This window comes from Klebsiella sp. LTGPAF-6F, from assembly GCF_001753185.1.
Taxonomy (GTDB): Bacteria; Pseudomonadota; Gammaproteobacteria; order Enterobacterales; family Enterobacteriaceae; genus Klebsiella; species Klebsiella michiganensis.
In genome coordinates this window covers 3,734,327-3,791,997 of sequence record NZ_CP017450.1, presented here as the reverse complement: position 1 = coordinate 3,791,997, position 57,671 = coordinate 3,734,327, and the positions used below count along the sequence as shown (strand labels likewise).

The following is a 57,671-nucleotide window of genomic DNA, read 5'->3' as shown; positions in this document are numbered from 1 at the left end:
AGTACAGCCGCGACTGCCTGAAGGCGCTGCGCGAGAGCACCGGTATCCAGTATGAAGGCCGGCAGGGCGGCACGCTGCAGCTTTTCCGCACCGACAAGCAGTTCGAAAACGCGACCCGCGATATCGCGGTACTGCAGGAGGCGGGCGTGCCTTACCAGCTGCTGGAGGCAAACCGCCTGCTGGACGTTGAACCGGCGCTGGCGGAAGTGAGCCATAAACTGACGGGCGGTTTACGTTTACCCAATGATGAAACCGGCGACTGCCAGCTTTTCACCACGCGTCTGGCCCTGATGGCGGAACAGGCGGGCGTGACTTTCCGTTTTAATACACCGGTGGATGAACTGCTCTATGAAGGGGATCTCATCTCCGGCGTGAAGTGCGGCGCTGAAATCATCAAAGCCGACGCTTACGTGATGGCATTCGGTTCATATTCGACGGCCATGCTGAAAGGGCTGGTGGATATTCCGGTCTACCCGCTGAAAGGCTATTCGCTGACGATTCCGATCGCGCAAGAAGACGGCGCGCCGGTTTCGACTATCCTTGATGAAACCTACAAAATCGCCATCACCCGTTTCGACAGGCGTATTCGCGTTGGCGGAATGGCGGAAATTGTTGGATTTAATAAAGAACTGCTGCAGCCGCGGCGTGAAACCCTGGAGATGGTGGTGCGCGATCTGTTCCCGCGCGGCGGCCACGTTGAACAGGCAACCTTCTGGACCGGACTGCGTCCGATGACCCCGGACGGTACGCCGGTGGTGGGCCGCACGGCGTATAAAAATCTGTGGCTCAACACCGGCCACGGCACGCTGGGATGGACCATGGCCTGCGGTTCAGGCCAGCTGATCAGCGATCTGATCTCCGGGCGTACGCCGGCGATCCCGTATGACGATCTTGCCGTCGCCCGCTACGGCCGCGGCTTTACGCCGGCCCGCGCTCAGCATCTGCATGGCGTTCACAATTAACAAGGAGCTTTCATGTCTCGTCCTGTAAAGGCCAGCATTGATATGTCAGCCTTACGCCAGAATCAACACATTGTTCGCCGCGCGGCGCCCGGCTCGCGCCTGTGGGCGGTGGTCAAAGCCAATGCTTATGGCCACGGCCTGGCAAGGGTCTGGAACGCGCTGAGCGCCGCGGACGGTTTCGCGATGCTCAATCTTGAAGAGGCGATCCTGCTGCGCGAGCTCGGCTGGAAAGGGCCGATACTGATGCTGGAAGGTTTCTTCCATGCCGATGAGCTGGCGCTGTTTGATAAATACCGATTGACTACCAGCGTGCACAGTAACTGGCAAATCAAGGCGCTGCAGCAGGCGAAGCTGCACGCGCCCCTCGATATTTACGTCAAGGTGAATAGCGGGATGAATCGGCTGGGTTTTATGCCGGACCGTTTGCACATCGTCTGGCAGCAGCTGCGAGCGCTCGGTAACGTCAGCGAAATGACGTTAATGTCGCATTTCGCCGAAGCGGAAAACCCGGACGGCATTGTCGAGCCGATGCGGCGCATTGAGCAGGCGGCGGAAGGGCTGGATTGCCCGCGCTCGCTGGCGAACTCGGCGGCAACCTTGTGGCATCCGGAGTCGCATTTTAACTGGGTGAGGCCGGGGATCGTGCTGTACGGCGCCTCGCCTTCCGGCCTGTGGCAGGACGTGGCCAACACCGGGCTGAAACCGGTGATGACGCTAAGCAGCGAAATTATTGCCGTACAGAACCTGAAAGCCGGTGAAGCGGTCGGCTACGGCGCAACCTGGCGCACGGCGGAGGAGCGGCGTATCGGCATCGTTGCCTGCGGCTATGCCGATGGCTATCCGCGGCTGGCGCCGAGCGGTACGCCGGTGCTGGTTGACGGCGTACGCACCGTGACGGTCGGGCGCATCTCAATGGATATGCTGGCCGTGGATTTAACCCCATGCCCGCAGGCAGGGATCGGCGCGCCGGTTGAGCTGTGGGGCAAAGAGATCAAAATTGACGATGTCGCGGCCGCCTGCGGCACCGTCGGATATGAATTAATGTGCGCGCTCGCGCCGCGCGTACCGGTTGTGACGGTGTAACTTAGCCTGAGGCGGATCACTCCGCCTCATCTTCCGCCATCCGTACGCCGACCCGCAGTACGTGATCCTCTTCTTTTTCCGCCACCGTCCACACCATCCCGGCAAATTCCACCTGGTCGCCGACCACCGGGGCGGCGCCTAACAGGTGCTGTATGACGTCACCCAGCGACTGCTGGCGATCGCGAAACTCTTCTCCCCCGTCAATGCCGTAAATCTGCGCGACGTCGGCAAATCTGGCGCTGGCATCGAGGATAAAATCACCGAAGAAGCGCTGATCCAGCGCCACCGGCGGCGACTGGCTGAACAGTTTACCCAGCGCGGGCAGGTCACGTTCGCGGCCAATCACGCAGAGAATATCGCCTTCCAGCAGCCGGGTACTGCCGGTAGGGTGCAGGAGTACGTTGTCGCGAAACAGCGCGGCAATCCGCGTCTCCGGCGGCATATGCAGGTCGCGCAGCGCCGCGCCGACGCACCATTTTTCGGCGCTAAGCTGGTACACGAACTGCTCCCACGGGTTTTCCGGATGGATATCCAGCCCGACGCGGGAGATGGGCGAGCCGACCGGCGGCACCACCACTTTGGCTTTCTTCGCCGCCCAGGAGAGCGAGGTCCCCTGTAACAGCAGCGAGACCAGCACCACGAAGAAGGCCACGTTAAAGAACAACCGCGCATTCTCCAGGCCCGCCATCATCGGGAAGACGGCGAGAATAATCGGCACCGCGCCGCGCAGGCCCACCCAGCTGATAAATATCCGCTCGCGCAGGTTGAAGCCGCGAAACGGCAGCAGACCGGCAAACACCGACAGCGGACGGGCGATAAAGATCATCCACATCGACAGAATGAGCGCCGGGATGGCGATAGGCCACAGGTCGGACGGGGTGACCAGCAGGCCGAGCACCAGGAACATGGCGATCTGCGCCAGCCACGCCAGGCCGTCGAAGTTTTGCAGGATACCGTGGCGGTTGCGAATCGGCCGGTTGCCGAGCAGGAATCCGCACAGGTAGACCGCGAGGATGCCGCTGCCGTCCAGCGAGGTGGTGGCGGCGAAAATCATGATCCCGCCGCTCAGCGCCAGCAGAGGATAAAGCCCGGCCGGCAGCACAATGCGATTAATCATCTGCAGCAGCAGATAGCCGCCGCCGAGGCCGATAGCGATACCCAACCCGAACTGCTGCACGATATGCACCGCGAACATCCAGCTCAGGCCGGTCTCGTGCTGCTGAATCATCTCGATAAGGGTAATGGTCAGGAACACCGCCATCGGATCGTTGCTGCCGGATTCAATTTCCAGCGTCGAGCCGACGCGTTCGTTCAGCCCTTTACCGCCGAGGAGTGAGAACACCGCCGCGGCATCGGTTGAGCCGACGATAGCGCCGATCAGCAGCCCTTCAATCAGGTTGAGATGAAACAGCCAGGCCGCCATCAGTCCGGTCAGGGCCGAGGTGATTAGCACCCCGACCGTGGCGAGCGAGAGGGCGGGCCACAGCGCCACGCGAAAAGAGCTGGCCTGAGTGCGCATCCCGCCGTCAAGCAGGATAACCGCCAGCGCCAGGTTGCTCACCATGTAGGCGAAAGGGTAGTTGTCAAACGGAATGCCGCCGATACCGTCAATGCCCGCCAGCATCCCAATCGCCAGGAAGATAACCAGAATCGGGATGCCGAGGCGTGAGGAAAAGGAACTTAATAAAATACTACAGGTTACTAAAACAGAACCCAGGATAAACAGACTAATGACCGCAGCGGCGTCCAATGTTGACGTACTCCTTACCGGCGTGAAGATAAATTAAAAACTACACCATTTTAACAATCTGACGCCGATCGGGATATGCGTTAGAGGAATTTTTATTCCGCCAGAACCGGGTGGCCGCTGATGCTTAACGTGGTGATGGATGCGTTGTTTACCAGCAATGCTCTGGCGCCAAGCGGCAGGGTGACCGTACGCTGCTCGTGACCGAAATCCAGGCCGCTGATGACCGGAATGTTAAGCTGCTGGCGAAGGTAGTCGTATACCATAGGCAGATCGTATCCGGCATCGTAGTCGTTGGCGTTTGCGCCGGTAAAACTGCCGAGGATAATCGCCCGCTGGCGCGCGAGAATACCGCTGTTGAGCAGCTGTAATAGCATGCGTTCGACGCGGAACGGGTGTTCGTTAATATCTTCCACCACCAGAATTCCGTCGCTAATCTGCGGCATCCACGGGGTGCCGATAAGCGAGGTCAGCATCGCCAGGTTGCCGCCCCACAGCGTGCCGTCGGCGCGACAGTCCGGGCCTTCACCGTGCCATTCGAGCGTAAACGCCGGGTTGCGCAGCGCCTGCCAGAAATGGTGCTCGGTAAATTCGTTCAGCGTTTCAGCGCCGAAGTTTCCCGCCAGCATCGGCCCGCTAAAAGTGATTATGCTACCCTTTGCCAGCAGCCCCAGCTGGATGGCGGTGAAATCGCTGTGGCCGCAAATAAGCAGCGGATCCTGCTGCTGGCGCGCGATCAGCGCCTGCCAGTCAATCTGCGGCAGCAGGCGAGTCGCGCCGTAGCCGCCGCGTACCGCCAGCACGATGCGGTTTTTACCGGCGAGGGCGGCGAGCTGGTTGATATCGGCAAGGCGTTCATTCTCAGTTCCGGCAAAGCGCAGCGCCCGGCGGGGAATGACTTCCTGGTGTGCGACCTGGTGCCCGGCCTCCTGCAGACGCTGCACGCCGCGATACGCCGCTTCCTGGTTGATGCAGTAACCGGAAGGGGCGACGAGATAAAACTGAGACATGACAATTCCTTGCTAAGAATGAAAGGGTTATCATGCCGCCTGGAGCGTTTATTGTCATCTCCGTGCGGCAAACTTCAGCCAATAAGGATAGATGTGTGAAATTGAGATGGTGTGTTTTTTTATGTGTATTGTTGGCCGGTTGTAGTTCAAAACACGATTATCGTAACCCGCCGTGGAACCCGGAAGTCCCGGTTAAGCGGGCGATGCAGTGGATGCCAATCAGCGAAAAAGCCGGTGCGGCGTGGGGCGTCGATCCCCAGCTGATTACCGCCATCATCGCCATTGAGTCCGGCGGTAACCCGACGGTGGTCAGCAAATCCGGCGCGGTTGGCCTGATGCAGCTGAAGCCCTCGACCTCCGGTCGCGATGTTTACCGGCGGATGGGCTGGAGCGGGGATCCTTCGGTGAGCGAGCTGAAGAATCCCGAGCGCAATATTTCGATGGGGGCGGCCTACCTCAGCATCCTCGAAAACGGTCCGCTGGCGGGGATTAAAGACCCGCAGGTGATGCGCTATGCGGTGGTGGTCTCCTATGCCAACGGCGCGGGCGCGCTGCTGCGGACATTCTCGTCCAATCGCCAGGATGCGATTGAAGAGATTAACGATATGGACGCCGATGATTTCTTTGAGCACGTGGTGAAAAAGCATCCGGCACCGCAGGCGCCGCGCTATATCTGGAAGCTGCAGAAGGCGCTGGACGCCATGTAAAGGGCGCTCCCCGCAGGTTCAACTTGCCGGGGAGCCGTCGGCCCGGCCGATTCTGGAACTGCAAATTGATAAAGACGCGCGGCGGGCCCCCGCCGCGCGGAGGTTTACGGCGCGACTTTTTTCTCCTCTACCGCAGCCGGCTGCTGAGCGGCAGGCTGCGCCGAGACGTCCGCCGCTTTGCCGTTGTCGTCATTTGCCGCCGGTCGCGCGGTGGGGACGGAGTCACACGGCTTCTCTTTCGGACACACCAGGTCCAGCATCTTCAGGGTGACGCCGTTGGTCCAGCCAAAGCCGTCCTGTAGCGGATACTCTCCGCCACCGCCGCCTGTTCCGGTCGAGCTGACATCATATTTTTCCACCAGCTTCTGTTCGCTGTTGTAGGTGTGCTGAACGTTGCTGAGGAACCGCCAGCTCACCTCCATTGCGATTTTCTGCTGGCCATACTTTTGCAGGCCTTCAGCGGCGACCCACTGCAGCGGCGCCCAGCCGTTCGGCGCATCCCACTGCTGGCCGCTATTGACGGTCGTGGTGGTCAGGCCGCCGGGCTTGAGCAGTCGCGCTTCGGTGGCGGCGGCGACCTTCGCGGCGCGTTCGCTGGACGCGGCGTTAACGTACAGCGGGAACAGCGCCGCGGCGGTCAGCTGATTGCGCACCTTATGACTTTTCAGATCGTAATCGGCGTACCAGCCCTCTTTATCGTTCCACAGATATTTCTCCAGCGCTTTCTGACGGGCGTTGGCTAAGGCGTCATACTGCGCGGATTTAGCGCTATCCCCTGCCGCTTTACTGGCGCGGGCGATGGCTTTTTCCATGTGGAACATCAGCGAGTTCAGATCGACCGGAACAATCGAGGTGGTGCGGATGGTGCCGAGCTGCTGCGGGTTATCCATCCAGCGGGAGCTGAAGTCCCAGCCGGATGCCGCGGCGGAGCGCAGATCGCGGTAGATTTCCGTGGCCGGTCGGTTGGGATTGTTTTTGGCGGTCGTGACGTCGTCCAGCCAGGATTCCGGACGCGGCGTGTCGTTATCGTCCCAGTAGCGGTTGAGCAGGGCGCCGTCGGCCATCCGCACCACGCGCTTACTGGCGCTGCCGGGCTCAAGCGCCTCAGCGCCATCCATCCAGTACTGGTACTCTTTCTCCATTTGCGGCAGCCATTTTTTGAGCGCTTCATCGCCCTCGTGCGTGGCCAGCAGTTCAACCATAAACGGGAAGAACGGCGGCTGCGAGCGGCTCAGATAGTAGGTGCGGTTGCCGTTGGGTATATGGCCCCAGGCGTCGATCTCCGCGGCGAAGTTGGTCACCATATCTTCAATTTTATCCCAGTGGCCGCTCTCAGCCAGGCCGAGCATGGTGAAGTAGCTGTCCCAGTAATAGACTTCGCGAAAGCGTCCGCCGGGCACCACGTAGGGCTTTGGCAGCGGCAGCAGCGAATCCCATTTTTCGACGTCGACGGTACTGCGGGTCAGTACGGGCCATAATCCGTTGATATGCTGGCGCAGCGTTTGTCCTTTTGGCGGAACGTACTGGTCGTTTTCGCGAGGCAGGGTAAAGTTGAGTTCGACGAAGTGCCGCAAATCAAAGCTGGTCTGGCTTTTCTGCATACGATAATCGGCAAGGATCATCAGCGGGTCGCCGTTCGGAATGGCGTCAGCAAACGTTTTCTGGTCAGAAAAAAGTTTCGCGCTTTGCACATCGTTAAATAGCGGACCGAGCAGGATATCGGGTGATTGCGGGGTGGGACGGGTTTCTTCAGCCTGAGCCGTCAACGTCGCCAGGGCGACAAACGCGCCCCCTAGCGCCAGACGAAGAGCAAAAGGCAGGGTAGCGGGGCGACGGGAAACGGGACTCGTCATAGATTGTTCTCCTTATCATTGCAGACTATGTGCCACTGCATTCGGCCATCAGAAAACCTTAGACGAATATCCGCCGCTGCGCGTGTCCGAGGTAACATTTTACGTGAAAACAGAGTATTTACCGCCCACTGGCCGGCAGCCAACCGGCACTATTGTGCTAAGCACAATATTATAATCTTAATCATATGAAACTGGCATGATGTTATTTGTGTTATGAATGTTTTTGCGCAAATAAAAAACACCGTTCAATAGTAATGCCAGTAAATAGAAAACGGAACTGATGTTTATCTGTGACAATAATGGTCATATTTATCGCCTTTTAAAAATTGCGCAAAGGATGAAAACCTGTGATCTGTCAGACAGAATTCCCGGGATTAATATGACTGAAGGCTGACAGGATCACATAAATTAAAAAACATAAATAATTAATTAAAAAACATAATGGCGCCCGCATAGCGGATAAGTAAAAAATGCAGACATTACAGAAACCGGTTTCATTTTGCATAAAGGAGTGGTGTATGTCTGCTGGCGACAAAATTTCTGTCAGAGAGAAAATAGGCTATAGCCTGGGGGACGCGGCCAGTCACATTGTATTTGACTCGTCCGTGGCTATTCTGGCTTATTTTTATACCGATATTTATGGCCTGCCGCCCGCCGTGATGGGGACGATGTTTTTGCTGGTTCGTCTGCTGGATGCGATTACCGATCCGATTATGGGCGCGATTGCTGACGCCACCTCAACCCGCTGGGGCCGTTTCCGCCCCTGGCTGCTGGCGATCTGCGTCCCCTTTGCGGTGAGCTGCGTGCTGGTGTATTCCATTCCCTCTTTCTCCGACTCCGGAAAAATTGCCTACGCCGTGGCGGCTTATATATTTATGACCCTGATGTATACGGCGATTAATATTCCTTACTGCTCGCTGGGCGCGGCGCTGACCTCCGATCCGCGCGAAAGCCTCTCGCTGCAGTCCTGGCGTTTCGCTATCACCCCAATCGGCGGCGCGCTCGGTACCGCGTTTATTTTACCGCTGGCTGACTTTCTCTATCCCGGCGACCGCGCGACCGGCATTCAGGTCTCGATGGCCCTGTTTGGCGTTATCGGCTGCCTGATGTTTATCACCTGCTTCGCCACCACAAAAGAGCGCGTGCAGCCGATTAAAGAAGAGAACCTGAACGTAGCGCGGGACGTGAAAATACTGTTTCGTAACGATCAGTGGCGTATTCTTTCCGTTTACAATTTTATGATGCTGGTCGCCGTAGTGATTCGCGGTGGCGCCGTCGTCTACTATGTGAATAGCGTGCTGCATAAAGGCGCCGACGTGATAACGATATTCATGCTCGGCGGGATGTTTGCCTCCATGCTGGGTTCGGTGCTGGCCAAGCCCTTCGGGACGCGTTTTTGTAAGGTCCGACTCTCTTTCTGGATTAACCTGCTCACCGCCGCGCTGGGCGTGGTCTGCTTTATCGTTCCGGTGCAATTCTGGATTGCGGTGCTCGGCGTGCATATTCTGATTTCTATTATTCAGGGCGGCAACGGCGCGCTGCAGTGGTCGATGATTACCGACGTGAATAACTATGGCGAATGGAAAACCCAGCGGCGTATTACCGGTATGAACGTTGCGGCAAATATCTTTGTTATCAAGCTGGGCGTCGCCGTTGGCGGGGCGATCCTCGGCTGGATATTGGCCTATTACCATTACGCCGCTAACACCGCGGTGCAGCCAGCTTCAGCGGTGCAGGGCGTGGTGCTGTTGTTCACCCTGGTTCCTTCTGTTTTTTATGTTATTACCGCCGTCTCTATTAAATTCTACGGCTTAACGGAAAAGAGAATGAACGGCATCGTCGATGATTTAAACCACGGAACCTTCGCTGAATCCTGATTATTCAACACCGTATTTAAAGGGCTGTACAGACTATTTCTCTGGATAGCCCTGGTTTTACCCTGGATGAAACAAATAATAATGTAATTAGGGATGTTAATAATGAAAGTAAAGTATATAGCTCTGGTTATTAGTGGCCTGTTCTCCTCTGGCCTTTGGGCAGCGACAAATAATGCTCCTGCGGATATTGAAAAGCGTTTAGCGCAGCTGGAACAGCGCTTAATAAATGCTGAGCAACGGGCGGCCGATGCGGAAGCGAAAATTCAGACCTTAACCCGGCAGCAGGCCGCTGTGGCGAAAAGTACGCCAACCGTAAAAGTGGAATCCGCCGAGCCCGTCGCACCGGGCGCGGAGCCGACGAAACTGACGCTGTCCGGCTACGGGGATATCAAATTTTATGGCGATGTGGAATTCAATATGGATGGCGCCAGCAGCAGCGGTAGCCTGACTTCGGTAAAAACCACGGCGAATAAAGATTGGGCGCCGGGCAATAACGAACGCTGGGATATTAATGGCCGCCTGCTGCTAGGTTTTGACGGTATGCGCAAAATGGATAACCGCAGCTTTGCCGGTTTTTCCGTCCAGCCGCTGGCTGACCTGAACGGCAAAATGAATCTTGATGATGCGGTATTCTTTTTTGGCCAGGAGAACGACTGGAAGGTGAAGGTCGGCCGTTTCGAAGCCTACGATATGTTCCCGCTGAATCAGGATACGTTCGTGGAATACTCCGGGAACACCGCCAACGATCTCTACAGCGACGGCTACGGCTATATCTACATGATGAAGGAAGGGCGCGGCCGCAGCAGCAGCGGCGGCAACTTCCTGATGAGCAAAACCCTTGATAACTGGTATTTTGAACTCAATACCCTGCTGGAAAACGGCAGCACGCTGTTCCAGGACCAGCAGTATCACGGTACTGAACTGGAAAATGAGAAAAATGTCGCCTATTTACGCCCGGTTATTGCGTGGAACAGCGGACGCTTCTCCACCGCCATCGCCATGGAGAGCAACGTGGTGAATAACGCCTATGGCTATCACGATGCGAAAGGGCGCTGGGTCGACCAGTCCAGCCGCACCGGCTATGGCTATACGATGACGTGGAACGGGCAAAAAACCGATCCGCTGGATGGCGTGGTGACCAACCTTAACGTCGCTTATATGGATGCCGAAGATGAAACCGACTTTACCGCCGGGGTGAACTCCCTGTGGCACGGTGTTGAGCTGGGCTACATTTACGCGCATAACAAGATTGAAAGCTTTAATACCGCTAACTTTATCGCTAACTGCGACGATAACTGCTGGATCGCCGATCCGGGAAAATATGATATCCACACCATTCATGCGTCGTATCTGTTTCCGAACGTGATGAATATGAAGAACTTCAACATCTATCTGGGCGCCTACGCATCCTGGATTGAATCCCACCCGAACAACGGCGACGGCCAGGAAGACTCCCGCTACGGCGGCCGGCTGCGCTTCAAGTATTTCTTCTGAGCACAGCGGAGCCCGCATTTCGCGGGCTCTGTTCATTATGCTATTAAGCCTCCTGTCGGGGCATGAGTTAACAGGACAACACCATGTATGACAGTCAAGCGGGGACGCCGCTGGAAGGGTTTGCCGAATTTGCCGCCGCCGCCGCTGCCGAAGGCGCGGTGCTGTTGAGAAACGATGGCCAAATGTTGCCGCTCGCTCCCGAACGGCCGCTATCGTTATTTGGCCGAACGCAGATTGACTACTATCGCAGCGGTACCGGTTCCGGTGGGGCGGTTAACGTGGTGAGCAGCACAACCTTGCTGCAGGCGATGCGTGCGCGAAACGGGATGAGGCTGAATACGCAGCTGGCCGGACTCTACGAACGCTGGGTTGAACAACACCCCTTCGACAACGGCGGAGGGGGCTGGGCAGCGGAACCCTGGTGCCAGCAGGAGATGCCGCTGAGCGATGAGCAGATTCGTCAGGCGCGCGCTTTCTCCAGCCAGGCAGTGATTGTTTTTGGGCGTACCGCGGGAGAGGATCGGGACAACGCCGACGTGGAAGGTGGCTATCGGCTCACCGCCGACGAAATGAACCTGCTGTATCAGGTCTGCGGCGAATTTGATGACGTGGCGGTGGTGCTGAATACCGCCGGGCTTATCGATCTCTCATGGGCTGACGATCCGCGGCTGCGTCAACGCATTCGCGCGCTGCTCTACGTCTGGCACGGCGGCGCCGACGGCGCTCAGGCGGCCACTTCGCTGCTCTATGGTGAGGTGACGCCATCCGGCAAGCTGGTAGGCAGCATCGCGATCTCTCTCGACGACCATCCGGCATCGCCCTGCTGGGGGGCGGAAGCGCAAAGCCTCTATCAGGAGGATATTTACGTCGGCTATCGCTACTTCGAAACCTTTTGTCCGCAGCGTCTGCAGTTCCCCTTTGGCTTTGGTCTCTCATACACCTCTTTCACCCTGCAATCGGCGCGGGCGGAGACTTTTGGCGACCTGATCAAGGCGACCGTCACCGTGACCAATCGCGGGGAGCGCTTCGCGGGCAAAGAAGTGGTGCAAATCTACCTCCAGGCGCCGCAGGGCGCGCTCGGCAAACCGGCCAAAGCGCTGGTGGCTTTTGCCAAAACTCGCCTGCTGCGACCTGGGGAAAGCGAAACCTTAACGTTATCAATTCCGCTGGAGCGCTTTGCTTCTCTGGACGATAGCGGAGCGACCGGGCATCCACACTGTTACGTGATGGAGCCAGGGCTTTATCGTTTGCTGCTTGGTAACAGCGTGCGCGATGTACAGCCGCTGGCGGTTGACGGCGAGGCGGGGTACGCGCAGAAAACGCTGCGGATCCTCTCCTGCCATCAGCAGGTGCTGGCGCCGACGGTGCCTTTCGTACGTATAAAACCGGTCGCGGACGGCGATGATGGGCGCTATCAGATCGAGTGGGAGGACGTGCCGCGGCGGGAGATTAATCTGCGCGCGCGCATTGAGGAGCGTTTGCCAGAGGCTATCACCCTTACCGGCAACCAGGGGCTGACCCTCAACGACGTGGCTGAAGGGCGTACCACGATGAACGCCTTTGTTGCTCAGCTGTCTGTTGAGGAGCTGGCCTGCCTGGTGCGCGGAGAAGGCATGTGTAGCCACAAAGTGACGCCCGGCGTCGCATCGGCTTTTGGCGGCGTGGCCGACAGCCTGCTGGAAAAAGGTATTCCTCTGGCATCGACCGCCGACGGCCCATCCGGGATTCGCATGGATAACGGCGCAAAGGCCACTTTGCTTCCCAGCGGAACATTATTGGCCTCCAGCTGGGACCCGATCCTCGTGGAACGCTTATACGTGATGGAAGGCAAAGAGCTGCTGCGCAACGGTATCGACCTGCTGTTAGGGCCGGGGATGAACATCCAGCGCCATCCGCTGAACGGGCGTAATTTTGAGTACTTTTCCGAAGATCCGCTGCTCACCGGGATGATGGCGGCGGCGGTGGTTCGCGGCATTCGCAGCGGCGGCGGGATTGGCACCCTCAAGCACTTTGCCTGCAACAATCAGGAGTTCGCCAGAGCCAAAGCGGATTCGGTGGTGTCAGAGCGCGCGCTGCGTGAAATCTATCTCAAAGGTTTTGAGTATGCGGTGAAATCCGGCGGCGCAAATGCGGTAATGACCGCTTATAACCCGGTCAACGGCCACCATGCCGCATCCAACTACGATCTCACCACCACCGTCCTGCGCGAGGAGTGGGGCTTTCGCGGGATCGTGATGACCGACTGGTGGGCAACGATGAACGATCCCGTCGATGGCGGCGCGGCGAGCACCCACAACACCGCGGCGATGATCCGCGCGCAGAACGACCTTTATATGGTGGTCAATAATAACGGCGCGGAAGTTAATGCGGGGGGAGATAATACCCTGGCGGCGCTGGCGACAGGCGAGCTAACGCTCGGTGAGCTTCAGCGCTGCGCGATAAACATCCTCGACTTTATGCTGCAGACGCAGGTCTTTAAGCGCGGGGAGATGCCGCGGGCGGGGATTATTCACCTGGCGGCGGATCCTGCGTGCGATGGGGCCTGTCCTGGCGCAATTAAAATTGCCGAGCAGTCGCGGCTGCGCTACGACGAGGAGCTGGTGCTGAGCGTTGAGCGAACAGCGGTATATGATGTGCTGGTGAGCGTTCACGCTAACGGTGCGCCGCTCGCACAAACCGCCTGCAACCTGCTGCTTAATGAACAATTTGTGGCGACGATCCAGACCAACGGTACGCTCGGTCGTGAGATTGTGCAGAAGCTGTGTCGGATTGAGCTACAGTCCGGAAAATATCGTGTAGGCTTTGATTTTATCAAGCCGGGTCTGGTGGTGGACTGGCTGGAACTCAAGCTCGTTAATGACTAATTTCCGTCTCAGGAGCTGCCGATGAACCGACGCCATTTTTTGTTTTTAAGCGCCGCCGCGCTGCTGGCGGGCGGTCGTCTTCGCGCCGCTGAAAGCCAGCAAACGATCCGCCTGTGGCCTGGCGTGCCTCCCGGCGGCGGCGGACCGGACGGCCCCGTCCGCTTATCGGCACGCGGCGCGCTAAGCCATATCGCCCAGCCTGAACTGACGGTATGGCGTCCCGCAGCGCCACGCGGCCACGGCGTATTAATTGCTGCCGGCGGCGGCTATCGACGCATTGAAATGGCGAAGGAGGCCTGGCCCGCCGCGCGCTGGCTAACGATGCGCGGCTATACCGCGTACGTGCTGACCTATCGTCTTCCCGGGGAGGGGTGGCAAGCGGGCGGCCTTGCTCCGCTGCAGGACGCTCAGCGGGCGCTGCGCCTGATTCGTCAGCGGGAAGCCAAAGTCAGCCTTCTGGGGTTTTCCGCCGGCGGACATTTGTCGGGAATGGCTGCCTGTCGCGCTGATTTTGCCTCTTACCCGCCGATCGACGGCGTGGACGACACCCCGCCCCGGGCCGACGGCGCCGCGCTGATTTATCCGGTGATTTCCCTCGAACCTCCGTACACCCATACCGCCACCCATCGGCTCCTCGCCGGGCCTCACGCCGCGGAGGAGGTGGATCGCGCCTGGTCGGTACAAACCTGGGTCAGCGGGCGGACGCCGCCCTGTTTTCTGGTTCAGGCGGAGGACGATAATGTCTCCGATCCGCACAATACGTTGATAATGGCCGCCGCCTGCCGTCAGCATCAGGTCCCGGTCAGCCTGTATCGTTACGCCAGCGGTGGTCACGGTTTTGCGCTGGGCCGGGTCGGTACGCCCAGCGTCGAGTGGCCCGAGCGCTACGCAGCGTGGCTGGCGGCGCGTTAGTATCGCGTGAATCGACTTGCCCCAAATTGGTGCGCTTTACGCGAAAAACAGGCCATAAATAAGCAAAGCGTCTGATTGTTTTTTATTCAATTCAGCGTCATGGCATAACAGCGTAACGCCGCGCCGCCGCGCTGCGTTACCTGGCATAATTAATGCTTATCTCTTACCGGGATTACCTCAAAGTGAGTACAACCGGAGGAGACGGCCATGATAAAAATAACGCTTCCTGACGGGCATTATTATGATGAGATGCTTACCGCACAGGGAGAGCAGCGTCAGCACTATAACGCCTGGTGGCAATGGTTTCGCAGTACCGATCAATTCTCTATCCGGCAGAAGAAAGAGCAGGCGGAGCTGCTCTTTCACCGCATCGGCATCACCTTTAACGTCTACGGCGAGGATGAGGGCACCGAACGACTGATCCCTTTCGACAGCGTGCCGCGTATTATTCCCGCCGGCGAGTGGCAGCGGATTGACCGCGGCATCCGCCAGCGGGTGAAAGCGCTCAACGCTTTTCTTTACGATATCTACCATGATCAAAATATCCTTCGCGCGGGGCTGATCCCGGCCGAACAGGTGCTGGCGAACGAACAGTATCAACCCTGTATGCAGGGGATAAATTTACCCAATAACACCTACGCCCATATCACCGGAGTCGATATGGTGCGCAACAGCGACGGCCAGTATTACGTGCTGGAGGATAATCTGCGCACCCCCTCCGGCGTCTCCTATATGCTGGAAAACCGCAAAATGATGATGCGGCTGTATCCCGAAATGTTCGAACAGCACCATATTGCGCCGGTAGAACGCTACCCCAGCTATCTGCTGCAAACGCTGCGCGAAAGCTCGCCGGTGGACGATCCGTGCGTGGTGGTGATGACCCCGGGACGGTTTAACAGCGCCTATTTTGAACACAGCTTTTTGGCCCAGCAGATGGGCGTTGAGCTGGTGGAAAGCGCGGATCTGTTTATTAAAACCGGGGCGGTGTATATGCGCACCACCGAAGGACCGCGGCGCGTGGACGTCATTTACCGGCGTATCGACGACGCATACCTTGACCCGCTGGCCTTCCGCGCCGACTCCATGTTAGGCGTACCGGGGCTGCTGTCGGTGTATCGCGCCGGGGGCGTGGTGCTGGCCAACGCTATCGGTACCGGCGTCGCCGACGATAAATCGATCTACCCCTTCGTACCGGAGATGATCCGCTTCTATCTGGGCGAGCAGCCGATCCTGAGCAATATTCCCACCTGGCAGTGCCGTAAGGCGGAAGATCTCAGCTACGTGCTGAGCAATCTTGAACTGATGGTCGTGAAAGAGGTTCACGGCGCGGGCGGCTACGGCATGCTGGTTGGCCCGCGCTCGACCAAAGAGGAGCGCGATGCGTTTCGCCAGCGTCTGCTGGCGAATCCGGCCAACTATATCGCCCAGGACACCCTGGCGCTGTCGACCTGCCCAACCTTTGTCGACGAGGGGCTGGCGCCGCGCCATATCGATTTACGTCCCTTCGTCCTTTCCGGCCAGGAGATCCGCCTGGTTCCCGGCGGGCTGACGCGGGTGGCGCTAACCGAAGGTTCGCTGGTGGTGAACTCGTCGCAGGGCGGCGGCACCAAGGATACCTGGGTGATGGAGGATGATGAATCATGTTAAGCCGCACAGCGAGTGAACTCTTCTGGATGGCGCGCTACCTTGAGCGCGCGGAAAGCTATGCCCGGGTGCTGGACGTGACCTGGAAGCTGTCGATGATCCCCCGTCACAGCCAGCAGTCGCGGGATTTAGCCTTGCCGCTGAATCTGTCGCTGACCCATGAGCTGTTTCAGGCGCGGCACGCGCGTTTCACTATGAGCAACCTGCTTAATTTTTTCGCGCTCGACGGCAACAACCCGTACAGCATTTTCAGCTGCGTCGAGATGGCGTGGAACAACGCCCATGCGGTGCGCGGCAGCCTGTCGGCGGAGGTGTGGGAAAGCATCAACGCCACGCGCATTGAGCTGCGAAAGCTGCGCCAGCAGAGGATCGGCGAGCTGGGCAACGACGCTTTCTTTGAGTGGGTAAAAGAGCGGGTACATCTGTTTCGCGGGGCGATCCTCGGCACGCTGCTGCGTAACGACGCCCTGAGCTTTATCGGGATCGGGACGCTGATCGAGCGGGCATCCGCCACCGCGCAGCTGCTGTTGATTAAGGATCAGCAGCTGAACAGCGATCCCGATCCGGTACGCGAGTACTACCGGCTGGATACGCTACTTAATGCGGTCAGCGCCCGCGAGGCCTACAACAGCATTTACCGCCAGCCGGTCAGCCGCGAAACGGTGATGGAGCTGCTGATCCTGCGCAACGATGTGCCGAGATCGCTGAGAGCGAGTATTTCCGACCTCGTCGGGCAGCTGGAACAGATTGCCAACGACCGCTCGCACTTGCCGCTGCGGCTGGCGCACCAGCTCAACGTCGACCTGCGTTTCAGCACCCGCGACGATCTGGCGCAGGCCGATTTACAGGTCACCCTTAATGCACTGCTGGCGCGGATTAACGCGCTTTCCGACAGCATCAGACAAACCTATCTGGAGGCGTTATGAAACTGGTTATCGATCACCTGACCCGCTACGGCTACGATGAAGAAGTGAAGTTTTCGACCCAGTATCTGCGCCTGACGCCGCGCAGCAGTGGTCGGCAGAAGATCACCGCCTGGACATTAACCCTGCCGGACGGTTCCGCCGTCGCCACCACCGACGCCTGGGGCAACGTGCTGCACGTGCTGACGCTGGATAATCCGCATAAAGAGATTACCATCCGCGCCAGCGGGATCGTCGATATCGCCGAAGAGGGGGACGACATCGGCGCGGAGCCGCAGGAGCTGCTGTCGCCGCTGGTTTTCTTGCGCTGTACGCCGCTCACCCGCGCCGACGGCCCGATCCGCGAATTCGCTCAGCGCTGGTATCAGCCGGAGGCGCAGGAGGAGAGCCTGAACCGGTTAATGGCCGAGCTGCTGCTGAGAATGCCCTATTCGCCGGGCGCCACCCAGGTGCAGGACTCCGCCGCCGATGCCTTTGCGCGCGCGAAAGGAGTTTGCCAGGATCACACCCACGTGTTTCTCGCCTGCTGCCGGGCGCTGGAGATCCCGGCGCGCTACGTCAGCGGCTACGTTTACAGCGATAACGCCGAGCACGTTGCCATGCACGCCTGGGCCGAAGTGTGGCTCAACGAGCGCTGGCAGTCGTTTGATATCACCAATAACACGCGCAGCCTGAATCAACATTTGCGGCTGGCGACCGGGCTGGACTATCTTGATGCGTGCCCGGTACGCGGCACCCGCCTCGGCGGCGGGGGGGAAATCATGTTAACTAACGCTGAAGTGCGCGAGCATTCGCAGCAGGCGCAGCAGCAATAACGGCAGGAACAAAAAACGATGACCTACTGTGTGGCCATGTGTTTGTCAGATGGACTGGTATTTGCCTCAGACTCCCGCACCAACGCGGGAGTGGACCATATTGCAACGTTTAAAAAACTGCACGTTTTCCATCAGGATGGCGAACGGGTCATGGTCCTGCAGTCGGCGGGCAACCTGGCCACCACTCAGAGCGTGATTAGCCTGCTCAGCGCCCGCATTCGCACCCAGCAGGAGCCTAACCTGATGCAGGTGACCTCGCTATACGACGCGGCGATGCTGATCGGCAAAACCTTACAGGAGGTGATTCAGCGCGACAGCAGCAATCAGCAGAACTGCGGCAATACCAACTTCAACTGCAACCTGCTGCTCGGCGGGCAGATCGCCGGCGAAACGCACCGGCTGTTTCATATCTATCCGGAAGGCAACTTTATTGAAGCCACGCGCGACACGCCCTATTTCCAGATTGGCGAGAGCAAATACGGCAAGCCGATTATCGACCGGGTTCTGACCATCGATACTCCCCTGGAGCAGGCGATGTGCTGCGCGCTGATTTCGATCGACTCCACCCTGCGCAGCAATCTTTCGGTGGGGCTGCCGCTGGACACCCTGCTGTACCGCAGCGGTAGCCTTAGCAGCGCCGAACAGCATCGGATCACCGAAAACGATCCCTATTTCAATACCATTCGCAAAGCGTGGTCCGAAGGGCTGCAGAACACCTTTCTGAAGCTGCCGCCGTTCACGCCGGGCGGCCACAATCAAGCGGAAAAATAACGCCCCGGCGTCATGCCGGTCATGGTGCGGAAGAAGTAGATAAAGGCGCTGTCGCTGGCGAAGTCGAGCGCCTGCGCCGTATCGGTAATCCGCTCCCCGGTTGCCAGCATCTCGACCGCTTTCATTAATCGCCACTGTTGACGCCACTGCTGGTAGGACATCCCGGTATCGCGGCGAAACAGTCGGCTGATGGTTTTTTCGCTGGCGCCGCAGCGGGCAGCGAGCGTCCCAAGCGGCGGCGGCAGCGCGTCGCCGCAAACCATCGCCAGCCGTTTATCCTGCGGCAGCGAGAGCATCATCGGCTCCCGCGCGGCGGCGCGAATTTCCGCCTGGCACAGGGCGGCGAGATGCCGCGCCGGCTCGGCCTCCCAGTCGGTATCCCAGGGGCTGGCGCTGATGCGCTCTAATAGCTCGCGCAGCAGCGGCACCACGTTGAGTATCGCCGACTGCGTTGGCAACTGAGGGTAACGCTGCGGCTGAAACCAGACGGAACGATAGTCGACAATGTTTTTCATCTCCGCGCGATGGCTGACTTCAGCGGGGATCCACGCCGCGCGCCCCGGCGGCAGCAGGCACAGCAGGACGCTATCGTTGAGCGTTAAACGCACGCATCCCTGACGGGTAAACAGGATCTGTGCCATCTTATGCCGGTGGCTGCCGGAGTCGTGGTTACCGAGCGCCGACTGCACGCCAATCAGGCTACTTTTCAACGCATCCGGATCGAATGCCGCGTCAGCGTCAAGCCAGGCCATAATGTCTGATTTCCGATATTTAAAGTCATTATGTTTATAATGTTCGATAAACGGCTTCCCTACAATAGCGCCTCTTGTTAATCAGGAGGTGGATATGTTGGGACGTGCCGCGCTGGTGCTGGTGACCGCGCTACTGATGTTTCCGCAAATAGCGGAAACGATTTATAGCCCGGCGCTGACCGATATCAGCGCCCGTTTTTCCGTGAGCGCGCCGCAGGCGGCGCTAACCCTTTCCGTGTACTTTATCGGTTTTGCCATCGGCGTTTTGCTGTGGGGCGGATTCAGCGATCGCTACGGCCGGCGTCCGGCCCTGCTGGCGGGGTTAGGGGTTTACGCATTGGGATGCCTGATGGCGCTGTGGGCGACGGATTTTTCGCTGCTGCTGGCGGCGCGGATCGTCACGGCCGCTGGCGCGGCAACCGGTTCAGTGGTGACGCAGACGGTCCTGCGGGACTGCTATCGCGGGCGGCAGCTGGCGGGAATTTTTTCGTTTATCGGCCTGGCGCTGGCGGTGAGCCCGGCCGTCGGGGTCTATATCGGCGGCGGGTTGACCGCCCTCTGGGGGATGCGCGGCGTATTCAGCGCGCTGGCGCTTTTGGCCGCCGCGCTTCTGCTGGGCTGCCTGGCGTTGATGCCGGAAACGCGTCCGCAAAACCTCAGGAGAGGGCCGTTTCTTCACGTGCTGCGGCGGATGGTGGGCGATACGCGCGTCGCCCTGGCGGCAACCCTGGTGGCGGCATTTAACGTCAGCCTGTTCAGCTACTACAGCCTGGCCCCGTTTCTGTTCGCCCGATTCGATCTTGATGCCCTGACGTTTGGCTACAGCGGCATGGCGCTTGCCGCGGGTTCGCTGCTCGGCGCGCTGCTTAACCACCGGCTGCTGCGTCGGAATGTCTCGCTGGGGCGGATACTCGCCATCGCCTGCATTCTGCACTTAGCCGGCGGCGTCGCGGTGTACGTGCTGCGGGAATCAATCTGGTTTGTGGCGCCGGTTGCGCTGGTCACCCTTGCCTGGGCCATGGCGATCCCGCTGGTGCTGGGGTCGGCGCTGAGCGCCTACGGCGACTGTCGGGGCACCGCCGGCGCCTTTTTCGGCCTGTTTTATTATGTCCTGATTGGCGCCGGTCTGCTGGCGGCCGGGTGGGGGCAATCGCTGGGGGCGTCGCTGCTGGCGTGCGCGGGCGTGAGCATGCTCGCCGGGTGGCGATATATCATCGTGCTCAACGAGGGCTAAGGTGATTTTCTGGCAAAGCTAAGCGATTTAAATTCTTTGTTATTTAACGCGTTATCTCACATCTTCGGAGGATCAAACGATAACGCGAAAAGGCAGTGGCAGGAATGGCAAAAAGCAGGTCGGTCTATCTGCATCCGCAGCAGCGCGAGCGGATTCATCAGTTTTCCCGTAGCTGGCTGTGGCGCAGCGAGCTGCCCACCTGGCTACTGATCGTTGCCGTCTACGGCGGCTGGTTTGCCTCGCTGGCCTGGTGGCGCGAGCTGGGCATTTTCCCCGCCACGCTGCTGCTCATCTGGTTCACCGCCTGGTATATGTCATTGCAGCATGAGCTTATTCACGGTCACCCCACGTCGCGACCATGGTTTAACCAGCTGCTGGGGACCCTGCCGCTGGCGGTCTGGTATCCCTACGGGCTGTACCGCGACTCGCACCTGGCGCACCATCATCATCATTTGCTGACGCAGCCGGTTGACGATCCGGAATCCTACTATTTTACGCCGCAGAGCTGGCAGCGTTTTGCCCCCTGGCAGCGCAGCCTTATTCATCTGCGCAATACGTTTATCGGCAGGCTGCTGGTGGCGCCGCTGCTGGATATTGCCCAGACGCTCGGCAGCGCGCTGGCGGCATTTCGACACCGGCGGGTGAACACGATAGCGATGTGGCTGGTTCACGGCCTGCTGCTGGCGGCGCTGTTCGCGTGGATGAATCACCTCGGCTTTTCGCCGCTTTACTTTGTGCTGGCTATCAGCTACCCGGCGCTGGCGTTGACCAAAGTGCGCTCTTTCCTTGAACACCGCGCCGCGGACGATCCGCTGGCCCGTTCGGTGATTAACGAGGCGGGGCTGGTCTGGCGAGTGCTGTTCCTCAATCTCAACTACCATTCAGTGCATCACGATTTGCCGGGGGTACCGTGGTACGGGCTGCGAAAAATCTATCTGCATAATCAGGCGGAGTATCAGCGGCGCAACGCCGGGTTTGTGGTGCGCGGCTACGGTGAATGGCTGCGGCATTTTTTTGCCAGACCGGTGGCGGTGAATGCCCATCCCGGCTTCAACCAGCAGGGTAAGGCGGATGAAGAGCATGAGTGAAAGGCTGGCGTTTCCGATGTACGCGGTGAATGACGAGGATACTCAGGCGCTCTGGCGGGCGGTGCGGCAGCTGCTGGCGGCCCGCGGCGTGGTGGAGGAGGATACGCTGTCGTATCAGGTACCTGAGGATCTGCTGACGCACTGGCGCCATCCGGCGCTGCTGTTGAGCCAGACCTGCGGTTATCCGCTGATGACGCGGCTGCCGGCAGTGCAAACGGTCGGCTGTTTTCACTATTCGGCGCCCGGATGCGAAGGGCGGAACTACCGCAGCCTGCTGGCGGTACGTGAGGCGGACGGTGATCAGACGCTGGCGGATTTTCGCGGGCGCCTGGTCGTGTGCAATTCGCCGGATTCCCAGTCCGGCTATAACGTGCTGTTAAACATGGTCGCGCCGCTGTCGCTCGACGGGCATTTCTTCTCGGCGGTCGCGTTTAGCGGCAGCCATCGCCAGTCGCTGCGTGAACTTCAGCAGGGGACGGCGGATATTGCCGCCATTGATTGCGTGACCTGGGCGCTGCTGCAGCGTCATCAGCCGGAGGCGCTGGCGGGGCTGGCGGTGATTGCGCGCAGCCCGCTCGCCCCGGGTCTGCCGCTGATTACGTCGGCGACGACGTCCGCAGCGACGCTGGGGCTGCTCAGAGAGGCATTGCAGCAGCTGGTGAGCGATGAACGCTACCGGCCGCTTTGCGAAGCGCTGTTTATCTGCGGCTACAGCGATATGCGGCGCGCGGACTATCAGCCGCTGCTGGCGTGGCGTGATGAGGCGGCGGCCAGGGGCGTCGTGCGGCTGTAGGCGCCAATTTCCCCGGGCCGCGGCGCAAGCGCCTTGCCCGGGCTACCCGATCGCAGACGGTTGTGAACCCGTAGCCCGGCTAAGCGCAGCGCAAGCCGGGGAGAAACCGCACCGAGGTTTCAGACACAGCCCCTTCCCCGGAGGCGGCGCGTTGCGCCTGTCCGGGCTACCGATCCGCGGGCGGCGGTGAACCCGTAGCCCGGCTAAGCGCAGCGCAAGCCGGGAAGAAAACCGCAGCAAAGCATCCGGCAGCGCACCTTCCACGGAGGCGGCGCGTTGCGCCTGTCCGGGCAACCGATCCGCAGACGGTTGTGAACCCGTAGCCCGGCTAAGCGCAGCGCAAGCCGGGAAGAAAACCGCAGCAAAGCATCCGGCAGCGCACCTTCCCCGGAGGCGGCGCGTTGCGCCTGTCCGGGCTACCCGATCCGCAGACGGTTGTGAACCCGTAGCCCGGCTAAGCGCAGCGCAAGCCGGGGAGAAACCGCACCGAGGTTTCAGACACAGCACCTTCCCCGGAGGCGGCGCAAGCGCCTTGCACGGGCTATCCGATCGCAGACGGTTGTGAACCCGTAGCCCGGCTAAGCGCAGCGCAAGCCGGGAAGAAAACCGCAGCAAGGCATCAGGCAGCGCACCTTCCCCGGAGGCGGCGCGTTGCGCCTGTCCGGGCAACCGATCCGCAGACGGTTGTGAACCCGTAGCCCGGTCAGCGCAGCGCCACCGGGGAACAGCCGCGCTATGAAGCCAGCGGTTTGCCATCCCGGCGGGCGAAGCGGTTTTCGACGACCGGCAGACCCAGCTTCTCGCGCAGCGTGCCGGTCGGATAGCGATCCCGCATCGCGCCGCTGCGCTGCAGAATCGGCACCACCTGCTCAACGAAGCGGTCGAAGTCCCCCGGCAGCAGCGGGAACATCAGGTTAAAACCATCGGCGGCGCCGGCGCGCCAGGTTTCCGTCAGCGCGCTGGCGATCTCCTCGGCGCTGCCGATGAGCAGCCAGCTATCGGAGCTTTGCAACAGCAGCTTGCCCAACGCCAGGATCGTCAACTGCGGATCGTAATCACGAATCAGCCTGAGGGCGGTGCGGATCCCATCAAAGGTCTCTTCCTCCGGCAGCGGCGGCAGCGGTTGGTCGACGGGATAAGCGGATAAATCCATGCGCAGATAGGAAGAGAGCAGGTCGATGGCCATCTGGTCGCTCATTAGCTGCTCGTTAAGCCGCTGGCGCTCTTCCTTTTCCGCGTTTGAATTCACCACCACCGGTAAAACGCCGGCGATGATTTTGAAATGCGCCGGATCCCGGCCGTGGCTGCGCAAACGCTGGTTCATCTCTTCGCGGTAGGCCAGCCCCTCAGCGATAGATTTGATAAACACAAAATGCATATCTGACCAGGCGGCGGCGAGGTTTTTACCCGCCTCCGACGAGCCGGCCTGCACCAGGACCGGGTGCCCCTGCGGCGGGCGAGGGACGTTCAGCGGCCCGCGCACGCGGAAGAACTCGCCCGCGAAATCAAGATGATGCACCTTGCTGGAATCGGCAAACAGCCCGCTGGCTTTGTCATAGCGCACCGCGCCGTCTTCCCACGAGTCCCACAGCTGAGTGACCACATCAATAAACTCACCGGCGCGCTGGTAGCGGCTGCCGTGCTGCGGCAGGTGGTCAAGGCCGAAGTTGGCCGCCTCCTCCTCCAGCCATGAGGTGACGATATTCCAGCTGTCCCGCCCGTTGCTGAGAAAATCGAGGGAGGCAAAATAGCGGGCGAGATTATAGGGCTCGTTATAAGAGGTGGACGCCGTGCCCATCAGGCCGATATGTTCCGTCACCGCCGCCAGCGCCGAGAGGAGAGTGATGGGCTCCAGCCGGGCGTTAGCGTAGTGGGTTAAGCCGCTGGGCACCGTGTCCCAGATAGCGATATGGTCGGCGATAAAAATGGCGTCGAGCGTCGCGGCCTCCGCTTTACGGGCCAGATCGGCATAGTACTTGAGGCTGAAAATTTCCTTCTCCGGCGCCTGCGGGTGACGCCAGGAAAAGCGGTAGTCACCCTGGGGATTGAAGAAGAAAAGGTTCAGGATCATAGGATTATTTGGCATTTTCTCGGCTCAGTTGGAGGTGATGCCTTCCCTGGCATGGCGGCAATCAGTTGCCGTTGAGGTGCGTTTTGACCCACTGTTCGGCCACCGCCGCCGGATCTTTATGCTGCAGATCGACCTGCTGGTTAAGTTCGATCAGCGCGGCGTTGTTCAGCTTGCCGGAGACCTCATTGAGCACTTCGCTGATTTTCGGCGTCAGGCTGGCTTTGCGCACCAGCGGCACCACGTTCTGGCTCGGCTGCTCATGCTTATCATCCTCCAGGACCACCCAATCCTCTTTCGCGAGGTTGCCCTGAGTGGAGACGACCGTGGCGACGTCGATTTTGCCGGAGTTCAGCGCCAGACGGGTCAGCGGCCCGCCCATATCCAGAGATTTCACCGCCTTAAATTCAAGTCCGTAGACGCGCTTAAGGCCCGGCAGGCCCAGGGCGCGCACCGGGAATTCCGGCGGGCCGCCGATAGTCAGCTGATGGGCCACGGGCTGCAGGTCGGAAAGCTTGCTGAGGTGATATTTTTTTGCCGTTTCCGCGCGCACGGCCCAGGCGGTAATGGACGAGGCCGGGGAGGGGGTGAGCAGCGTAAAGTCCGCCGGCAGCGCTTTAGCTAACTCAGCGCTAACGTCGCTCTGGCTGGTAGCCAGCGTTTTGCCGTCATAATAGTTCAGCAGGGCACCGAGATATTCCGGAACAATATCAATTTCGCCGCTCTGCAGCGCCGGAATAATAATCTCGCGATTGCCGAGATTAAGACGGGTTTTCACCGCAATATCGTTTTTCTTTAGCGCGCTGGCGTAAATATTGGCAAGGATTGAACTTTCGGTGAAATTCGCTCCGCCAATGGTGACGTCCTGCGCCAGGGCGTTAAAACTTAAGCTTAATAATCCCGCGGTGAATACCGAAAGACGCAAGCGGCGACGATACGCGGAAATGCTAAATAGCTGCTTCATAATACCTCTTTACCTGCAGGTGGTTTTTTGTTGTTGGGAAATTAATTTATTTGCGTGACCGGCGCCGGAACGATGCGCCGGGAGAGTAATGAAAAAAGCAGCTCGCAGCCGATGGCCAGCAGCGATACCACCAGCGAACCGGCAATGACCTGGGGAATATCGCGCTGGCCAAGTCCGTCGATCAGAAAACGCCCGAGGCCGCCAAGGCCGGCGTAGGCGGCGACGACGGCGGTCGCGATCAGCTGTACCAGCGCGGTCCGCAGGCCGGCGAGTATCAGCGGCGCGGCGAGCGGTATCCGCAGCTGCCACAGGCTCTGGAGTGGCGTCATGCCCAGCGCTTTTGCCGCATCGCACAGCTGACGGTCGGCATGATAAATGCCAACCCAGGCGTTGGTGAGGATCGGCGGAATCGACATCGCCACCAGCGCGGTAAAGACCGGAATATCATTAAAGCCAAACACAATAATGCATAAAAGAATTAAACCTAAAGAGGGAATGGCGCGACCAATATTAAACAGATTAATAATCACAAACGCGCCCTTGCGCCAGTAGCCGAGAATAATCCCCAGCGGCAGCGCAATCGCCGAGGCAACGACGATGCTAATCAGCACATAATAAAGATGCTCGCGCAGGCGAAGTAATATTCCCGCATCGCCTGTCCAGTGCTGCGGTTGTAATAACCAGTGAAATGTTGCTTGCAGGATATCCATTAGCGGGCCCACGGCGTTAGCCAATAGCCGACGCGGGCAATCAGCGAATCCAACAGCAGAGATAGCACAACGCTGAGCACCAGGCTGACCGCGATAGGCGTGACAAAGTTCTGGTTAAACCCGGCTAACAGAAGCTGCCCGAGACCGCCCTGGCCAATTAAGGCGGTGACCGTCACCAGCCCGACCAGCGTCACCGAAGCGATGCGTAACCCGGCGAACAGCGAGGGCAGCAGCAGATGCAGCTCTATATCGACAAAACGAAACCAGCGGGTATAGCCCAGCGCGCGCGCAGACTCCAGCACCGTCGCCGGGAGTTTCTCTATTCCGGCGATAACGTTGCGCAGCAGGATCAGCAGCGAGTAGAGCGTCAGGCCGATGATTGAGGTCATCAGCGACAGTCCGGTAAACGGCAGTAATAGAATAAACAGCGCCAGAGACGGGATGGTGAACAGTATCCCGCACAGGTAGATCAGCGGCTGGGCGGCCGCGGGCCAGCGCAGCGTCAGGCTAATCAATACGCCGGTGAAAAGGGTGCCGAAAAACAGCGCAACGATCACCAGCTGTACATGCTGCCAGAGCAGTTCACCGATCATGATTTTGTTGTCGAGGATCCACGGCCAGTCAATCATAGCGGCGAAGATCCACGTGGCCTTCCAGCACGTTCTGCAGCAGAGCGTGGGAGATGCTGCCCTGATATTCACCGTCGGTATCGACATGAACCACTACGCCGCCGGGCGCATCCAGCAGCGCGCTGTAGGCAAAGCGCAGCGTGTTGATGGCCGCCAGCGGCGCGTCGACCGGCAGCGTCCGGCGCTTAACCGGATCGAACCAGTTCAGCGGACGCCGTTTTTTGTCCAGCACCAGGCGCAGCGGACTGGCGACCGGCGGATGCGGGCTGGCGATGGGGGAGAGGCTCTCATCAATAAGCGGCACGTCATGACGCGGGAGCTGTCCGACCTGAATTCTCCCCAGCCGCTGCAGATTCGGTTCGGGGCCGATAAAACGGCGCACAAAGTCGCTGGCCGGATGCGACAAAATATGGTCAGGCGTGGCGAACTGCGCCAGCTCGCCGCCCTCCTGGAAGATAGCGATTCTATCGCCAAGGCGAATAGCTTCATTGATATCATGGGTCACCAGGACGATCGTTTTGCGCAGGCGCTGTTGCAGCAACAGCAGCTCGTCCTGCAGGCGCTCGCGAACCACCGGGTCGATGGCGGCGAAAGGTTCGTCCATCAGGAGAATAGGCGGATCGGCGGCCAGCGCTCTGGCGATCGCTACGCGTCCCTGCTGGCCACCGGAAAGCTGGTGCGGATAGCGGGGCAGGACGTTGCGGTCGAGAGACATCAAATCCACTAATTCGTCGATGCGCGCCTGGATATGCTTTTTGCTCCAGCCGAGAAGGCGCGGAACCGTGGCTATATTTTGCGCGACCGTACGATGCGGAAAGAGGGCGGCGCTTTGCATGACAAAGCCAATTTGGCGGCGCACCTGAATAATATCGGCAGCGGCAAGCTTAACGCCCTGAACGTATACGTCACCGGCGTCAGGAATATCCAGCTGATTAATCATCCGCAGAATGGTTGTTTTTCCGCACCCGCTAGGGCCAACGAAAGTGCACAGCTCGCCGCTATTAATCACCAGATTAAGGCCGCGAATAGCCGCATGCGCGCTGCCGGGGTAGGTCTTGCGAATATTATCGAGTTTAATCATAAAGCCGTTGCGCCCTGAATGTTCTTTCATGAAAAGCATGAATAGAGCACAAGCTACAGAGGCGGTGATTAACGAGCAAATATGATATTTGCATTTGCAATGCCGCGATTCGAATTAAAGCGTCGACGTCAATCAGCGTGCGGGAGAGATTCGCTAAAAGGGCTGGCGAGCGGGCGAGTTAAAACCCGCTGGGGCTTATGGCATCGATCCGCTCTCCGCTAACCGGATGCACGAAATGCAGTTCGCTGGCGTGCAGCATCAGGCGCGGCGCCTGTTCTGTTCCCGGAAGCAACAGACCGCCGTACAGATCGCAGCCCAGAATAGGGTGGCCAAGCCACTGGCAGTGGATACGCAGCTGATGGGTGCGGCCGGTTTCCGGCGTCAGCTGGACCCGCGTCACCGGCACGCTACCTTGATAGCGCAGGCGCTCAACCACCCGATAGCCGGAGCGGGCAGGCTTGCCGCGGCGCGGGCAAATCGTCATCAGCGGAAACAGCGCCGGATCTTTGGCTATCGGAGCGTCAACGGTTCCTTCATCATCCGCCAGATGCCCGCACAGCAGCGCGCTGTAGACTTTGCTCACCGCACGCTGGCTGAACTGCTGGCAGAGCGCGGCGTTGATGGCCTTGTTGCGCGCAATTACCATCAGTCCGGAGGTGCCGAAATCAAGACGATGCGCCAGAGTGCAGCCGGGAAACCGCTGTACCAGCCGATAATGCACCGAGTCGAGATTACGCGGATTTTTCCCCGACAGACTCAGCAGGCCTGAGGGTTTATCGATCAGCAGCAGATGGTCATCCTCGTAGAGGATGTCGATTTCAGCGTGGCACGGCGGGGCGATAAAGGTATCGATAATCGTAGACATCAGGCTGCACGGAGAGGGAGTGGATGCGGATGATAGCGAATTTCCCGCCGCCATGCGAGTTATGCGGTCACGGTATTCATAGACTTAATATGCTGCCAGAAGCGCTCGGCTGACTGGTTGAGCCGCGCGCCGGAGCGGTAAATATAGGCGCCGATCGGCAGCGACAGGCTCTCATCCATAATCGTCAGGCGACCCTCCTCAAGCTCGCGCTTGATAGAGTACTGCGGCAGCCAGCCCACGCCGTCGCCGTTGAGGATCATGCGTTTTAATAGCTCGCTCATCGAGGAGACAAAGGTCAGCGAGAAGGTGATCTCCGGCTTGCGGTCGATCACCTGATTCACCTGGCGCCCCATATAGCTGTCGTTGGCGTATTTCATCAGCGGCAGCACCCCGCGGTGTAAATGAAAAAGCGGCCTGCCGTGTTTATCGCAGGGAGAAACGAGGTGCAGCGCCGAGTCAAAAATTTTGTGATTGATAAACGGATAGTTCATCAGCTCTTCATTATAAAACGACAGGATAAAATCACTTTTGCCTTCTTTCAGGTTGAACACCGCATCGTTGACGTTAATCGATTCAACATGAAAAGTTTTATTCTTTCGGTCGGTATAACCGGCGATGATTTCCGGAAGTAATAAAACTGAAAGCGACGGCGCCGCGTCGATTCTTATTTTCTGGGTGGTGTTGTTCAGCCCTTTAATTCGGCTAATCTGGAAGTCCATGTCGTCGAGCATATTTCGCGCATAGCCGACAAAAATCTTCCCGCGGTTGGTCAGCTGCAGCGGGTTTGCCGAACGGTCGAAGATGCTGAAGCCCAGCGACGCCTCGAGCGCCTGGATGCGGCGGCTGAAGGAGGACTGGGAAATATTGCGGCTTTTTGCCGCCAGGGTAAAGCTTCTGGATTCCTCAAGGGCAATCACATCGTAAAGCCATTTTACTTCAAGATTCGCCAGCACCGATCCGTTCCTCTGCCCTGCAATAATTGCTATGCAATTTTAGCATGACGTATAGAAACTATGCAATTAACATAATTATCTACAGGTGTTAACATTTTTTGCAGAGTTAGCTTATGACTTATTCGTGCAAACGATATTTCTAAAGTTCAGGCGACACCCTACACGAGCACGATTTTACATCGCCGGCTCTGGTCTGTTCATCCTGTTTATTTAATTTCACGATGGTTTTTTTATTAAAATAAATCCATCCGCTTAGCTGACAGGTTGAAATACCCTAATAGCATCTTATCCAGCCAATAGTTTGTCAGGAGTGCCATGTCACGTATTGAATCAGTAAAAGACGCTCTTCTTTCGCTCGGTATTCAGGAGAGCAGCGAGCTGTTTTATAACCCCGATTACGACTTGCTGATTGCGCATGAAACCAGCCCGGAATTAACCGGCGCGGCGCGCGGCGTCATGACCGAGTCCGGGGCCGTTGCCGTGGATACCGGGATCTTTACCGGGCGCTCGCCGCGCGACAAATATATTGTCAGGGACGATCTGACGCGGGACACCGTCTGGTGGGCCGACTCCGGCCTTGGCCGCAACGACAATAAGCCGCTATCCACCGAGATATGGGCAGATCTGAAGGCGCTGGTCGCCGGACAGCTGAGCGGCAAGAAATTATATGTCGTTGATGCGTGGTGCGGCGCCAGCCCGGCAACGCGCCTGGGCGTCCGCTTCGTCACCGAAGTGGCCTGGCAGGCGCACTTTGTCAAAAACATGTTTATTGCGCCGAGCGCAGAGGAGCTGGCTGAATTTACGCCGGACTTCGTCGTCCTCAACGGCGCGGGCTGCACCAACGATAAATGGCAGGAGCAGGGGCTCAACTCCGAGAACTTTGTCGCGTTTAACCTGAGCGAAAAAATTCAGCTGATCGGCGGCACCTGGTACGGCGGCGAGATGAAAAAAGGCCTCTTCTCGGTGATGAACTACCTGCTCCCGCAGCAGGGCATCGCCTCGATGCACTGCTCGGCGAACCGAGGTGAAGCGGGGGATGTGGCCCTGTTCTTCGGTCTTTCCGGCACCGGTAAGACCACGCTTTCCACCGATCCGCTGCGTCAGCTGATCGGCGATGACGAGCACGGCTGGGATGATGACGGCGTGTTCAACTTCGAAGGCGGCTGCTATGCCAAGACGATTAATCTTGACCCGCAGGCCGAGCCGGAAATCTATCGCGCGATTCGTCGTAACGCGCTGCTGGAAAACGTGGTGGTCAGAGCCGATGGCAGCGTGGATTACGCCGATGGCAGCAAGACCGAAAATACCCGTGTCTCTTATCCGCTATCGCATATTGAAAACATCGTGAAACCGGTGTCGCGCGCGGGTCATCCGTCGAAGGTGATTTTCCTTGCCGCCGATGCCTTTGGCGTCCTGCCGCCGGTATCCCGTCTGACGACCGAGCAGATGCAGTATCACTTCCTGTCCGGCTTTACCTCGAAGCTGGCCGGTACCGAACGCGGCATTACTCAGCCCACGCCAACGTTCTCCGCCTGCTACGGCGCGGCGTTCCTGCTGCTGCACCCGACGCAGTACGCCAGCGTTCTGGCGGCCAAAATGGCGGAGGCCGGCGCCGAGGCCTGGCTGGTTAACACCGGCTGGAACGGCGAAGGCAAGCGCCTTTCGCTGCGCGACACGCGCAATATCATCAGCGCGATTTTAAACGGGACCACCGGCGAGCTGCGCGAAGAAACGGTACCGGTATTCGGTCTCGCTATCCCGCAAAGCGTGCCTGACGTGGATAGCGCGCTGCTAGACCCGCGTAGCGGCTGGCCTTCTGCCGACAAATGGCAGGAGAAGGCCGAGAGTCTGGCGCAACTGTTTATGGACAACTTTAAGCAATATACCGATACCGATGCCGGCGCCCGGCTGGCGTTAGCCGGCCCAACGCTGACAAAATCAGCCGTCACCGCCTAAACTCTTTTTTCAGTGACCAACCCGGGCAGCCGCCCGGGTTTTTTACGTCAGCCCTCGCCGGGGGAGTGGCGCAGGAACTTGACTCTGCCTGGTTAGCGATTATAAATAAAGGGATGCAGGGCTTAGTATTGGGGCTAAATAATTTCATGACATCATTGTTATGAGAATTATCCTGGCAACCCTGCGGCGATGACTTCCCCGATACGCTGATATTAATAAATAAAGGAATGACTATGAAACTCTGGAGTAAAACGCTGATCGCTTCTGCCGTTTGTTTAATTCTCGCCGGCTGTGATGATTCATCAAAAGTTGATGCAAATCTGGATAAAGCAAAAGATAACGCCCAGCAAATTAAAGAGGCGGCGTCCGATAAAGCCGAAGCAATTAAGGATGAAGCGGATAAACACATTGATGCGATAAAAAAACAGGCGGCGGACGAGGCGAACAATCTCAGCAGCCAGGCCTCCAGCATCAAGGCGGAAGCGGATAAAAAAGCGGAAGCTATCGCTCAGCAAGCCCAGGCTCAGGCTGATGCCGTTAAGCAGGATGCCCGGCAGAAAAGCGACCAAATCGTGCAGGAAGCGGGAAAAATTAAAGACAGCGCGATTGTTGATGCCAATAACCTGGCCAACGATGCGGCGAATAAAACCAAAGAGATTAAAGAGAGTATCGCTCCCGCTAAAACCGCAGAAGAGGCGGCCGACTCCAGCCAGCCGTCATCGCACTAATTATTTATCGTCTTCCAGCCTTATCGCCACACTATCTTCAGCTCGTTGGTTCGCTGAAGATAGTGTGGATTCAGCCTGTTACCCGTGGTTCACCCAGACTAATTTTTCTACCGGGAAGCCGAGATCCCGCGCGATGCGCAGATACTCCTGCTTAATGGATTCCGGGATGGTCGGCGTGCGCGACAGGATCCACAGATAGCCGCGATCGGGACCGCTGACCAGCGCATACTGATACTGGCTATCCAGCGCGATCACGTTGTAGCCGCCGTAAAACGGGCCAAAGAAGGAGACTTTCAGCGCGGCGGTGGTTGGCGCCGCGGTAAAATACGCTTTACCTTCGCTCTTGCTCCATTTCTGTTTCCGCGGATCGTAACCGCGGTTAACCACGCTGATGCCGCCATCGCTGCGCTGACCATACGTTGCGGTAACCCGCTCCAGGCCGCGTTCAAAACGATTTTCGAGCCGGGCAACCTCATACCATTTCCCCAGATAACGGCTTGCGTCAAAGTTATTTATCGGCTGGACCCCCTTGGGCGGAGTGGGGGATTTACAGGCGACAAGCGTCAGGGCGATAGCCACACCCGTCAGAACTGGCCATATCTTCATGTGAATTCCTTTTGTGAACGCGGAGGAAAATAAGTATAGCGCAAGCGCGCGGGCCTTTATTCACGCCCCAGCGATGCACCTTATATTCAGATAATTCTATCACTGCGAATGGGCTGTTGCCCTGCTCGCTATTTTCCTCGTCCTGCTTCCGTTAAGGCGATTATCACAAAAAGTTGAATATATTTTAGCGGCCCAGGTGCTAACGTTTGAACGTTATTATTCACAACGGGAAAACATCGTGAAAAAATTATCCAGTCTGATTCTGTTATCTGCTATGTCTGTGGCTCCAGCCGCATTTAGCGCCCCCGTCGGGACGCTCAGCGTACATATTCTCAATCAGCAGACGGGTCTGCCTTCATCGGGCGTGACGGTCACCCTTGAAAAACAGCAGGCGAATAAATGGACAGCGCTGGCCACCGGCGTCACCGACAACGATGGTCGTATTAAATCGCTCTATCCAACTGAAGGGGATATGCAGCCGGGGATTTATAAAGTGACCTTCAAAACCGGCGATGACTTCAGCAAACAGAAACTGGCCTCGTTTTTCCCGGAGATCCCGGTTCTCTTCACCGTCACGCGCACCAATGAAAAGCTGCATATTCCACTGCTGCTCAGCCAGTATGGTTACTCCACCTATAAAGGCAGCTAATCGCTACGTCCATCCTGAATAAGCAAAAAGCCTGCGCGCAAGCAGGCTTTTATCGGGCGACTATCTGGAGATAGCCGTGCTTAGTGATTCTGCTGGAGGATCCTTAAAAAATCCTCTTTATTAGCAATCAACGACAGCGCTCTGGCGATGACTTCATCGCTAAAGATCGACGCCACCTCTCTCAGCACATCGATGTGCTCGCTCTCTTTAGCAATCACGCCAATGGCAATAAACATGACGTTATTTCTGTCCCAGATCACGCCGTCAGGGAATTGATAAATCTCCACCCCCGTTTTGACAATGATGCTGGTGGCTGATTTAGGCAGGTGCGGCAGCGTAATGCCATTGCCTAAAAAGGTGGAGACCTGACGCTCTCTTTCAGCAAGAAACGCCACGCAATCTTCGCTGACGTACCCTCTGGACTTAAAGTCCGCGCCAATCATGGCCAGGACTTCTGCTTTATTTTTCGCCCGGCACGACAGATGGAGATTATCCTGCGTAATAGTATCGATCATAATCCGTTTTCCTTGGTGGCCGTATTGAATCCCGCTGCAGATTTATTTGCTGAAAGCTCCTCTTCCAGCTGCTCCAGCGATTTATTGGACGTTTCAGGCAGCGCCGCGATGACAAAAACAATCGCCAGGTAGTTAATCGCGGCAAAAATCAGGAATACCGGACCTAACCCGAGCTTGGCCTGCAATAATGGGAACAGATAGCTGACGATGGCGTTCATCACCCACATGAAAAATACCGATATGCCCATCGACAGTCCGCGGAACTTGAGCGGGAACAGCTCAGCCAGCACCACCCAGGTGATAAAGCCCATCGTTCCCTGCATAACGCCAACGAACATCGCGCCGAGCAGCCAGATGGCCGTGGCTTTGATGTCGCCGACCAGCGTGTAGTCTACGCCGGCAATGATAAGGTGCAGGGTAGCCATGATCGCGAAACCATAAATAATGATGGTTTTACGTTTAAAACGATCGACGAGGTACAGCACGCCAAATAGCATGCCGCCGACGGAGAACACGCCATTGAGTACGTTGCAGATGAGGGAGGTTCTTTCTGAGAATCCGGCGCTGCTGAGGATCTCAGTACCGTAGTACATAATGACGTTGACCCCGGTGGTCTGCTGCAGCGCCGCCCAAATGACGCCCACCAGCAGGAGTTTGAAAATCCATGGCGTCTGGAGAATGGTGACAAAGGCGTTCTGCGCATGAAGCTTTTTGTCCGCTTCGGCCTTAATTAAGGTGGTGATATCGTTGAATTCTTTGGTTGCGCGTTCCAGAGGGCGGATTTGCTTTAATATTTCCAGCGCTTCTTCATGACGGTTTTTACTGATCAGCCAGCGCGGGCTTTCCGGCGATCGCAGCATACCGATAAACAGGCAGATGGCGGGAATGGTCTGCACCATCAGCATATAGCGCCAGACGTCGGGGAGATGGCCCCAGAGGATGCCAATAATGGCGTTGATGGCAAATGCGGCGAGCTGCCCGATAACAATGGCGACTTCGTTTAAGCCGGTTAGTTTACCGCGCATTTCGGTTGGCGCCACTTCGGAAATAAAGGTGGGGGCGGTCACCGAGGCGCCACCCACGGCATAGCCGAGGATGAAACGTGAAATAAGCAGTACGGTGATATCCGGCGCCAGAGCGGACATTAATGCGCCGATGAAAAAGATGAAGGATAAAAAGAGCAGGTACTTTCTTCTGCCAAAGAAGTCCGCGAATTTTCCCCCGAATACGCTGCCTAACGCGGCGCCGATCAGCAATACGCTCATGACCAGACCTTCGGTAGTCGGGGTCAGGGCCATATATTGTTTCAGAGAGGAAAATGCGCCATTAATAACGCCGGTGTCATAACCGAATAGCAGGCCGCCAAATGTCGCAACCAGGGTTATCTGGTGTAATCGTTTTCTCTGCTGTAGGTTCAGATTCATAATAAGAGACATTTTTATACCTTTTGTTTTGATTAACGGCACGAGATAAAAACGTGTCATCCCATCCCCGTCACGGCATGCCTTTGCGCCTGGCTAAGCACGGCCGGGATGAAATGTTTTTTTGTTCTTAGTGCAACTATTTAGCGCGATTGCTATGCGCTAAATAAAACCGATCAAAGAGGTTTCTTTTTGATTAATGATGAATCATCGGTAGATGCGGGGCTGGGGCCTCCGGGGTGGTTGACGTTCAGAAAGTCCCCGGTAGCGTGAGGGTGGAAAAGGGGCGGGCCAATATAAACGGTTCGGATAAGTCCTGATCTCACTTCCTTCATTGCATCCTCCGGGGGGTTAGGATTTCTGCTGCGCCATCAAGGCGGGCAGAGTGCGTTTAGTGAGAGATGATTATTACCGCGATAAGTGAAATAAAAATACAAACAGATCACATTTTGAAAGTTTTATTTCGGTTTGATTTTGTGGGCCATGTGTAACAGCCTTGTGTATAGAAAGGCTATTTTTATAATTAATTGATATATATGGCAATTTTTAGGATTGTTTACGGGGGGCTGGCCCGGTGGCAGGAAAATGAATTGTTAAAATTATGATATATATCACATTTGTTAACATGTTCGTTTATGAAATTTAAATTTCATTATTGCGTCTGTTTTATTTTTTATTCGAAATCGGGGGCGTCAAAAAGCTTCATCACCTCGATACGCGTTTTGCCGCAGGGTGACGGTTGCGCTCAATGCCCGGCGGCGGCAGGAGCTGCGGATGCACCGCTGGCGTCACCCCGGAAACACAATTGAGAACCGCCAATTATCATAGTGATACGCATGCTCTCGTTTTGATAATCAGCGGCGACATCATGCGCTTTTTATTCTTTAACCGGCCGCTATTTTTAGATACGCCTCACATAACTCAGCCTGAAATAACCCTTTATTTATAGGTGGCATAGCCATTGCTTTAATCCGTTATCTTTCTTTGTGAGTGGAGACTGAAAAATATGGATACATTGCTAGTTGGCAGTGAGGTGCCCCGCGTAGACGGGCTCGCCAAGGTGACGGGTAAAGCGGTCTACGGCGATGACATTATTATGAACAATATGCTGTATGGCGTCTGTCGCTACGTGGATATTCCTGCCGGGCGCATCGATGCGCTCGACCTGTCGGAAGCGGAAAAAGTACCCGGCGTCGTGCGTATTGCCACCTGGAACGATATCCCCGGTCAGCGCAAGCTGGGAGCGATTGTTCCCGATCATCCGCCGATTATCGACAAGGAGATCGCCTACCGCGGCGACGTGGTTGCCGTAGTGGCGGCGGAAACCTACGAGGCAGCCTGCATCGCCGTCGATAAAATCAAAATCACCTACACCCCGTGGGAGCCGATTACCTCCCCGGAAGAGGCGATGAAGCCCGGTGCGCGCCTTATTCACAGCGAGCTCGATAGCAATATCATCAACCGCCACCACACGGCGAAGGGCGATATCGACGCCGGTTTTGCCGCCTCCAGCCATATCTTCGAACGTGAGTATGAGGTGGGGTTCCAGGAGCACGGCTATATTGAGCCGGAATCGATTACCGCCTACCTGGACAATAATGAACAGATCATGACCATCGAAGGGTCGATTCAGAACGCTCACCGCACCCGGGCGGTGATTGCCAAATATCTCGACCTGCCCCAGGCGAAGGTCAACATTAAGCGCTCCGTCCTCGGCGGCTCCTTCGGCGGTAAAGATGACATTATCGATAACGTCTCCTGCCGCGCGGCGCTGCTGGTGCACCTGACCGGGCGGCCGGTTAAGATCTCTTATAACCGCGAACAGTCGATGCGCGAGAGCTACAAGCGCCATCCTTATAAGATGAAATACCGCATTGGCGTGGACGACGATGCGCGCATTCAGGCGATTAAAATCGACATTATCGCCGATGGCGGCAGCTACTGCGGCCAGACGGTGTTTGTCACCTGGCGCAGTTCCGTGCAGGCGGCGGGCCCCTACAACATTCCTAACGTACGCGTCGATCTGGTGGGCGTTTACACCAACAACAACTATACCTCGGCCTACCGCGGCTACGGCGCGCCGCAGGTCATTTTCGCCAACGAATCGCTGATGGATGACGTGGCGGGCGAACTGGGCCTGTCGCCCGTTGAGTTCCGCCTGCGCAATATTCTCAAGCAGGGCGATACCAGCATGGCCGGGCAGGTCTTCAGCGAGCATACCGTCTCCGCGCAGGAGGTGCTGGAGAAGACGCTGCTCAAGGCCGAATATGAGGCCAAACGCGAGCACTATAAAAAACTTAACGCGGAAGGCGGCCCGATCCGCTACGGGATTGGCTTCGCGCTGAGCCACCGCGGCTGCTCTCTGGGGGCCGAGGGGCTGGATGCGTCCTCGGCGCTGATTCAGGTGAATGCCGACGCCAGCGTGAACATCTCCACCTCAGTATCCGAGAACGGGCAGGGGCTGCAGACCACCATGTCGCTGCTGGCGGCGGAAGCCTTTGGTATTGCGCTCGACCGGGTGATGTTTAGCGAACCGGCCACCGCGATGATCGCCGACGGCGGCTCAACGGTCGCTTCGCGCGGTACCCTGATGGGCGGACAGGCGATTCTGAGCGCGGCGAACAAAATTAAACAACGCATGGCGGACGCCGTCAGGGAAACGCTGAAAGCGCAGAGCATCGACGATATCGCCTGGCAAAATGGCAAAGTGTTCAACCGCCACAGCCCGGAGCTGAGCCTCAGCTTCCAGCAGGTGTGCGATATGACCCGGGCTACCGGGGCAAACCTCTCCGCCTACGGCTGGCACGTGGCGCCGAATATTCACTGGGATGAAGAGAAAGGCTGCGGCAGCCCCTATTTCACCTGGGTGTACGGCTGCCAGCTGGCCGACGTGGCGGTGGATATGCGCACCGGCAAAATCACCGTCAATAACGTCGTCGCCACCCACGATGTCGGTAAAGTCATTAACCCGGTTGGCTTTAGCGGCCAGGTCTACGGCGGCGTGCTGCAGGGGATGATCGGCTACGGCATGCTGGAGGATTTCAACACCGAGCACGGCGTGGTGAAATCGGAAAACTTCGATACCTATCTGCTGCCGACCATCAAGGATATGCCGCACATCGATATCATTGCGGTGGAAAACTACGATAAAGCGGGCCCGATGGGGGCGAAAGTTATCGGCGAACCGGTACTTGAACTGGGCGCTGCGGCTCTCAATAACGCGGTGAGCTTCGCCATCGACCGCCCCAACCGGACCCTGCCGCTGACCCTTGAGCAGGTTCGCCTGGGTTATAACCTCAAGAAGCTGGAGCGCCAGAGCGAGCAGATGCTGGAGTCTGGCGATAAGAAACAGGTTCACCGCCTCAACACCCTATCGCTGAGCGTCCCGCAAACCCTGAAAGAGGCCCTGACGCTGATGGCCGGGAAGGGGGCAATGCCTATTGCCGGCGGCACCGATGTGCTGGTGCAGGCCCGGATGCTGTCCGGCGAAGTGCCGCTTGTTAATATTGCCGGACTGGCGGAGCTGAAAGAGATTTTTGACGTTGAGGGCGGGATCTCCATTGGCTCCGGCGTCTGCTTTACCGACCTGGTTAAGCATCCGTTGATTCAGCAGCGCTATCCGCTACTGGTTACGGCCTGTAAAACCGTCGGCTCCCTGCAGCTGCGCAACCGGGCAACGATCGGCGGCAATATCGTCAACGCCGCCCCGTGCGCGGACTCCATGCCGCCGCTCATTATCTACGATGCGGAAGTAGAGCTGCGCAGCGCGCGCGGAACGCGCCGGATGCCGGTCAGCGAATTTGTCGTGGGCGGCTATCGCACCCTTCTTGAGCCCGATGAGCTGGTTGTCCGCTTTATCCTGCCGGCGCCGACGCAGCAGCCGCTGATCAATCGCTATCTGCAGCTTGGCCGGCGCAATGCGTTGAACATTACGCGCCAGAGCTTAACCGGGCAGTTTATGGTCGATAAGGGCGTGGTTCGCCTGTGCCGTCTGGTGGATGGCGCGCTGATGGCCAAACCGCAGCGGTTGACTGAGGTTGAGCAGGCGCTCACCGGGAAGGCGTTAGACGCCGCCGCCATTGACTATGCGGCCGGGGTACTGCACGACAAGGTAGAAAAAGCCATCGGCGGACGCTGGTCTGCGCCTTATAAAGTCCCCGTATTTATCGATATGTTCCGGCAGATGCTGCAGGAAGTTATGACAGAGCAGAAAAAATAAGGAGCCATGAACATGAACCATATTGAGCTAAAAGTGAATGGCATCCGCATTGCCCGCGATGTGAAAGACAATGTCCGCCTGATCGATTTTCTGCGCGAGGAGCTGAAGCTCACCGGCACCAAAGAGGGCTGCTCGGTGGGCGAGTGCGGAGCCTGCACCGTGATTATGGACGGCAAATCGGTCTGCTCCTGCCTGTTGCTGGCCGCCCAGTGCAACGGGGCGGAGGTCACTACCGTCGAAGCGCTGCATCACGATCCGGTCGGTAAAAAATTGCAGAACGCCTTTATTCGTCACGGCGGCGTTCAGTGCGGCTTCTGCACGCCCGGCGTGTTGATGAGCGCCAAGGCGCTGCTGGATGCCAACCCGGCCCCCAGCGACGATGAGCTGAAAGAGGCGCTGGAGGGGAATATCTGCCGCTGTACGGGATATCAGCCGATCATTACCTCGATTAAAGCGGTGCTGAAATCCTGATCGCCGCAAGCGCCGCCGGCGCCAGCCGACGGCGGCGTTGTATTCGGCTTCAGGGGGAGGATGACGATGAGCAAAAAAAAGGATAAACAGTGCGTTATGCTGGCCGCCGGGCTCTCCAGCCGGATGGGCAAATGGAAAATGATGATGCCGTGGGGCGAGGGAACGATTCTCGATAGCGCCCTTGCCAGCGCCCTGGCGTTCTGCGATCGGGTGGTGCTGGTGACGGGGTTTCGCGGCGACGAACTGGCCGCGTGCTATCGGGATCATCCGGGTGTTGAGGTGGTCTTTAACCCGCAATATCAGGACGGTATGTTCTCTTCTATTCAGTGCGGGGTAGGCCATATTCGCGCTTCGCGCTTCTTTCTGGCGCTGGGCGATATGCCGGAGGTCACGCCGGGCGTCTACCGCCGGCTGTGGGCCAACGCCGACGCCGGGAGCTGCATTATACCGGCCTACGATCGCGGTAAAGGCCATCCGGTTCTTCTGCCCCAGCGGGCGATTTCTCTGATTCGTCGCGCGCCGCAAGGGGCCACCCTGCGGGACGTTATCGGTCAGATGGCGGCGCGCGTTATCCCCGTGGCGAATCAGGGGATTCACTGGGATGTTGACACTCCGCAGCAGTATCTTGAGGTCGCGCGCCGCTGCCGCAAAGATCTGGCCGCCGTCGGTTAGCGCTGGCGGAGGGAAGAAGAAAAGACAATATCGCCCCGGGGCGCACAGCGCCGGGGCGATATTTTTTACCCCGCGGCGCTTTCGCGCAGACGGGCTTTCAACTGGCTGTATTCCTCACTGACGTACCGTTCGGCGGCTCGCTGATCGGCAATACGCTCAACGTTAACGGCGCAGTACTTGTACTCCGGGGTTTTGGTTATCGGGCTGAGATTCTCGGTGACCAGCTCGTTGCAGGCGCCGATCCACCACTGATAGGTCATGTAGACCGCCCCTTTATTCGGCCTGTCGCTGATTTTCGCCCGGGAAATCACCTTGCCTTTGCGCGAGTTAACCCACACCAGCTCTTCGTCCTCAATGCCGAGCCGTTTGGCGTCGGCGGTGTTGATCTGGATGTAGCCCGGTTCGTCCGCCAGTTTGGCCAGCGCAGCGCAGTTGCCGGTCATCGAACGGCAGGAGTAGTGGCCCACTTCGCGCACCGTGGAGAGCACCAGCGGATAGGCATCGCTCAGCTTATCGACCGGCGCCTGCCATTCGCAGGTGAAGAACTGCGCCAGCCCGTTCGGCGTGGAGAACCGTTCCGCAAACAGATACGAAGTGCCCTGGTCCGCCTCCGACTCGTCGCGGCACGGCCACTGCACGTAGCCCAGTTCACCCATCTTCTCGTAGGTCGCGCCGAAGAAGTTGGGGCACAGATGGCGGAGTTCATCCCAGATCTGCTGCGTGTTGTCGTACTTCATTGGATACCCCATCCGGGTGGCGATTTCGCAGATGATTTGCCAGTCGGTCTTCAGATCCCACTTCGGCTCCACCGCCTTGAAAAAGCGCTGGAAGCCGCGATCCGCTGCGGTATAGACGCCCTCATGCTCGCCCCACGAGGTCGAGGGCAGAATCACATCGGCCGCCGCGGCGGTTTTGGTCATAAAGATATCCTGGACGATAACCAGCTCCATCTCTTCGAAGGCCTGACGTACGGCGGAAAGCTCGGCGTCGGTCTGGAGCGGATCTTCCCCCATAATGTACGCCGCCCGCACTTCGCCGTGCGCCACGCGGTGCGGCAGCTCGCTGATGCGGTAGCCAGGGTTCTCCGGCAGGCTCTCAACGCCCCAGGCGTTGGCGAACTTCTCCCGGTTTTCCGGGAATTTCACGTACTGATAGCCGGGATAGGTGTCCGGCAGCGCGCCCATATCGCAGGCGCCCTGGACGTTGTTCTGGCCGCGCACCGGATTGACGCCGACGTGCGGTTTCCCCAGGTTGCCGGTGAGGATCGCCAGGCTGGTCAGGGAACGCACCGTTTCGACGCCCTGCCAGAACTGGGTTACGCCCATCCCCCACAGAATCATGGCGTTTCCGGCGCTGGCGTACAGCCGCGCGCATTCGCGAATCTGCCTGGCGCTGATGCCGGTGATGGCTTCCACCGACTCCGGCGTATAGCCTTCGACGATGTTGCGATACGCTTCGAAGCCTTCGGAACGCCCGGCGACGAAGGATTTATCGTAGAGATCTTCTTCGATAATCACCTGCCCGATGGCGTTGAGCAGCGCAATGTTGGAGCCGTTTTTCAGAGCCAGATGCAGGTCGGCGATGCGCGCGGTTTCGATTTTACGCGGATCGCAGACGATGATTTTGGCCCCGTTGCGTTTGGCATTGAGGATGTGATTCGCCACGATCGGGTGCGAATCCGCCGGGTTATAGCCGAAAATAAACACCAGATCGGTATTATCGATCTCGGTGATGGCATTACTCATCGCGCCGTTGCCGACCGACTGGTGCAGACCTGCAACCGAAGGGCCGTGTCAGACGCGTGCGCAGCAGTCGACGTTATTGGTACCAATAACGGCGCGCGCAAATTTTTGCATGATGTAGTTGGTTTCATTGCCTGTGGCGCGCGAAGATCCGGTGGTCTGAATCGCATCCGGCCCGTACTTCGCTTTTATGTCGCTGAGGCGGTTTGCCACGTAATCGAGCGCTTCCTCCCAGGAGACGGACTCCAGCTTACCGCCGCGCCGGCGGCGGATCATCGGGGTTTTCAGGCGCGGGGTGAGGATCTGCGAGTCGTCAATAAAATCCCAGCCGTAGTAGCCCTTCAGGCACAGGGTGCCCTGATTATTTTTCCCCATCGCAGCGTCGGCGCGGGTAATTTTTCCCTCTTCTACCGTGAGCTGCATTTTGCAGCCGGAGGCGCAGTAGGGGCAGACGGTCGTGACTCTTTTCATAGCAGTGGTCCTTAAACTTAGAACAGCAGGGCATAGCTAAAACGGCCGTTCAGGCCCTGCGCGATACCCTGCTGCACGACGGGAATCGCCAGCAGCAGCAGGGTGATCAAGGCAAACAGGAGTCTGGTGAGCATCATTACCCCTCCTGCGCTTCTTCAGGCTGTCTCTGCTTCTGAACTTTGCGCAGCAGGAGCCACATTCTGACGGTTCTGACGGCCATGTTGCGCGCCGCCGAGCTTGGCGGGGCCGGATCGGGGACCGGCGTTTCGTGGTTAACGCGGAATGGCACGCTGCCGTTGAGGGTGAGGTTGGCGACGATAGCCGTCAGGGTGCCAATCGTAATCCCGCTGTGCAGAAACAGCTGAACCATCGGCGGAAACTGGGTAAACAGATTGGGCACCAGCACCGGCATCATGCCGAGGCCGAGCGTTAATGCCACCACCATACCGTTATTATTGTTGCGGTAGTTGACCTGTCCCAGGGTACGAATACCGGACACCGCCACCATACCGAACATGACAATGCCCGCGCCGCCGAGGATCGGTTTCGGTATCAGCACCACCAGCGCCGCCATCCTCGAGAACACACCCATCAGAATCAGAATGATGCCGGAGACCGACACCACAAAACGGCTGCGCACCCCGGTTAAACCGATCAGGCCGACGTTCTGCGCGAAGGCGGCGTAGGGAAACAGATTGAAGAAGCCGCAGATAGTGGTCGCGATACCGCAGGTGTTGAGGCCGTTGCGCAGCATCTTCGCGTCCACCTTTTTCCCGACAATATCCCCGGTGGCCATCATCGAGGACATGGTTTCCACCATCACCACCACCATCACCATCGACAGCAGGGCGACGGGGATAATATGAAATTCAGGTTTGGCGAAGGGCATCAGGGTCGGCAGATGGAGCCAGGGTGTGGCGTGGACGAGGCTAAAGTCGAGAGGCTTAAAGCAGCTCCAGAGTACGGTGCCGATGATAAGACCGATCAGCACCGACGTGTTTTTCACGACGCCGGAGGCAAAGGTGTAAATATTGAGAATAATCACCAGCGTGATTGCCGCCATCAGCAGCGAGAAGGGGGCGCCAAAGCCGCTCATTTCGCTGCTCCCGCCGCCAATCCACCCGCCTGCCACCGGCATAATAGACATGCCGATAAGCGTGACGATGCTGCCCATCACCACCTTGGGAAAGAAGCGGATGAGCTTGCTAATCCACGGCGCGCAGCAGAGGATAAAAATACCGGACACGATCACCGCCCCGGAAATACCGCCGATCCCGTACTCCTTACCGATCAACACCATCGGGATCAGCGCGGCGAAGGTACAGCCCTGGATAAGCGGCAGCCGACAGCCGAGCCACTTACCGACCCCCAGCGACTGCACGATGGTGGCCGCGCCGCAGATAAACAGGTCGGCGCTGATCAGTAAAATAATGTGCTCCGGCGGGAGCCCTACCGCATTACCCACAACGAGCGGAACCGCCACGGCGCCCGCGTACATCACCAGCACGTGCTGTAGCCCATAAAGAATCATTTGCGTAACGGGTAATATTTCATCGACCGGTGCGGTCGAGTTCCCGTTATGTGAGGCGGAATTGGCGATATCTTTCATGAAGTTGTTATCTCCTGTACGACTTCACTCTGTATAAACATGAACAGAGCCGAAGTTACGATTCGAAGGCCGCTGCCTCCCTGAGCCGATGCGTTCATCAGCGTGTTGCGCGCACGAGAAGTAATATGCGTAAGCTGTGCCAAAAATAAGCGCCTGGAGGATTGAAGGAGAATTGTGTGAAATAACTCACGAGAAAAAGGCGGGAATATCGACGCGCTGCGAAACTTCTCAAATAAATCTCGTGGTGAATAAACGCGCGCTATCACATTGAGACAGGGAGCGTCTCATTTTGGTATCACGCGCGATACGTTGAATTATCAACATGATTAAACCCTGAGCGCGGAGAATGATTTTTGTTCAGCGAGAGCGGATATATATCGCGCCGCTTAGCGGGAGTGGGCCTGTTTTTTTGAGACGGCTCGCAAAAATAAGCACCATATGAATACCCTGAACAAAAGCGCCTGATTATTGCATTGCTTCCCGGTGAGTCCTGGAATAATAAAGGGAAGCAAATGAATAAATTTATTGTTGCCGATTCTGCAAACTGTATTGGCTGCCACGCCTGTGAAGTGGCCTGCGTCACCTCTCATCGCCAGGACAGCTGGCCCCGGCAGCGTAGCGACTTTCTGCCGCGCATTCGGGTGTTCTTCCACCGCCACGCCAGCAGCGCGACGACCTGCCGCCACTGCAACGACGCGCCCTGCGTCGGCTCCTGTCCGACCCAGGCGCTGCGCGTGGCGAACGACAGCGTTCAGTTTACAGAGGCGCTGTGCATCGGCTGTAAAAACTGCGTCATCGCCTGTCCCTTTGGGGCCATTGAGATGGTGGCCAACGATGACGACGCGCCGCAGCTGGCGCAGAAATGCGATCTTTGCAGCCAGCATCCTTCCGGTCAGCAGGCGTGCGTGGCCAGCTGTCCAACCCAGGCGCTGCAACTGATGGATGAGGCCGCCGTTAACCGGCTGCGTAGCGCGCGGCAGATTCGCTCCGCGCTGGAAACCCCGCTGGGCGCCGTTCGCGGCGCCAGACGCAGCGCGATACTCAATAAACCTCCGCGGGTGGGCGCGAAAAAAGTGCCCGCCGATGACCGCATGCAGCACTTCGGCGAAATCTATCAGCCGCTGAGCGAGTGCGATGCGGAGTATGAGAGCGAACGCTGTCTCTACTGCGCGCAGAAAGCGTGGTGCAACTGGACCTGTCCTTTACATAATCATATTCCCGATTTCATCCGCCTGGTGAGCGAGGGCAAGATTATCGAGGCGGCGGAGCTGTGCCATCAGAGCAGTTCCCTGCCGGAGATTTGCGGCCGCGTCTGTCCGCAGGACAGGCTGTGCGAAGGGGCCTGCACCTTAAAGAACGAAGGCGGCTCGGTCGCCATTGGCAACCTTGAGCGCTATATCACCGATACCGCGCTGGCAATGGGCTGGCGACCGACAATCGGCAAAGTAGCCCCGCGCCCGGAGCGGGTGGCGGTGATTGGCGCCGGGCCCGCCGGACTGGGCTGCGCCGATATTCTCGTGCGCGCGGGCGTGCACGTTGACGTGTTCGATCGCCATCCGGAAATCGGCGGCCTGCTGACCTTCGGTATTCCGCCGTTCAAGCTGGATAAAAACGTGCTTGAGAAGCGACGCGACATTTTTAGCGCCATGGGCGTCAATTTTCATCTCAACCAGGAGGTGGGGCGCGACGTGGCTTTTGCCGATCTGGTGAAAAACTATGACGCCGTCTTCCTCGGCGTGGGCACCTACGGTCTGATGGCCGCCGGCCTGGAGGGAGAGAACGCCCCCGGCGTGATTCAGGCCCTGCCGTTCCTGATTGCCAGCACCCGCGAGGTGATGGGGCTCGAAGAGAGCCCCGAGTATCCCCTGACCGACATTAAGGGGAAACGGGTGGTGGTGCTTGGTGGGGGAGATACGGCGATGGACTGCCTGCGCACCGCCGTTCGCCGCGGCGCAGCGAGCGTGACCTGCGCCTACCGTCGCGATGAGCTGAGCATGCCCGGATCGAAAAAAGAGGTGGTGAACGCGCGTGAAGAGGGGGTGAAATTTGAGTTTAACGTGCAGCCGCAGCGCATTCAGCTCAACCGCAAGGGGCAGGTCTGCGCGGTGGAGATGATCCGCACGAAGATGGGCGAGCCGGGCCCGGACGGCCGCCGCCGGCCGCAGCCGATCCCGGATTCCGGGTTTGAACTTAAAGCCGATGTGCTCATTATGGCGTTTGGCTTTCAGGCTCACGAGATGCCGTGGCTGCGCGGCCACGGGATAAAGCTGGACCGCTGGGGGCAGATAGTGACCGGCGGCAAAGGGCGCGGAACGACGCAAACCAGCCATGACAAAATCTTTGCCGGCGGCGACGCCGTGACCGGCGCGGACCTGGTGGTTACCGCCATGGTCGCCGGGCGGCAGGCGGCCAGCGAGATGTTAATGCAATTCAGGGCCCGGGAGGAGATATGACTCGTTTTATCGTTGCCAGTTCGCAGGCCTGCATCGGCTGCAGGACCTGTGAGGTAGCCTGTGCGCTGGAACACGTGGCGCCGGGGGCGGAGTTTCATCCCCGCCTGAAGGTGATGCGCCTCGACGAGCTTAGCGTGCCGGTGATGTGTCATCAGTGCGAGAATGCGCCCTGCGTGGGCGCCTGCCCGACCGGGGCGCTGAGCATGGGGGCGGAGAAAGTGGAGGCCGACGGCGGGCGCTGCATTGGCTGCCAGAGCTGCGTGGTCGCCTGCCCGTTTGGGGCGATTACCATTGAGGTGGAGGCCGGTGTGACGCCGGTTATCGTTAAGTGCGATCTTTGCGGCACCCGGGAGCGCGGCCCCGCCTGCGTTGATGTCTGCCCGACGGCGGCGCTGAGTATCATGACCGAAGAGCAGCTCAGCGCGCTTCAAAAGCAGCGCAATATCGCCACCGCCGCGCTGCTGTCGCTGTAAACCTTGCGTCCGGCGGCGCGGAAGCTGCCGGGCAATTTCATACGCCCGCGTTCTGTCAGCAAAAAAAACCGGCCTGCCAGGCCGGTTTAGCGTTTTTACGCGGGCTACGCGGGGAGCGCATCCATTCGCGCCCACATTTTTTTCGCCATTTTCTGCGCTTCGCGGAATATCGGCTCGCAGTCGAAGCTGAACTGGCGATCCTCGTAGATCATCACGCCGTTCACCATGACGCTGCGTACGCTGTTTGCCCCCAGGCCGAAGGCGATATGTCCGGCGATGTTTTCCGCGATAAGCGGCGTCGGCGCCATATAGTCGCAAATGGTGAGGTCCGCTTTATAGCCCGCCTCAAGGCGGCCAAAGCGGGCGTTGAAGTTGCGATTCAACAGTTCATTGCCGTTGCTCAGCGCCTTCGCGAAGCTGTCCGGCCACAGCGGCCCGCCGGCGTCGCGGTGTTTAAAGAAGGCAAACTTCATCTCCTCGAACATGTCGGAACCGATGCCGTCGGTGCCGAGCGCCAGATTGCGCATCTGCGGCAGGCGGGGGTTGTAGCCGACGTGGTTGTTCATGTTGGAGCGGGCGTTGTGCACCAGGAAGCCATCCTGCGCGTTGAGCAGCTCGACGTCGGCATCGGAGATGTACAGGCCGTGGGCAATGAGCGTCTTACTGTTGATAAGGTCGAACTCCGCCAGCCGCACCAGCAGGTCTTTGCCGTAAAGGTGATGGCTGTGAGAGACATCGTAGCGGTCTTCCGCCGCGTGGATATGCAGGCCGCGGCCGGTGGCTTTTAGCGCTTCACGCAGCATCGCCAGACCTTCATCCGGCACGGTGAACGGCGCATGGGCGCCGATATGGGCCTCGACCAGATAAGGCTGGTCGCCCTTTTCGCGCGCGGCGTCGATCTCTCTGGCGAAGCGAATGTTCTCCTCAACGCTGTCGCGCAGCTCGCGGCTGCCAAAGTTGCGGTCGGTGGTTTCGAAGCAGGTCATCCCGCGCAGCCCGATTTTGACGAAGGCGTTGCGCAGCTGGCTCAGGGAGCCCGCGATATAGTGGGGCGACGCATGATGATCGACAACCGCCGTGCAGCCGCTGCGCACGGCCTCCATGGCGCAGATCAGCCCGCTGTAGTAGAGCGACTCTTCGTCCAGCGCCCGGTCAAGGCGCCACCACAGGTTTTTCAGCGTGGAGATAAAGTCCGGGCTGGGGGCGATATTGGCCTGAATCCCACGGGACAGGCCGGAATAAAAGTGATTGTGGGAGCAGACCATGCCGGGCATCACCAGCTGCCCGCGCATCTCTTTCACCTGCGCCTGCGGATAGCGCTGGCACAGGCCGGGGCCGACGGCGAGAATTTTATCGCTCTCAATGGCGATATCGACGTTCTCCCACACTTTCGCCGGATAGATCTGCGCGGCGGTGGCATTTTTCAGGATCAGGATACTCATACTTCAACGCCTCCGAGAAGATAGCTTTGGTGCTGATGAATATGGCTTATGATGCGGCACATGGCGTCCAGCTGGGCCGGTACCTCGTTAAACTGGCCGCGGTCGTTAATTTCCAGCTGCCACGTCTGGTCGTCCTGACGCACTTTGACGCTGGCGCCCGCGACGAAGAAGCCCGGATTGGTGCTGTTGACAAAATCCTGCTCCAGGCTGAACACGGTGATTTTGTCTTTATACGGTTTTCCCTGCCACGGGCAGAACTGAGCGCAGTTGCCGCATTCGTTGCAATAAGCGTCCAGATGCAGGGTCTGGAAGCGATTCTGGAAGCCCGGCACGGCCACGGAAATATTGGCGCGGTTCGGACAGACGTCGACGCACTTGCTGCACACGTAGTTGCACTCCAGGCAGCGGCTGGCTTCCTGCTCGACAAAAGCCTCGCGCTGGTTTTTATCCACCAGCGTGACGGCGATGGCGCCTTTACGCTGGTACACCTTCGCCGGATCGACGTTGTTCCAGACTTTGTTTCCGTAGCTGCTGGCGATATTTTCCCGGGCCAGGATCGCGTCCGTGGCCCGTCGCGCGTTGCCGATAGCGGAGACGATAGAAGAGGGGCCGCGCTGAACGTCGCCGATCAGGAAAACGTTCGGTTTGCTGGTCTCGCCATCGGCGTTGACCACCGGCCAGCCCTGCGGGTCGAGCGGGATCCCCATTGCCGACAGCGCTTCGCCGTCCTGCTGCTCGCCGATGGCGGTAATCAGAGAGTCGACTTGCAGGGTGCGAATCTCATCGGTCTCCACCGGGCGGCGGCGGCCTTTCTCATCCGGCTCGCCGAGCTTCATGACGCGTACGACGAGCGTCCCGTCGGCGTTAAACTGTTCCGGGTTGCATAGCCACTCGAAGTCGACGCCGTCGAGCAGCGCCTCATCGTACTCTTCGCGCCAGGCGGGCATCTCTTGCTGCGAGCGGCGATAGACGATGGTCGCGCTCTGCACGCCGGGTACGCGCAGCGCCGCGCGGGCGCAGTCCATGGCGGTGTTGCCGGCGCCGACCACGGCCACGCGTTTGCCCAGGTTCAGCTCGGCGCCGCGGTTAAACTCGCGCAGGAACTGCAGCGACTTATGCACGTTCTGGTTATCGCCGCCCAGCTTCACGCCGCTGTTTTTATCGGTACCGGTGCCGACCAGCACGTAACGAAAACCCTTCGCCTGCAGTTTTTCCACGCTCAGATGCGGATCGCAGCCGTACTCAATTTTGACGCCGTGGGCGACGACAAAATCGATATCGTGCTGGATAAGCTCGCCGGGAATGCGGAACTGCGGAATGATATTCTTCACCACGCCCCCGGCGCTGGCTTCGCGTTCAAAAACCGTGACCGGATGCCCGGCGCGGGCGAGGAAGTATCCGGCGGCGAGACCGGCAGGGCCTGCGCCGATCACCGCTACCGGGTGCCGGGAGCCGGATCCCGCGGGCTTATGCCAGCGGCTGCGGTACTCGTCCCAGCCTTTCTCCAGCGCCACTTTTTTCAGCTCACGGATGTTGAGCGCGCTGTCGTAATCCAGACGCGTACAGTTGTACTGGCACTGGTGGTCGCAGATATGACCGGTGATGGCCGGCAACGCGTTGCGCTGATAGATCAGCTCCAGCGCGTCGGCGTAGCGATGCTCGCCCAGCAGGCGGATATACTCCGGAATATCCTGCTTGATGGCGCAGGCCGTCACGCAGGGGGCGACGTAGCAGTCCAGCAGCGGCAGCGGCTCGCCGGTATCAATGCGCTCTTCCGGCTTCCACTGTTTCTGGGTGTAGTCCATGCTCACCGCTTTTTCCGCCAGCGCGTTGAGGCGCTCGACGTCGATCTGCGTCATGTTCCAGCCGTCGGCTTTCTCCAGCTCGCGCATGCACTCGCTCAGGCGCAGATATCCTCCCGGCTTCAGCAGGTCGGTGGCCATGGTGATAGGGCGAATGCCGGTGTCGAAAATCTCGCGAATGTTGAGCTGGCTGGCGCCGCCGGAGTAGGAGATCGGCAGCTTGCCGTCAAACGCCCGCGAGAGCAGGGCGGCTACGTTGATCGATAGCGGGAATAGCGCGCGGCCGGACATATACATTTCATCTCCCGGCAGCGCTCCCTTGTTGTTGACGGTGCCGAGGGTGTTGGTCAGCTTGACGCCAAAGCCGAGGCTGCGCGCTTTCGCCAGCGCCATCAGGCGCGTCAGCATCTCCAGCGCCCGGTCGATCTTAAGGTCGTGGTCAAACGACGCTTCGCTAAGGCCGATATAGCCGAAGCCGCAGGCGTCGAGGATCTGGCGAACGCGCGGATAGCCGAGCAGGGTCGGGTTGAGCTTCACAAAGGTATTGAGATTTTTCTCCGTCAGCATATAGCGGCAGATGGCTTCGATCTCGTCCGGCGGGCAGCCGTGCATGGTTGAGAGGGTGACGCCCTGAACCAGCCTGGCCGGCACGCGTTGAGCCAGATTGTCCAGCCCGTCTTTGCGCGCGCAGGTTGGCAGGCTGTCGATAAAGGTTCTATTTTGCAGCCAGCGGTTCAGGGTGTCGCGGTACTGGGCGAATTTAGGATGGGCGGAGGCGTCCATCATGTTGTCGATAAATTCCTGCATTGGCGGCTGCTTAATACCGTCAAGGTTGTAGCCGACGCTCATATTGAAAATAAACGACTTGCTCTCTTTATGGGTGCCCAGCGGAAAGACCTGCTCCAGCAGATGCAGCGTGAACCAGGCTTTCAGGTACTCATCCCAGGCTTTTTTGAGGGTAAATTCGGTGGACCACTCGGTGTTGAAGCACTCATCTTCGGCATCGATGCAGGGCTTTTCCAGCTCCAGGCGGTCAAGGATCTGTACGGTTTTCAGCTCGATAAACCGCCCGCCGGTTAGCCAGGCGGTAATAATGTTCTGCGCCAGCTGGGTATGCGGCCCGGCTGCCGGGCCGAGCGGCGTCGCGCAGCTTTCGCCGAATACGCCGATCGACCGCTGCGCCTGCGGCGTATAAAACTGTTGCTCGGGGATGCCAAAAATAGTCCGCTGACTCTGATACTCGTCGAAAATGCGCGTTAAAAGCTCCTCAAACGGCACGGGACGCATTATATCTCCCATAACCCTCTCCTTAGATATCATTGTAAGATCGACATTGCCGGTGGTAATCATCCCGACGGATAACGAAAGAGGAGCAACAATCACACCAGTTATTCAAACCGCGGCGGTAGAATAATTAATTTGTGAACCAGGTCGAAACTCGACGCGAATGCGTGAATAATTCCACAGCGGGGAAATGAGAACTCAAATCAATACGCTTTATCATTCGGCGAGATTTCTCAAAATCAGATCCTGAATATCAGAATGATAATTTATGCCGGCCGTTCGGCGGTGATTTCAGCGGGCGGCTTTCTTTTATCGCGGCGACAGAGGAAATATTCGGCGTAGGATCCCGGTTGCAGCGTCATTACGGCTAACGAAATGACCTGTCTCACAATTTGCGATGAAAAACGGCGGCTAAGTATAAATATTGCATAGTCGATACGGGTCGCTGCGACGCTATTTCAACGCCGGGTAAACTCTCAAACTGAGAACCCGGGAAATATCGCAGGTAAACAAATAGAGCCGTAAACATCGCCTTTGAGGTTGGTATGAATATTTTTGCAGAAGCAGCACGACTTGAGGAGCAGAATCGCCCCTTTGCCCTGGCGCAGATTGTCGAAAGTCGGGGCTCCACCCCCCGACACTCCGCTCAGATGCTTATCCGGGAGGACGGTTCGATTGTGGGCACCATTGGCGGCGGAATGGTGGAGCGTAAAGTCATCGATGCGGCGCTGGAAGCGCTGCGCGAAAGGGCGTCGCGAATGTTTCACGGCCGCATGGCGCGCACCGGCAGCGACGCCGTGGGCTCCGACTGCGGCGGCGCGATGTCGGTTTACATCAGCGTGCACGGCCTGCGCCCGCGCCTGCTGCTGGTCGGCGCCGGGCACGTTAACCGCGCGGTTGCCCACGCCGCGGCGCGGGTGGATTTTGACATCTGCGTCGGCGATATCTATTCCGCCAGCCTTTGCCCCGACGCTTTTCCGCTTTCGGCGCGGCTGGTGCACGCTGCCAGCTTTACGGACGTGGTGGAGGCGATGGCGGTCCGGCCGCAGGATTTCGTGCTGATTGCCACCAACAACCAGGATCGGGAGGCGCTGGACAGGCTGATAACCCAGCCGGTGGCGTGGCTGGGGCTGCTGGCCAGCCGGCGGAAAGTGCAGGCCTTTGTCCGCCAGATGCGGGAAAACGGCGTAACGGAGGCGGATATCAGCCGTCTGCGGGCGCCGATTGGCTATGACATCGGCGCCGAGACGCCAAACGAGATTGCCATCAGCGTGCTGGCGGAGATCCTGCAGGTGAAAAACGGCGCGCCGGGGGGGCTGATGAACCAGGTGAGGCAAGCGTGCCAGCCGGATTGTCTGGCTGAGGCGGTGGAGGTCTGAGCTTCTGCGAGGGAAATGTTGCCGGGAGGTTCCCGGCAACCCGTGGCGTACAGCTTATTGGCTAATAATGGTGCCCGTTTTTCCTTCAATCCCCTCTTTGGCTTTGCTCAGCATCGTGATCAGCGCTTTACGCCCCGGCCCTGAGCGGGCGAAGGCGGCGGCGGCTTCCACTTTTGGCAGCATTGAGCCTTTGGCAAAGTGCCCCTCTTCGATAAAGCGTTCGGCATCGCGCAGGGAGAGGTTATCCAGCCACTGTTCGTCAGGTTTACCGAAGTTGATCGCCACCTTTTCTACGGCGGTGAGAATGATCAGCAGGTCGGCGTCGATCATCTCCGCCAGCTTCGCGCTGGCCCAGTCCTTGTCGATAACCGCGCTGGCGCCGCGCAGATGGTTACCCTCGCGAATCACCGGAATGCCGCCGCCGCCGACGGTGATCACCACGTGGCAGTCATCCATCAGCGCTTTTACCGTTTGTTTCTCGATAATATCTACCGGCATGGGCGACGCGACGACGCGACGGTAGCCGCGCCCGGCGTCCTCTTTCATGATGTAGCCGTTTTGGCTCAGCTTTTCAGCCTCTTCTTTGCTGAAGAACGAGCCGATGGGCTTGGTCGGATTAAGAAATGCCTTATCGTTAGCGTCCACTTCCACCTGGGTTATCAGGGTCGCCACCGGGATATCCAGCTGGCGCGTTAGCAGTTCTTCACGAATCGCGTTCTGCAGGTCGTAGCCGATGTAGCCCTGGCTCAGGGCCACGCAGACCGACATCGGCAGCATGGGCGTATGGGCCTCGGTTTTTGCCGCGGCTTCGAAGGCCTGGTTGATCATGCCCACCTGCGGACCGTTGCCGTGAGTGACCACCACCTGGTTGCCAAGGGCGATAAGATCGACGATCGTCCGTGCGGTGTGTCGTACGGCCTGCATCTGTCCGGCGAGATCGTCGCCCAGCGCATTCCCGCCGAGAGCGAGAACAATTTTTTTACTCATAGCTTCCTCTCATTACGTTTCTGTTCCGCTGACGGCCTGGTGAGCGGTGGAAAAGGGTTGTCGGCGTAAAAAGCGGCCCTGTCCGGCGATGCCGGTAAAGGTGCCGTTATCAAAGATCACTCTGCCGTGGGAGAGCGTCTGGCGAATCGCGCCCTGACAGATAAAGCCTTCATAGGGTGAATAGTCGGCGTTGTCGTGCAGCATGGCATGACGGATGGTGGTGGTACGCTGCGGATCGATGATAACCACGTCGCCATCGGCGCCGGGCGCCAGCAGCCCCTTCTGCGGCCACAGGCCAAACAGCTTCGCCGGGTTGGCGCTGGTGAGCGCCACAAAGCGCTCAGGGGTGATGCGCCCGGTCATCACGCCGTGCGAAAACAGCAGCAGCAGGCGGTTTTCCACCCCCGGCAGGCCGTTCGGGCAGCGGCTAAAGTCGCCGCCGGAGATCTGCCTGCGCTGCTGCGCAGAGAACGCGCAGTGGTCGGTGGCGACCGTGTCAATATCTCCATCATGGATACCGCGCCATAGCGCATCGTTGTTGCTGGCGTTGCGCAGGGGAGGGCTGAGCAGATAGTTAAGCGCGTCTTCGCGCTCGTAGCAGCGCTCGTCCAGCAGCAGATACTGCGGACAGGTCTCCACCCACACCGGCTGGTGGCGTCTTCTGGCGAGGCGCAGGTACTCCAGGCCCAGGGCGTTGGAAAGATGCACGATATACAGCGGCGCGTTTCCCGCCAGCTGCGCGAGGTTGATCGTTCGGGCGATGGCTTCCGCCTCGCACTCCAGCGGGCGGCTCAGGGCGTGATAGCGCGGTGCGGTTTTACCGGCGTTGATAAATTCCGCCCGGCGCTGGGCGATGGCGGCATCGTTTTCCGGATGCACCGTCGTCAGCGCGCCGGCGCGCTGCAGGTGGCGCATCGCCTGCAATATCTCATCATCGCTGAGTTTGTACTGGTAGGTCAGATAGAGCTTAAAGCTGCTGATGCCGCTATCCACCATCATCGGGATCTCGTCGAGAATGCCGTGGTTAACGTGCTGGATAACGCCGTGAAAACTGTAGTCGATAACGGCTTTATAGGCGGCGTAGCCGCGATAGACCTCGAACTGGTGGCGCAGGTGGCAGCCGACGGGCCCGAAGCCCATATGATCAACAATAGTGGTGGTACCGCCGCAGGCCGCGGCCCGGGTGCCGGTAAAGAAATCATCGCAGCTGCGGGCGAGACCCACATCAATATTGAAATGCGTATGAACGTCGACGCCGCCGGGCATCACGTAGCAGCCCTCGGCGTCAATCACTTCGCAGGGTTGTTCTGCCTCAATAGAACTGGCAAGGCGCTTGACGAGGCCATCTTCAATGAGCAGGTCCTGCTTTACCTGTCCGTCGGCGTTGACGACGAGGCCATTTTTAATCAGTACGCGCATAGAAACCTCAACATACCGCCGCAGAGCGCGGCGGCAGACAGGACGAACAATTACTCCGTGGCCAGCCAGCTCAGCGGGATAGCGGCATACATCGCGGCGCAGGTTACCAGATGCGATTTCCAGGTTTTCTCATTCGGCGCATGCGCCTCCGGCTCTTTCCCAGGCCCAAAGCCGATAACCGGAATGCCGTGGCGGCCCATAATGGAGACGCCGTTGGTGGAGAAGGTCCACTTATCCACCACCGGCGCTTTGCCGAACAGACCTTCATAGGCGTTGCTCAGGGCGCGAACGGTGAAGTGGTTCTCTTCCACTTTCCAGGTCGGGAAGTAGCATTCGGTCGGGTAGACCAGGCCGGTCCAGGAGGGGCGTTCGTAGTTGTACATCGAGACCACCGCGGCGGCTTTTTTCACCGCCGGCAGCGCGCGGATCTCTTCCAGCGCGCCTTCCCAGGTTTCGCCCCAGGTCAGACGGCGGTCAATGGAGACGGCGCAGCTATCCGCTACCGCGCAGCGGCTCGGCGAGGTGAAGAAAATCTCGGAAACGGTCAGGGTGCCTTTGCCGAGGAATTCGTCATCGCCCAGCTTGTGCGAAAGCTGTTCCAGCTCGGTGAGAACGGGCGCCATTTTGAAGATGGCGTTATCGCCGCGCTCCGGGGCGGAGCCGTGGCAGCTGACGCCCTGAACCTCCACGCGGATCTCCATACGCCCGCGCTGTCCGCGGTAAATCTGGCAGTCGGTAGGTTCGGTGCTGACCACGAATTCCGGACGTATGCCGGATTGTTCAATAATGTACTGCCAGCACAGGCCGTCGCAATCCTCTTCCTGAACGGTACCGGTCACCAGCAGGGTATACTCATCTTCCAGGCCCAGATCTTTAATGATTTTACCGGCGTAAACCATGGAGGCCATTCCGCCCTCCTGGTCAGACGCGCCGCGTCCGCCGATCAGCTCATCGGTCTCCATACCTTCGTACGGGTCGAAGTTCCAGTTCTTGATGTTGCCAATGCCGACGGTATCAATGTGCGCGTCCATGGCGACCAGACGCGGGCCGTGGCCGATGTAGCCCAGCACGTTACCCATCGGATCGATTTCCACTTTGTCGAACCCGACTTTCTCCATCTCCTCTTTGATACGGTGCACCACGCGCTTCTCATCGCTGCTTTCGCTGGGGATGGCGATCATATCGCGCAGGAAGCGGGTCATCTCTTTTTCGTATTGTTTTGATTTTTCCAGGATCGCGTTGAACGGAATTTGCTTAGCCATAAGGATGTTCTCCAGTTCTGAATACGGGGGTCCCGCCGGGCGGGAGGAATGTTGATCAATCGGCTACTGCGCGGCCGGATGTTTGCCTTCCCAGACGACTTCGCGATAGTGCTTAACGTCGGTGTCGCCTTCGGTGCTAATCACCAGCACCACGGAATCGCTATCCAGCTTGAGCTTGTGCATCAGCGCTTCGCGCTGCGGATGGAAATAAATCGCCGCCAGCAGGCCGAGACCGACGGCGCCGGATTCGCCGGAAATAACGCGCGGATCCTGGCCCGCCGGGTTTCCCAGCACCCGCATGCCGAGGGCGGC

At 58.5% G+C, this 57,671-nt stretch carries 42 protein-coding genes and 3 pseudogenes (2 of these 45 running past the window's edge); 23 read left to right on the top strand and 22 right to left on the bottom strand.

From position 1 onward, the window contains the following. A protein-coding gene (locus tag BJF97_RS17670; RefSeq protein ID WP_014229801.1) for a D-amino acid dehydrogenase crosses the window boundary here: on the top strand, nucleotides 1-962 show its 3' portion. The gene continues 337 nt to the left of window position 1, outside the view; only the last 962 of its 1,299 coding nucleotides appear in the window; the start codon falls outside the window, past its left edge; its stop codon occupies nucleotides 960-962. Between the two features lie 12 nt (nucleotides 963-974). Next, the gene (dadX, locus tag BJF97_RS17665; RefSeq protein WP_014229800.1) at nucleotides 975-2,045 is read left to right on the top strand and encodes a catabolic alanine racemase DadX; all 1,071 of its coding nucleotides are present in this window, start codon (nucleotides 975-977) and stop codon (nucleotides 2,043-2,045) included. 82 nt (nucleotides 2,046-2,127) lie between these two features. On the opposite strand, the pseudogene BJF97_RS17660 reads toward dadX, so the two are convergent. Further along, nucleotides 2,128-3,795, bottom strand: a pseudogene (locus BJF97_RS17660) (potassium/proton antiporter); the annotation flags it as partial. 92 nt (nucleotides 3,796-3,887) lie between these two features. Then, nucleotides 3,888-4,802, bottom strand: coding sequence for a muramoyltetrapeptide carboxypeptidase (ldcA, locus tag BJF97_RS17655; RefSeq protein WP_014229799.1), 915 nt, complete (start codon nucleotides 4,800-4,802; stop codon nucleotides 3,888-3,890). A gap of 95 nt (nucleotides 4,803-4,897) precedes the next feature. On the opposite strand from ldcA, the gene emtA reads away from it, so the two are divergent. Next, nucleotides 4,898-5,509, top strand: coding sequence for a membrane-bound lytic murein transglycosylase EmtA (gene emtA, locus BJF97_RS17650; protein ID WP_009651970.1), 612 nt, complete (start codon nucleotides 4,898-4,900; stop codon nucleotides 5,507-5,509). A gap of 104 nt (nucleotides 5,510-5,613) precedes the next feature. Here the strand turns inward: emtA and BJF97_RS17645 are convergent, their stop codons facing one another. Then, complete coding sequence (locus BJF97_RS17645; protein ID WP_014229798.1) at nucleotides 5,614-7,362, bottom strand: alpha,alpha-trehalase; 1,749 nt, start codon at nucleotides 7,360-7,362, stop codon at nucleotides 5,614-5,616. 518 nt (nucleotides 7,363-7,880) lie between these two features. On the opposite strand from BJF97_RS17645, the gene BJF97_RS17640 reads away from it, so the two are divergent. From BJF97_RS17640 to BJF97_RS17605, 8 genes are all read left to right on the top strand, one after another. Next, nucleotides 7,881-9,239 carry a glycoside-pentoside-hexuronide (GPH):cation symporter gene (locus BJF97_RS17640; protein ID WP_014229797.1) on the top strand — a complete coding sequence of 453 codons (1,359 nt, stop codon included), beginning with the start codon at nucleotides 7,881-7,883 and terminating at the stop codon, nucleotides 9,237-9,239. Between the two features lie 102 nt (nucleotides 9,240-9,341). After that, nucleotides 9,342-10,733, top strand: coding sequence for a carbohydrate porin (locus BJF97_RS17635; RefSeq protein WP_014229796.1), 1,392 nt, complete (start codon nucleotides 9,342-9,344; stop codon nucleotides 10,731-10,733). An 83-nt stretch (nucleotides 10,734-10,816) separates the two neighbouring features. Further along, complete coding sequence (locus BJF97_RS17630) at nucleotides 10,817-13,597, top strand: glycoside hydrolase family 3 protein (RefSeq protein ID WP_032694108.1); 2,781 nt, start codon at nucleotides 10,817-10,819, stop codon at nucleotides 13,595-13,597. A gap of 21 nt (nucleotides 13,598-13,618) precedes the next feature. Further along, nucleotides 13,619-14,509, top strand: coding sequence for an alpha/beta hydrolase (locus BJF97_RS17625; RefSeq protein WP_032694107.1), 891 nt, complete (start codon nucleotides 13,619-13,621; stop codon nucleotides 14,507-14,509). A gap of 207 nt (nucleotides 14,510-14,716) precedes the next feature. Next, the gene (locus tag BJF97_RS17620; RefSeq protein WP_014229793.1) at nucleotides 14,717-16,156 is read left to right on the top strand and encodes a circularly permuted type 2 ATP-grasp protein; all 1,440 of its coding nucleotides are present in this window, start codon (nucleotides 14,717-14,719) and stop codon (nucleotides 16,154-16,156) included. Beyond that, a complete protein-coding gene (locus BJF97_RS17615) occupies nucleotides 16,150-17,079 on the top strand; it encodes an alpha-E domain-containing protein (RefSeq protein WP_032694106.1) in 930 nt (309 codons plus the stop codon). Before BJF97_RS17620 ends, BJF97_RS17615 begins: the two co-directional genes overlap by 7 nt. After that, on the top strand, nucleotides 17,076-17,891 hold the full coding sequence (locus tag BJF97_RS17610; protein WP_014229792.1) for a transglutaminase family protein: 816 nt from the start codon (nucleotides 17,076-17,078) through the stop codon (nucleotides 17,889-17,891). Before BJF97_RS17615 ends, BJF97_RS17610 begins: the two co-directional genes overlap by 4 nt. Before the next feature lie 18 nt (nucleotides 17,892-17,909). Continuing rightward, on the top strand, nucleotides 17,910-18,662 hold the full coding sequence (locus BJF97_RS17605; protein WP_014229791.1) for a proteasome-type protease: 753 nt from the start codon (nucleotides 17,910-17,912) through the stop codon (nucleotides 18,660-18,662). Here the strand turns inward: BJF97_RS17605 and BJF97_RS17600 are convergent. Then, on the bottom strand, nucleotides 18,647-19,414 hold the full coding sequence (locus BJF97_RS17600) for an AraC family transcriptional regulator (protein WP_032694104.1): 768 nt from the start codon (nucleotides 19,412-19,414) through the stop codon (nucleotides 18,647-18,649). The genes BJF97_RS17605 and BJF97_RS17600 overlap by 16 nt on opposite strands. Nucleotides 19,415-19,508: 94 nt before the next feature. Between BJF97_RS17600 and BJF97_RS17595 the strand changes: the two genes are divergently transcribed. The 3 genes from BJF97_RS17595 to BJF97_RS17585 all read left to right on the top strand — a co-directional run bounded on the left by BJF97_RS17595 (nucleotide 19,509) and on the right by BJF97_RS17585 (nucleotide 22,529). Then, nucleotides 19,509-20,648 carry an MFS transporter gene (locus tag BJF97_RS17595; RefSeq protein ID WP_032694103.1) on the top strand — a complete coding sequence of 380 codons (1,140 nt, stop codon included), beginning with the start codon at nucleotides 19,509-19,511 and terminating at the stop codon, nucleotides 20,646-20,648. Between the two features lie 104 nt (nucleotides 20,649-20,752). Then, on the top strand, nucleotides 20,753-21,736 hold the full coding sequence (locus BJF97_RS17590; protein WP_014229788.1) for a fatty acid desaturase: 984 nt from the start codon (nucleotides 20,753-20,755) through the stop codon (nucleotides 21,734-21,736). Continuing rightward, a complete protein-coding gene (locus BJF97_RS17585; protein ID WP_032694102.1) occupies nucleotides 21,729-22,529 on the top strand; it encodes a phosphate/phosphite/phosphonate ABC transporter substrate-binding protein in 801 nt (266 codons plus the stop codon). Before BJF97_RS17590 ends, BJF97_RS17585 begins: the two co-directional genes overlap by 8 nt. Nucleotides 22,530-23,262: 733 nt before the next feature. Here BJF97_RS17585 and BJF97_RS17580 read toward each other — a convergent pair. The 7 genes from BJF97_RS17580 to BJF97_RS17550 all read right to left on the bottom strand — a co-directional run bounded on the left by BJF97_RS17580 (nucleotide 23,263) and on the right by BJF97_RS17550 (nucleotide 29,799). Then, complete coding sequence (locus tag BJF97_RS17580) at nucleotides 23,263-24,600, bottom strand: LLM class flavin-dependent oxidoreductase (protein ID WP_103449202.1); 1,338 nt, start codon at nucleotides 24,598-24,600, stop codon at nucleotides 23,263-23,265. A 61-nt stretch (nucleotides 24,601-24,661) separates the two neighbouring features. Further along, nucleotides 24,662-25,561 carry an ABC transporter substrate-binding protein gene (locus tag BJF97_RS17575; protein ID WP_014838787.1) on the bottom strand — a complete coding sequence of 300 codons (900 nt, stop codon included), beginning with the start codon at nucleotides 25,559-25,561 and terminating at the stop codon, nucleotides 24,662-24,664. 41 nt (nucleotides 25,562-25,602) lie between these two features. Further along, a complete protein-coding gene (locus tag BJF97_RS17570; protein ID WP_014229784.1) occupies nucleotides 25,603-26,271 on the bottom strand; it encodes an ABC transporter permease in 669 nt (222 codons plus the stop codon). Next, a complete protein-coding gene (locus BJF97_RS17565) occupies nucleotides 26,271-26,900 on the bottom strand; it encodes an ABC transporter permease (protein WP_014229783.1) in 630 nt (209 codons plus the stop codon). The genes BJF97_RS17570 and BJF97_RS17565 overlap by 1 nt, the downstream gene beginning before the upstream one ends. Next, entirely contained in the window at nucleotides 26,893-27,981 is a 1,089-nt protein-coding gene (locus BJF97_RS17560) for an ABC transporter ATP-binding protein (RefSeq protein ID WP_025108425.1), read from the bottom strand. Before BJF97_RS17560 ends, BJF97_RS17565 begins: the two co-directional genes overlap by 8 nt. A 178-nt stretch (nucleotides 27,982-28,159) precedes the next feature. Then, the gene (locus tag BJF97_RS17555; RefSeq protein WP_014229781.1) at nucleotides 28,160-28,846 is read right to left on the bottom strand and encodes an RluA family pseudouridine synthase; all 687 of its coding nucleotides are present in this window, start codon (nucleotides 28,844-28,846) and stop codon (nucleotides 28,160-28,162) included. Nucleotides 28,847-28,905: 59 nt separating this feature from the next. Further along, a complete protein-coding gene (locus BJF97_RS17550) occupies nucleotides 28,906-29,799 on the bottom strand; it encodes a LysR substrate-binding domain-containing protein (protein WP_004851947.1) in 894 nt (297 codons plus the stop codon). A 315-nt stretch (nucleotides 29,800-30,114) separates the two neighbouring features. Here BJF97_RS17550 and pckA point away from each other — a divergent pair, with 315 nt between their 5' ends. Then, nucleotides 30,115-31,755, top strand: coding sequence for a phosphoenolpyruvate carboxykinase (ATP) (pckA, locus tag BJF97_RS17545; RefSeq protein ID WP_032694100.1), 1,641 nt, complete (start codon nucleotides 30,115-30,117; stop codon nucleotides 31,753-31,755). A 233-nt stretch (nucleotides 31,756-31,988) separates the two neighbouring features. Beyond that, on the top strand, nucleotides 31,989-32,483 hold the full coding sequence (locus BJF97_RS17540) for a hypothetical protein (protein ID WP_014229779.1): 495 nt from the start codon (nucleotides 31,989-31,991) through the stop codon (nucleotides 32,481-32,483). Nucleotides 32,484-32,561: 78 nt separating this feature from the next. Here BJF97_RS17540 and BJF97_RS17535 read toward each other — a convergent pair whose 3' ends face one another. Next, a complete protein-coding gene (locus tag BJF97_RS17535) occupies nucleotides 32,562-33,089 on the bottom strand; it encodes a lipocalin family protein (RefSeq protein ID WP_032694098.1) in 528 nt (175 codons plus the stop codon). Nucleotides 33,090-33,363: 274 nt separating this feature from the next. Here BJF97_RS17535 and uraH point away from each other — a divergent pair, with 274 nt between their 5' ends. Next, nucleotides 33,364-33,738, top strand: coding sequence for a hydroxyisourate hydrolase (gene uraH / locus BJF97_RS17530; protein ID WP_194247315.1), 375 nt, complete (start codon nucleotides 33,364-33,366; stop codon nucleotides 33,736-33,738). A gap of 80 nt (nucleotides 33,739-33,818) precedes the next feature. On the opposite strand, the gene BJF97_RS17525 is transcribed toward uraH, so the two are convergent. Next, a complete protein-coding gene (locus BJF97_RS17525) occupies nucleotides 33,819-34,253 on the bottom strand; it encodes a PTS sugar transporter subunit IIA (RefSeq protein WP_004851939.1) in 435 nt (144 codons plus the stop codon). Then, a pseudogene (locus tag BJF97_RS17520) lies at nucleotides 34,228-35,689 on the bottom strand (sugar porter family MFS transporter). Before BJF97_RS17520 ends, BJF97_RS17525 begins: the two are co-directional and overlap by 26 nt. 991 nt (nucleotides 35,690-36,680) lie before the next feature. On the opposite strand from BJF97_RS17520, the gene BJF97_RS17515 reads away from it, so the two are divergent. The 3 genes from BJF97_RS17515 (at nucleotide 36,681) to BJF97_RS17505 (ending at nucleotide 41,036) form a co-directional block, all read left to right on the top strand. Continuing rightward, nucleotides 36,681-39,893: a molybdopterin cofactor-binding domain-containing protein gene (locus BJF97_RS17515; RefSeq protein ID WP_032694097.1), complete on the top strand. Its 3,213-nt coding sequence runs from the start codon at nucleotides 36,681-36,683 to the stop codon at nucleotides 39,891-39,893. A gap of 12 nt (nucleotides 39,894-39,905) precedes the next feature. Further along, nucleotides 39,906-40,364 (top strand): (2Fe-2S)-binding protein, encoded by a 459-nt coding sequence (locus BJF97_RS17510; protein WP_009651983.1) that lies wholly within the window; start codon nucleotides 39,906-39,908, stop codon nucleotides 40,362-40,364. 66 nt (nucleotides 40,365-40,430) lie between these two features. Beyond that, on the top strand, nucleotides 40,431-41,036 hold the full coding sequence (locus BJF97_RS17505; protein WP_014229774.1) for a nucleotidyltransferase family protein: 606 nt from the start codon (nucleotides 40,431-40,433) through the stop codon (nucleotides 41,034-41,036). A 65-nt stretch (nucleotides 41,037-41,101) separates the two neighbouring features. Here BJF97_RS17505 and fdhF read toward each other — a convergent pair whose 3' ends face one another. Continuing rightward, nucleotides 41,102-43,249 carry a formate dehydrogenase subunit alpha gene (gene fdhF / locus BJF97_RS17500; RefSeq protein WP_077598863.1) on the bottom strand — a complete coding sequence of 716 codons (2,148 nt, stop codon included), beginning with the start codon at nucleotides 43,247-43,249 and terminating at the stop codon, nucleotides 41,102-41,104. A gap of 136 nt (nucleotides 43,250-43,385) precedes the next feature. Then, nucleotides 43,386-44,858, bottom strand: coding sequence for a nucleobase:cation symporter-2 family protein (locus BJF97_RS17490; protein WP_032694095.1), 1,473 nt, complete (start codon nucleotides 44,856-44,858; stop codon nucleotides 43,386-43,388). A 512-nt stretch (nucleotides 44,859-45,370) separates the two neighbouring features. Between BJF97_RS17490 and ygfT the strand changes: the two genes are divergently transcribed. Further along, nucleotides 45,371-47,311 (top strand): formate-dependent uric acid utilization protein YgfT, encoded by a 1,941-nt coding sequence (ygfT, locus tag BJF97_RS17485; RefSeq protein ID WP_032694093.1) that lies wholly within the window; start codon nucleotides 45,371-45,373, stop codon nucleotides 47,309-47,311. Continuing rightward, nucleotides 47,308-47,784: a 4Fe-4S dicluster domain-containing protein gene (locus BJF97_RS17480; RefSeq protein WP_014229768.1), complete on the top strand. Its 477-nt coding sequence runs from the start codon at nucleotides 47,308-47,310 to the stop codon at nucleotides 47,782-47,784. Before ygfT ends, BJF97_RS17480 begins: the two co-directional genes overlap by 4 nt. Before the next feature lie 104 nt (nucleotides 47,785-47,888). Here BJF97_RS17480 and ssnA read toward each other — a convergent pair whose 3' ends face one another. Both ssnA and ygfK read right to left on the bottom strand, forming a co-directional pair. After that, entirely contained in the window at nucleotides 47,889-49,220 is a 1,332-nt protein-coding gene (gene ssnA / locus BJF97_RS17475) for a putative aminohydrolase SsnA (protein ID WP_177341160.1), read from the bottom strand. A gap of 2 nt (nucleotides 49,221-49,222) precedes the next feature. Further along, complete coding sequence (ygfK, locus tag BJF97_RS17470) at nucleotides 49,223-52,327, bottom strand: putative selenate reductase subunit YgfK (protein ID WP_004851914.1); 3,105 nt, start codon at nucleotides 52,325-52,327, stop codon at nucleotides 49,223-49,225. A gap of 530 nt (nucleotides 52,328-52,857) precedes the next feature. Here ygfK and BJF97_RS17465 point away from each other — a divergent pair. Beyond that, nucleotides 52,858-53,634, top strand: a pseudogene (locus tag BJF97_RS17465) (XdhC family protein); the annotation flags it as partial. A gap of 111 nt (nucleotides 53,635-53,745) precedes the next feature. Here BJF97_RS17465 and arcC read toward each other — a convergent pair. From arcC to dpaL, 4 genes are all read right to left on the bottom strand, one after another. Beyond that, entirely contained in the window at nucleotides 53,746-54,678 is a 933-nt protein-coding gene (gene arcC, locus BJF97_RS17460) for a carbamate kinase (protein WP_032694089.1), read from the bottom strand. Nucleotides 54,679-54,690: 12 nt separating this feature from the next. Beyond that, on the bottom strand, nucleotides 54,691-56,097 hold the full coding sequence (gene hydA / locus BJF97_RS17455; protein WP_004851908.1) for a dihydropyrimidinase: 1,407 nt from the start codon (nucleotides 56,095-56,097) through the stop codon (nucleotides 54,691-54,693). 50 nt (nucleotides 56,098-56,147) lie between these two features. Further along, a complete protein-coding gene (locus BJF97_RS17450; RefSeq protein WP_004851906.1) occupies nucleotides 56,148-57,359 on the bottom strand; it encodes a YgeY family selenium metabolism-linked hydrolase in 1,212 nt (403 codons plus the stop codon). A gap of 63 nt (nucleotides 57,360-57,422) precedes the next feature. Beyond that, nucleotides 57,423-57,671: the 3' portion of a diaminopropionate ammonia-lyase gene (gene dpaL, locus BJF97_RS17445; protein ID WP_014838771.1), read on the bottom strand. The gene runs 951 nt beyond the window's last position; the window shows 249 of its 1,200 coding nt (coding positions 952-1,200); its start codon lies beyond the right edge, outside the window; its stop codon occupies nucleotides 57,423-57,425.

Excerpts from the sequence above, each read along its gene's own strand:
- BJF97_RS17505 (WP_014229774.1), top strand. The coding sequence starts at position 40,431 with ATGAGCAAAAAAAAGGATAAACAGTGCGTTATGCTGGCCGCCGGGCTC.
- BJF97_RS17630 (WP_032694108.1), top strand. The coding sequence starts at position 10,817 with ATGTATGACAGTCAAGCGGGGACGCCGCTGGAAGGGTTTGCCGAATTT.
- ldcA (WP_014229799.1), bottom strand. The coding sequence starts at position 4,802 with ATGTCTCAGTTTTATCTCGTCGCCCCTTCCGGTTACTGCATCAACCAG.
- BJF97_RS17525 (WP_004851939.1), bottom strand. The coding sequence starts at position 34,253 with ATGATCGATACTATTACGCAGGATAATCTCCATCTGTCGTGCCGGGCG.
- BJF97_RS17480 (WP_014229768.1), top strand. The coding sequence starts at position 47,308 with ATGACTCGTTTTATCGTTGCCAGTTCGCAGGCCTGCATCGGCTGCAGG.
- BJF97_RS17450 (WP_004851906.1), bottom strand. The coding sequence starts at position 57,359 with ATGGCTAAGCAAATTCCGTTCAACGCGATCCTGGAAAAATCAAAACAA.
- ygfK (WP_004851914.1), bottom strand. The coding sequence starts at position 52,327 with ATGGGAGATATAATGCGTCCCGTGCCGTTTGAGGAGCTTTTAACGCGC.
- BJF97_RS17595 (WP_032694103.1), top strand. The coding sequence starts at position 19,509 with ATGTTGGGACGTGCCGCGCTGGTGCTGGTGACCGCGCTACTGATGTTT.
- BJF97_RS17590 (WP_014229788.1), top strand. The coding sequence starts at position 20,753 with ATGGCAAAAAGCAGGTCGGTCTATCTGCATCCGCAGCAGCGCGAGCGG.
- dadX (WP_014229800.1), top strand. The coding sequence starts at position 975 with ATGTCTCGTCCTGTAAAGGCCAGCATTGATATGTCAGCCTTACGCCAG.
- BJF97_RS17635 (WP_014229796.1), top strand. The coding sequence starts at position 9,342 with ATGAAAGTAAAGTATATAGCTCTGGTTATTAGTGGCCTGTTCTCCTCT.
- BJF97_RS17560 (WP_025108425.1), bottom strand. The coding sequence starts at position 27,981 with ATGATTAAACTCGATAATATTCGCAAGACCTACCCCGGCAGCGCGCAT.
- BJF97_RS17610 (WP_014229792.1), top strand. The coding sequence starts at position 17,076 with ATGAAACTGGTTATCGATCACCTGACCCGCTACGGCTACGATGAAGAA.
- BJF97_RS17625 (WP_032694107.1), top strand. The coding sequence starts at position 13,619 with ATGAACCGACGCCATTTTTTGTTTTTAAGCGCCGCCGCGCTGCTGGCG.
- hydA (WP_004851908.1), bottom strand. The coding sequence starts at position 56,097 with ATGCGCGTACTGATTAAAAATGGCCTCGTCGTCAACGCCGACGGACAG.
- BJF97_RS17515 (WP_032694097.1), top strand. The coding sequence starts at position 36,681 with ATGGATACATTGCTAGTTGGCAGTGAGGTGCCCCGCGTAGACGGGCTC.
- BJF97_RS17570 (WP_014229784.1), bottom strand. The coding sequence starts at position 26,271 with ATGGATATCCTGCAAGCAACATTTCACTGGTTATTACAACCGCAGCAC.
- BJF97_RS17565 (WP_014229783.1), bottom strand. The coding sequence starts at position 26,900 with ATGATTGACTGGCCGTGGATCCTCGACAACAAAATCATGATCGGTGAA.
- BJF97_RS17580 (WP_103449202.1), bottom strand. The coding sequence starts at position 24,600 with ATGATCCTGAACCTTTTCTTCTTCAATCCCCAGGGTGACTACCGCTTT.
- BJF97_RS17600 (WP_032694104.1), bottom strand. The coding sequence starts at position 19,414 with ATGGCCTGGCTTGACGCTGACGCGGCATTCGATCCGGATGCGTTGAAA.
- BJF97_RS17640 (WP_014229797.1), top strand. The coding sequence starts at position 7,881 with ATGTCTGCTGGCGACAAAATTTCTGTCAGAGAGAAAATAGGCTATAGC.
- uraH (WP_194247315.1), top strand. The coding sequence starts at position 33,364 with ATGTCTGTGGCTCCAGCCGCATTTAGCGCCCCCGTCGGGACGCTCAGC.
- ygfT (WP_032694093.1), top strand. The coding sequence starts at position 45,371 with ATGAATAAATTTATTGTTGCCGATTCTGCAAACTGTATTGGCTGCCAC.
- BJF97_RS17615 (WP_032694106.1), top strand. The coding sequence starts at position 16,150 with ATGTTAAGCCGCACAGCGAGTGAACTCTTCTGGATGGCGCGCTACCTT.
- BJF97_RS17540 (WP_014229779.1), top strand. The coding sequence starts at position 31,989 with ATGAAACTCTGGAGTAAAACGCTGATCGCTTCTGCCGTTTGTTTAATT.
- BJF97_RS17620 (WP_014229793.1), top strand. The coding sequence starts at position 14,717 with ATGATAAAAATAACGCTTCCTGACGGGCATTATTATGATGAGATGCTT.
- BJF97_RS17510 (WP_009651983.1), top strand. The coding sequence starts at position 39,906 with ATGAACCATATTGAGCTAAAAGTGAATGGCATCCGCATTGCCCGCGAT.
- BJF97_RS17555 (WP_014229781.1), bottom strand. The coding sequence starts at position 28,846 with ATGTCTACGATTATCGATACCTTTATCGCCCCGCCGTGCCACGCTGAA.
- BJF97_RS17605 (WP_014229791.1), top strand. The coding sequence starts at position 17,910 with ATGACCTACTGTGTGGCCATGTGTTTGTCAGATGGACTGGTATTTGCC.
- BJF97_RS17535 (WP_032694098.1), bottom strand. The coding sequence starts at position 33,089 with ATGAAGATATGGCCAGTTCTGACGGGTGTGGCTATCGCCCTGACGCTT.
- arcC (WP_032694089.1), bottom strand. The coding sequence starts at position 54,678 with ATGAGTAAAAAAATTGTTCTCGCTCTCGGCGGGAATGCGCTGGGCGAC.
- BJF97_RS17645 (WP_014229798.1), bottom strand. The coding sequence starts at position 7,362 with ATGACGAGTCCCGTTTCCCGTCGCCCCGCTACCCTGCCTTTTGCTCTT.
- pckA (WP_032694100.1), top strand. The coding sequence starts at position 30,115 with ATGTCACGTATTGAATCAGTAAAAGACGCTCTTCTTTCGCTCGGTATT.
- BJF97_RS17490 (WP_032694095.1), bottom strand. The coding sequence starts at position 44,858 with ATGAAAGATATCGCCAATTCCGCCTCACATAACGGGAACTCGACCGCA.
- BJF97_RS17575 (WP_014838787.1), bottom strand. The coding sequence starts at position 25,561 with ATGAAGCAGCTATTTAGCATTTCCGCGTATCGTCGCCGCTTGCGTCTT.
- BJF97_RS17585 (WP_032694102.1), top strand. The coding sequence starts at position 21,729 with ATGAGTGAAAGGCTGGCGTTTCCGATGTACGCGGTGAATGACGAGGAT.